Raw genomic sequence first — 57,476 nt, 5'->3', positions numbered from 1 at the left:
GGCGCGGTCGCGCCGTCGCGTCCCATCGACTACGACGACGACACCGAGGCGTTGCAGCAGAATCTGTTCGCCACCTCCGACGTGCCGAGCAGCGCGATCGCCGCGGCGATCGACGGTGCCGTGGCGGCGAGCGAGATTGCCGACGGCAAGGTCCAGACGGTGAGCATCAAGCGCAACATCCCGTTCGACGAGAACGTGGTCATGTTCATCAACGTCCAGGGTGAGCGCAGCAGCAAGCAGGTTCGAGCCGACGTCACCGGCAAGATCACCGAAGTGGTCTGACACACCGGGAACAGCCTTGCCGTGCGGCCCGTACCGGACTCCGGTGCGGGCCGCACCATTACGGTGGGGAGCCATGACGGCGTTCGACGATCTCGACGACTACCTCGCGCTTCCCCGGGTATCAGGTCTGGCGGTGTCACCTGACGGCTCGCGGCTGGTCACGACGGTCACCACCCTCAATGATAAGAAAACCGAATTCCTCAGCGCCATATGGGAATTGGACCCGAATGGAACTCAACCAGCGCGCCGGCTGACCCACGGGGCAAAGGGAGAATCCGCGCCGGTGTTCACCGCCGAGGGGGACCTGCTGTTCCTCGCAGTCCGCGCGGGTGAGGATGACGACAAGCCGCCCGCAGCCCTGTGGCGCCTGCCCGCGGCCGGCGGTGAGGCAATCGAGGTGCTGACGGTGCCCGGCGGTGTCGTCGGCGCGTTGAGTGCCCGGGCCGCCGACTCCACCGTGGTGACCGCGCCGCTGCTGCCGTCGTCGGCCGGAGTCGACGACGACAAGGCAAAGCGCGAGGCGCGCAAGGACACCAAGGTCTCAGCGATCCTGCACACCGGCTACCCCGTCCGGCACTGGGACCATGATCTGGGTCCGGACCAACCGCACCTTCTCGATGCCGAGGGGCCACGGGATCTGACCGCCGAGCCGGGCGCGGCGTTGCGTGAGACTACATTCGACCTGAGTGCCGACGGCGGATTCGTGGTGACGTCGTGGCAGACGCCGGGCCCTGGCACCGCCCTGCGCGTGGCCCTGGTGCGCATCGACCGGGTCACCGGAGAACGCACCACCATCGCCGAGGAACCCGGTGCCGACCTGGAACGCCCCGCGATCGCGCCGGATGGCAGCGCGGTGGCCTTCACCAGGGAAACCCATTCCACTCCCACCACGCCACCGCGGATCACGTTGTGTTGCATGCGGTTCGGTGAACATCCGGTGGAGTTGACCGGCGACTGGGACCGCTGGCCGTCCTCGGTGGCCTGGACACCGGACTCGTCGTCGCTCATCGTGACGGCCGACGACGGCGGCCGTGGCCCGATCTTCTCCGTCGACCCCATCTCCGGTGCGGTCACCCGGTTGACCCACGACGATTTCACCTACTCCGATGTTCGTCCCGCGCTCGGCGGCGTGATCTATGCGTTGCGCAGCTCCTATGCCGTGCCGGCACATCCGGTCCGCATCGATCCGGACGGCACCGTCACCGAAATCCCGTGCCTCGACGCACCCGAACTGCCCGGCACTCTGACCGAGGTGACCGCGACCGCCGCCGACGGCACGCCCATCCGCTCCTGGCTCACACTGCCCGCAGGCGACGAACCGGCCCCGCTGGTGTTGTGGATCCACGGCGGACCGTTGGGCAGCTGGAACAGCTGGCACTGGCGGTGGAACCCGTGGCTGCTCACCGCCCTGGGATACGCCGTGCTGATGCCCGATCCGGGGCTGTCCACCGGCTACGGACAGGACTTCATCGCACGCGGCTGGGGCACCTGGGGTGCCGACCCGTACACGGACCTGATGGCCGCGACGGACGCCGCGTGCGCACACCCGCGCGTCGACGCCACGCGCACGGCGGCGATGGGGGGATCGTTCGGCGGCTATATGGCCAACTGGATCGCCGGCCACACCGATCGGTTCGACGCGATCGTCACGCATGCCAGCCTGTGGGCGCTGGACCAGTTCGGGCCGACCACCGACGGCGCCTACTGGTGGGCTCGTGAGATGACACCCGAGATGGCCCAGCGCAATTCACCGCACCGGTTCGTCGGCGACATCACCACCCCGATGCTGGTCATCCACGGCGACAAGGACTATCGCGTGCCGATCGGCGAGGCGTTGCGGCTGTGGTACGAGTTGCTCACCCATTCAGGGTTGCCCGCCGACGAGAATGGCGAAAGCCCCCACCGGTTCCTGTACTACCCGAGTGAGAACCACTGGGTGCTGTCGCCCCAGCACGCCAAGATCTGGTACCAGGTGGTGACCGCATTCCTCGGTGATCACCTACGCGGTCAACCGGTGCAGTTGCCCGAACTGCTCGGGTAGCGTCGGGAGCGTGACGCAGCGTGAGTTTGATCTGGTGCTGTACGGCGCCACAGGGTTCGCCGGAAAACTGACCGCCGAGTACCTGGCCCGGGCCGGGGGATCGGCCCGGATCGCCTTGGCCGGCCGTTCCGAGGAACGGTTGCGCGCGGTCCGTGACGGTCTGGGGCCGGGCGCGCAATCGTGGCCGTTGGTGACTGCCGACGCCACCTCCCAGGCCTCGCTCGACGCGATGGCCGCGCGCACCCAGGTGGTGGTGACGACGGTGGGTCCCTACGCGCGCTACGGCATGCCGTTGGTCGCGGCGTGCGCGGCGGCCGGCACCGACTACGCCGACCTGACCGGTGAGACGACATTCATCCGAGACAGCATCGACCTGCACCACAAGCAGGCCGTCGACACCGGTGCGCGGATCGTCCATTCGTGCGGATTCGATTCGGTGCCATCGGATCTCACGGTGTACGCGCTGTATCAGCGGGCATCGGCGGACGGTGCGGGCGATCTCGGCGACACGAACCTGGTGGTGCGCAGTTTCGCCGGCGGCGTGTCGGGCGGCACCGTGGCCTCGATGCTGGAACTGCTCGACACACTGTCGTCGGATCCGGAGGCCAGGGCGCTGATGAACGATCCGTACACGCTGAGCCCCGACCGCGGTGCGGAGCCCGAACTCGGAGCTCAGCCCGACGTGCGGTGGCGCCGCGGCGGTGAGATTGCTCCCGAGCTCGCCGGCTACTGGACGGGCGCTTTTGCCATGGCGGCACCGAACACGCGAATCGTGCGGCGTAGCAACGCATTGCTGGACTATGCCTACGGGCGCCGGTTCGAGTACGCCGAGCAGATGAGCCTTGGGCGTTCGCTCGCCGCGCCGGTGGCCGCCGCCGCGGTCACCGGAGCCAATGCCTTCACCCTCGGTGTGGGAGGCCGCTATTTCAACCGGCTGCCCGGCGGACTGGTCGCGCGGCTCACACCGAAGCCGGGAACCGGCCCGAGCGAGCGGGCGCGCGAGCGGGGTCACTACCGCGTCGAGACGTATACGACGACGACGTCGGGTGCCCGGTACATGACGAGCATGGCCCAGCAAGGCGATCCCGGATACAAGTCGACGGCGGTGCTGCTCGGCGAATGCGGACTGGCCCTGGCTACCGACCGGGACGCACTGTCGGAACGCCGGGGTGTGCTGACACCGGTGGCAGCGATGGGGGATGTGCTGCTGACCCGGCTACCAGCGGCCGGAGTGTCGCTGGAGACCACCAAGCTGGGCTGAGCCGTCACAACACAGCGGATCGGCCTGCGTCGAACACCTGTGGGGCAAGATCAGATTCGACTAGTGTCGGTTGCGAGGACTTCCAGTACGCCAGCAACGAAGGTGGGATAGAAAAATGGCCGGTCTCGACGATCTGTTCGCGCAGATCCCCGTGGCGGATATCGCAAGCAAGCTCGGCGCAGATGAAGGCGAGGTGAACGCCGCCATCAAGACGCTGGTGCCCGCGCTCGTCGGTGGTGTGGCCGAGAACGTGCAGGCTGACAACATCGATTCGAGCGACCTCGAGTCTGCGGTCACGGCACAGGGTGCCAGTGGCCTGCTCGACGGCGGAGTGAGCGTCGATCAGGTCGACGCCAACGAGGGCAACCAGATCGTGTCGAAGATCTTCGGCGGCAACGACAGCAACCAGGTCGCCTCGGCGCTCGCGGGTACCGGCGCCGGCGGCGGTGATCTGATCAAGAAGCTGCTGCCGATCCTGGCGCCCATCGTGCTGGCCTACATCGGCAAGCAGTTCTCGCAGCAGAACGCGCCCGCGCAGTCCGCGCCCCAGCCGCAGGCTTCCGGCGGCGGGCTCGGGGACATCCTCGGCAGCATCCTCGGTGGCGCGACCGGCGGCGGCAACAACAACCCGCTCGGCAGCATCCTGGGCAGTGTTCTGGGCGGCGGTGGCGGCCAGAACAACGCCATCGGCGAGATCCTCGGCGGCCTGCTCGGCGGCAAGAAGTAGGCCCACCCGCACCAGCTCGAGAGCCTCCGACGCCCAGCGAACGCACCGGGCATCGGGGGCTTTCGCGTTTCGGTGCACGTCCTTCTTAGAATGGCTCGGTGACTCCCACCCCTGACAACCGTGCCGATGCCCTCCCCAAATCCTGGGATCCGGCTGCGGTAGAAGCCGACCTGTACCAGGGCTGGGTGGACGCCGGATACTTCACCGCCGATCCGGCCAGCGAAAAGCCGCCGTACTCGATCGTGCTGCCGCCGCCCAACGTGACCGGCAGCCTGCACATGGGCCACGCGCTCGACCACACGCTGATGGACGCGCTTACGCGCCGCAAGCGGATGCAGGGCTTCGAGGTGCTGTGGCTGCCCGGCATGGACCATGCCGGCATCGCCACCCAGACCGTGGTGGAGAAGCAGCTCGCTGTCGACGGCAAGACCAAGGAAGACTTCGGCCGCGAGCTGTTCGTCGAGAAGGTCTGGGACTGGAAGCGTGAGTCGGGCGGCACCATCGGCGGGCAGATGCGTCGCCTCGGTGACGGCGTGGACTGGAGCCGCGACCGCTTCACCATGGACGAGGGCCTGTCGCGCGCGGTGCGGACCATCTTCAAGCGGCTCTTCGATGCCGGGCTGATCTACCAAGCTGAGCGCTTGGTCAACTGGTCACCGGTGCTGGAGACCGCGATCAGCGACCTCGAGGTCAAATACGAGGACGTCCAGGGCGAGTTGGTCTCGTTCCGCTACGGCTCGATGAATGACGACGAGCCCCACATCATCGTCGCCACCACCCGTGTGGAGACCATGCTCGGTGACACCGCGATCGCGGTGCATCCCGATGACGAGCGTTACCGCCATCTGGTCGGCAAGACTCTGCCGCACCCGTTCGTCGGCCACGAGATGATCATTGTCGCCGACACCCACGTCGACCCCGAATTCGGTACCGGCGCAGTCAAAGTCACTCCCGCGCACGACCCGAACGACTTCGAGATCGGGCTGCGTCATCAGCTTCCGATGCCGACCATCATGGACGCCAAGGGCCGGATCGCCGACACCGGAACGCAATTCGACGGCATGGACCGGTTCGAGGCCCGGGTCAAGATCCGCGAGGCGCTGGCCGAGCAGGGCCGGATCGTCGCCGAGAAGCGGCCCTACCTGCACAGCGTCGGGCACTCCGAGCGCAGCGGTGAGCCCATCGAGCCGCGGCTGTCCCTGCAGTGGTGGGTCAAGGTGGACGGCCTGGCCAAGGCGGCCGGCGATGCGGTGCGCAACGGCGACACCGTGATTCACCCGCCGAGCCTGGAGCCGCGGTGGTTCGCCTGGGTGGACAACATGCACGACTGGTGCATCTCGCGGCAGTTGTGGTGGGGCCACCGGATCCCGATCTGGCACGGACCCAACGGCGAGACGGTGTGCGTCGGCCCCGACGAGACCCCGCCGGAGGGCTGGGAGCAGGACCGCGACGTGCTCGACACGTGGTTCTCCTCGGCGCTGTGGCCGTTCTCCACGATGGGCTGGCCCGAGCACACTCCGGATCTGGCCAAGTTCTATCCGACCTCGGTGCTGGTCACCGGCTACGACATCCTGTTCTTCTGGGTGGCGCGGATGATGATGTTCGGCACGTTCGTCGGCGACGATCCGGCCATCACGTTCGATGGCGCCCGCGGTCCGCAGGTGCCGTTCGAAAACGTCTTCCTGCACGGCCTCATCCGCGACGAGTTCGGGCGCAAGATGAGCAAGTCGCGTGGCAACGGCATCGACCCGCTGGACTGGGTGGAGAAATTCGGTGCAGACGCCCTGCGGTTCACCCTGGCCCGCGGCGCCAGCCCCGGCGGCGACCTGTCCATCGGTGAGGACCACGCCAGGGCCTCCCGCAACTTCGCCACCAAGCTGTTCAACGCGACCCGGTTCGCGCTGATGAACGGGGCGGCGCCCGCTGAACTGCCGGCGCTCGCCGACCTGACCGACGCCGACCGCTGGATCCTCGGCCGCCTCGAAGAGGTTCGCGCCGAGGTGGATGCCGCACTCGACAGCTACGAGTTCAACCGCGCCTGCGAGTCGCTGTATCACTTCGCCTGGGACGAGTTCTGCGACTGGTACGTGGAACTGGCCAAGGTGCAACTCGGGGAGGGTGTCGCTCATACAACGGCGGTTCTGGCCGCCGTGCTGGACGCTCTGCTCAAGCTGCTGCACCCAGTGATGCCGTTCGTCACCGAGACGTTGTGGAAGACGCTCACCGATGGTGAGTCCATCGTCATCGCGCAGTGGCCGCAGGCCTCCGGTATCGCGCTGGATCAGGTTGCCGCTCAACACATTGCCGACATGCAGAAGCTGATCACCGAGGTGCGACGCTTCCGCAGCGACCAGGGTCTGGCCGACCGGCAGCGGGTTCCGGCCCGGCTCTCGGCGATCACCGAGGCCGGCTTGACCGAGCAGCTGCCCGCGGTCACCGCGCTGGCGTGGCTGACCGACGCCGGTGACGGGTTCACCCCGTCGGCTTCGGTCGAGGTGCGTCTGGCGCAGGCCACGGTGCTCGTCGAGGTGGACACCTCGGGCACCGTCGATGTGGCGGCCGAGCGGCGCCGGTTGGAGAAGGACCTGGCCGCCGCCCAGAAGGAACTCGCGACCACCACGGCCAAACTCGGCAACGAGGCATTCCTCGGCAAGGCTCCCGAGAACGTCGTCGACAAGATCCGCGGCCGCCGGCAGCTGGCCTCCGAAGAGGTCGAGCGGATCACGGCACGCCTGGCCGGGCTGCCCCAATGACCGATCCGGTCCCTTCGCCGGACGAGGTCGCCGCGCTGCTGCAGGTCGAGCACCTCCTCGACCAGCGGTGGCCCGAGACCAAACTCGACCCCAGCACTGCCCGGATCGCGGCGCTGCTGGAGCTCCTGGGCTCACCGCAACGTGCCTACCCGTCGATTCACGTCGCGGGAACCAACGGCAAGACGTCGGTGGCCCGCATCATCGACGCGCTGCTGACCGCGCTGCACCGGCGTACCGGGCGCACCACCAGTCCACACCTGCAGTCCGCCGTAGAGCGCATCTCGATCGACGGAAAGCCCATCACCCCGGCCCGTTACGTCGAGACCTATCGAGAGGTCGAACCGTTCGTGCAGCTGGTGGACCAGCAGTCCGAAGCTGCCGGTGGCCCCAAGATGAGCAAGTTCGAGGTTCTGACCGCGATGGCGTTCGCCGCCTTCGCCGACGTGCCCATCGATGTCGGGGTCATCGAGGTCGGGATGGGTGGGCGCTGGGACGCCACCAACGTCGTCAATGCCCCTGTCGCGGTGATCACGCCGATCGGTATCGACCACACTGACTATCTCGGTGACACGATCGCCGAGATAGCGGGGGAGAAGGCCGGCATCATCACCCGGCAGCCCGACGACCTGGTGCCGACCGACACGGTGGCCGTCATCGCGAAGCAGGTTCCGGAGGCCATGGAGGTGCTGCTGGAAGAGGCAGTGCGCGCCGACGCGGCCGTGGCCCGTGAAGACTCGGAATTCGCAGTGCTCAGCCGGCAGATCGCCATCGGCGGACAGGTGCTGGAGCTGCAGGGTCTGAGCGGGGTGTACTCCGATATCTTCCTGCCGCTGCACGGTGAACATCAGGCGCATAACGCCGTTCTGGCATTGGCCGCGGTCGAGGCGTTCTTCGGTGCTGGTGCCGACCGTCAGCTCGACGTCGACGCGATCCGGGCCGGCTTCGCGTCGGTCCAGAGCCCGGGCCGGATGGAACGGATGCGAAGTGCGCCAACGGTTTTCATTGACGCGGCGCACAATCCGGCCGGTGCGGCAGCGCTGGCGCAGACCCTGCAGCAGGAGTTCGACTTCCGCTATCTGGTCGGGGTGGTGTCGGTGATGGGGGACAAGGACGTCGGTGGAATCCTGACCGCGCTGGAGCCCGTCTTCGATCAGATCGTGGTCACCCACAACGGGTCGCCGCGGGCGATGGAGGTCGAGTCGCTGGCGCTGCTGGCCGAGGAGCGCTTCGGCCAGGATCGCGTGATCACCGCCACGACGCTGCCGGACGCCATCGAGACGGCGACCGCGCTGGTGGAAGAGGCCGGTGCAGACGAAGGCCTGTCCGGGGCCGGCATGGTGATCACCGGTTCGGTGGTGACCGCCGGCGCGGCCCGGACCCTGTTCGGACGGGACCCGCAATGAACGATCAGACCCAGGGCAATCAGACCCCGAGCGATCCGACGCCCGGCGACACGCCGGCACCACCCGACCCCTGGAAGAGCTTCCGTGGGGTGATGGCGGGGACGCTGATCCTGGAAGCCATCGTCGTATTGCTGGCATTGCCGGTGGTGGGCACCAGCGCGGCGGGGCTGACCTGGGCCTCGGGCGGCTTCGTGGTCGGGCTGGCCGTCGTGTTGATCCTGATGTCCGGGATCCAGGGCCGGCCGTGGGCCATCTGGGCGAACCTGGGCATCCAGCTTGTGGTGATCGCCGGGGCGCTGATCCATGGGGCGATCGGCTTCATCGGCGTGATCTTCGCCGTGGTCTGGCTGTTGATCGTGTACCTGCGGCGCGAGGTCAAACGCAGACAAGATCGGGGTCTGCTGCCCGGCCAGCAGCCGCCCAGCGAATAGCCGCGTCGTAGCTGTGCCGCAGTCCCGGCTCGGCCGAGGGCCCGAAATGGCGCAGCGCGGTTACCGACCGGTACGCTCTCTGCTCGTGACTGAGCAGACCCTTGTCCTGATCAAGCCCGACGGCGTGCAGCGCCACCTGGTCGGAGAGATCCTCTCCCGGATCGAGCGCAAGGGCCTGACCCTCGCCGCGCTGGAACTGAAGAACGTCAGCGTCGAGCTGGCCAAGCAGCATTACGCCGAGCATGACGGCAAGCCGTTCTTCGACTCGCTGCTGGAGTTCATCACCTCCGGGCCCGTCGTCGCCGCCATCGTGGAGGGCCCGCGTGCCATCGCGGCGTTCCGCCAGATCGCCGGTGGCACCGACCCGGTGGAGAAGGCTGTGCCCGGCACCATCCGCGGTGACCTGGCGCTTGTTACCCAGGACAACCTCGTGCACGGATCGGATTCGCCGGAGTCGGCGGCCCGTGAGATCGCCCTGTGGTTCCCTGGCGAAGCCTCCGCCGGATAAACCTTCTCGCAGTCTGGTCTGTACCGCGTCAGTGATGTGGGATACTGGCTTCGGGTGTTCAGCCTCAACCGAGGTTGAACACCCGAATGAAGACTTCGACGAGCGCGACCACCGCAATCCGGTGCGGCGCGGGCCGTCCAGCCATCATTCAGCCAGGCACCGGGTGGGTTCGGTAGCGAACCGCCCGGAGCGAGACCACAACAAGCCCGGGGAAAGTGTCCCGGGCCAATAGCGGAAGCCCTCGCGTGGCCGCGTCGTTACGACGCGCCCGGGGGCTTGAGGAGAATTCGTGGCCGAAGATGCCCAGAATGACGACCTATCAACCCAGACTCCGCAGCAGGAGGGACTGCCCGAGCGGCTGAGAGTCCACTCCCTGGCGCGGGTGCTCGGAACGACAAGCCGGCGCGTGCTCGACGCCCTGGCCGAGTTCGATGGGCGTCAGCGCAGTGCGCACTCCACGGTCGAAAAGGCCGACGCCGAGCGGGTCCGCGACGCGTTGGCCCTCGGGTCGACCGACCCGGAGCCGGTTGAGCAGGCAGAACCGGTCCAGGTCGAAGCAGTCAGTGTCATGGTGGCCGAGTCGGTCGCGGCTCCTGTCGACGCGCCGGAGGCCGCTGCGGTCGACGCTCCCGAGGGCGAAGCCGCCGAGGCCGACCCCGTCCTGGTGGGCGACGAGCCCGAGTCGCGGCTGATCCTGGAGACCGCCAACATCCCCCCGGCTCGCGAAGCTCACACCGAGCGGGCCGATTACCTGCCGCTGTTCGTCGCCCCGCAGCCCGTGGCGTTCGTCCCGGTGCGTGTCCAAGAGGATGACGACGACGAAGACGACACCGACGCCGACACCGACACGGATGCCGACGCCGACGCCGACGTCGATACCGATGACGAGCAGGCGGATCGTCCGGCCGCTCGCCGGCGGCGCCGCGGCCGTCGCGGGCGGGGGCGTGGTCGTGGTGAGCAGGCAGACGACACCGACACGGGCCCGGATTCCGATACCGACACCGCCGACGATCAGGGCGAGTCCGATCAGGATTCCGATGACGACTCCGATGAGTCGGACGAGAGCAACGACGAGGACACCGCAGGTGGTGACGGCAGCAGCCGTCGCCGTCGTCGCCGTCGCCGTCGCAAGTCCGGTTCGGGCGACAACGATGACGCGAGCTCTCCGGATGACCCGCCGAACACCGTCGTGCACGAGCGCGCGCCCCGGGCCGAGCGGTCCGGCAAGAGCAGCGACGATTCGGAGATCCAGGGGATCAGCGGATCGACTCGTCTGGAGGCCAAGCGTCAGCGCCGCCGCGATGGCCGCGACGCCGGCCGCCGTCGGCCCCCGATCCTGAGCGAGGCCGAGTTCCTGGCCCGGCGCGAGGCCGTCGAACGCACCATGATCGTGCGCGACAAGATCCGCACCGAGCCGCCCCACGAGGGCGCCCGCTACACCCAGATCGCCGTGCTGGAAGACGGCGTCGTCGTCGAGCATTTCGTTACGTCCGCGGCGTCCGCCAGCCTGGTCGGCAACATCTACCTCGGCATCGTGCAGAACGTGCTGCCCTCGATGGAGGCCGCCTTCGTCGATATCGGCCGCGGCCGCAACGGTGTGCTCTATGCCGGTGAGGTGAACTGGGAGGCCGCCGGCCTCGGCGGGTCGAACCGCAAGATCGAGCAGGCCCTCAAGCCGGGTGATTATGTCGTCGTCCAGGTCAGCAAGGATCCGGTCGGGCACAAGGGTGCCCGGCTCACCACGCAGGTGTCGCTGGCCGGCCGCTACCTGGTCTACGTGCCGGGCGCGTCGTCGACCGGGATCAGCCGCAAGCTGCCCGACACCGAACGTCAGCGGCTCAAGGAGATCCTCAAGGAGGTCGTGCCCGCCGATGCCGGTGTGATCATCCGGACCGCCTCGGAGGGCGTCAAAGAAGAGGACATCCGCTCCGACGTCGAGCGACTGCAACACCGCTGGACCGAGATCGAGGCCAAGGCCGCCGAGGTCACCGCGAAGAAGGCGGGAGCGGCCGTCGCCCTCTACGAAGAACCCGATGTGCTGGTCAAGGTCATCCGCGACCTGTTCAACGAGGACTTCTCGGGTCTGATCGTCTCGGGCGACGAGGCCTGGGACACGATCAACTCCTACGTGAACACCGTCGCTCCCGATCTGGTGGGCCGGCTCACGAAGTACGAACCCGCCGGCGGCGCCGAGGCTCCCGACGTGTTCGCCGTGCACCGCATCGACGAGCAGCTGGCGAAGGCGCTGGACCGCAAGGTGTGGCTGCCCTCGGGTGGCACCCTGGTGATCGACCGCACCGAGGCGATGACCGTCGTCGACGTCAACACCGGCAAGTTCACCGGCGCGGGCGGCAATCTCGAGCAGACCGTCACCCGCAACAACCTGGAAGCGGCCGAGGAGATCGTGCGGCAACTGCGGTTGCGGGACATCGGCGGCATCGTGGTGATCGACTTCATCGACATGGTGCTCGAGTCGAACCGGGATCTGGTGTTGCGCAGGCTGACCGAGGCGCTGGGCCGGGACCGGACCCGCCATCAGGTGTCCGAGGTGACCTCACTGGGCCTCGTCCAGCTGACCCGAAAGCGGTTGGGAACGGGTCTCGTCGAAGCTTTCTCCACCACCTGCACGCACTGCGCGGGTCGCGGCATCGTGTTGCACGGTGACCCGGTCGACACCGCCTCGTCGTCGAACGCCGGACGCAAGGCCGAAACCACCGGCGGTAGCCGTCGCAGCAAGCGGGGCAAGCGGGGCAATGCCCGCCCGGAGCCCGAAGAGGTGCCGGTCGTCAAGGTGCCCGATCATCCCGCCGGCGAACATCCGATGTTCAAGGCCATGGCCGCAGCCAACGGCCGCCACGACGAAGATGACGAGGGCCATGGGGCCCACGAAGCCTTCGACGAGCACGAGCAGACCGACGGCGAGGTTCACGAGGCCGAGGGCGACGAGCAGACGACGCCCGAGCAGGCCGATGAATCGACCGGCGGCGAGTTCGATACGCAGGACGCCGACGAACCGGACGAGGCCGACGAGGCCGACGACTCCGAAGACTCCGATGAGGATGACGCCGAGGACGAGATCGACCTCGACGACGACCTCGACGATGACGACGAGGATGACGACCTGGACGACATCGACGACGACTCGGACGACGAGGACTCAGACGACGACTCGGATGACGAGGAAGACGATGAGGACTCGGATGATGAGGAAGACGAAGACGAGCCCGAAGAAGACGTCTACCAGGCGCCGGCTCCGGTGATTGCGGAGGTGCAGCCTTCCCGCGGCCGCACTCGTCGACGTGCCGCAGCCAGGCCCGCGGGGCCGCCGACCCACGAGTAGAGGGCGGTTTGACCCTCTACCCGCTGGTCAAGTACCCTTGACCAGTTGTCTCCAGTGCCTGTGTGACCACAGGCTGGTGACGGCGGGATATCCCGCCACCCAAGACCCGCGCACGCACCGACCGGTAGCGCGCGCCCGCAGAGAGCAGCAGAGCAGAGGACACGATGGCGACATACGCAATCGTCAAGACCGGTGGCAAGCAGTACAAGGTTGCCGCCGGTGACGTGGTGAAGGTTGAGAAGCTCGACGCCGAGCCCGGCGCGTCGGTGTCGCTGCCCGTGGCCCTCGTGGTCGACGGTGCCAAGGTCACCAGCAAGGCCGATGACCTGGCCAAGGTTGCCGTCACCGGCGAGGTGCTCGAGCACACCAAGGGTCCCAAGATCCGTATCCACAAGTTCAAGAACAAGACCGGCTACCACAAGCGCCAGGGGCACCGTCAGCAGCTGACCGTGCTCAAGGTCACCGGCATCAAGTAACGAGGGAGCGAACTAATGGCACACAAAAAGGGCGCTTCCAGCTCTCGTAACGGTCGCGAGTCCGCAGCACAGCGGCTCGGCGTGAAGCGTTTCGGTGGTCAGGTCGTCAAGGCAGGCGAGATCCTCGTCCGTCAGCGCGGCACTCACTTCCACCCCGGCGTCAACGTCGGTCGTGGTGGCGATGACACGCTGTTCGCGCTGGCCCCCGGCTCCGTGGAGTTCGGTTCCAAGCGCGGTCGCAAGCACGTGAACATCGTTCCCGTGCCGCGCCCGGAGGCCTGAGACTCAGAGGATTCTCCGCGAATGTGAAGCAGCTGCGAGTTCTCGATAGGACTTTCGCGATAGCTTCACATTCGACGGAGAGGATGTCTGATGCCACGGTTTGTCGACCGCGTCGTCATCCATGCGAGTGCAGGCAACGGCGGCCACGGCTGCGCGTCGGTGCACCGCGAGAAATTCAAACCACTCGGTGGCCCTGACGGCGGCAACGGTGGTCACGGTGGCAGTATCGTGCTCGTCGTCGATCCGCAGGTTCACACCCTGCTCGACTTTCATTTCCATCCGCATGTCGTCGCGCCCTCGGGTAAGCAGGGCGCGGGCAGCAATCGTGACGGCGCGGCCGGCGACGATCTGATCGTGCGCGTGCCGGACGGCACCGTGGTGCTGGACGAGAACGGCCGCATGCTGGCGGACCTGGTCGGTGCCGGTACCCGGTTCGAGGCGGCGGCCGGTGGTCGCGGGGGACTCGGTAACGCCGCACTCGCTTCCCGGGCCCGCAAGGCACCCGGCTTCGCGCTGCTCGGTGAGAAGGGCCAGACCCGGGATCTCACGCTCGAGCTGAAAACCGTCGCCGATGTCGGCCTGATCGGTTTCCCGTCGGCAGGAAAATCGTCTCTGGTGTCGACCATCTCGGCGGCCAAGCCCAAGATCGCCGACTACCCGTTCACCACACTGGTGCCCAACCTGGGTGTGGTGTCGGCCGGCGAAAACACCTTCACCGTCGCCGACGTTCCCGGCTTGATCCCCGGTGCGTCCGAGGGGCGTGGTCTGGGCCTGGAATTCCTTCGGCACCTTGAGCGCTGCGCGGTGCTCGTGCATGTCGTGGATTGCGCCACCATGGAGCCCGGGCGTGACCCGATCTCCGATATCGAGGCGCTGGAGGCGGAACTCGCGGCGTACACCCCGACCCTGCAGGGCGATTCCGCGTTGGGTGACCTGGCGTCGCGGCCACGTGCGGTGGTGCTCAACAAGATCGACGTTCCCGACGCCCGCGAGCTTGCCGACTTCGTGCGTGAAGAAGTGCAGTCGCAGTTCGGCTGGCCGGTGTATGAGATCTCGACGGTCAGCCGTGATGGCTTGCGGCCGTTGATCTTTGCGTTGTGGGAGATGGTGAAGGCGTATCGCGATGCGCAACCCGAGGTGGTGCCGAGGCGTCCGGTGATCCGCCCGATCGCCGTCGACGACAGCGGCTTCACCGTCGAGACCGACGGGTACGGCGGGTTCATCGTGCGAGGTACCCGACCCGAGCGCTGGATCGCCCAGACCAACTTCGACAATGACGAGGCCGTCGGTTACCTCGGTGACCGGTTGGCGCGGTTGGGTGTCGAGGACGCCTTGTGGAAGAAGGGCGCCAAGCCCGGCTGCGCCGTGACCATCGGCGATATGACCTTCGACTGGGAACCGCAGACTCCTGCCGGCGTCGACATGCCGCTCACCGGACGTGGCACAGACATCCGGCTCGAGCAGACCGACCGCATCGGCGCCGCCGAGCGCAAGGCCGCGCGTCGTGAACGGCGCCAGCCCGGGAGTGAAGACGAGTGACGAGCGCAGGCTCGGCGCCCTCGGTACACCGGGAAGCGATTCGGACCGCTCGCAGTGTCGTCGTCAAGGTCGGCACCACTGCGCTGACCACCCCCTCCGGTGTCTTCGATGCGGGCCGCCTCGCGGTCCTGGTCGAGGCCATCGAGGGTCGGATGCGGGCCGGTTCCGACCTGGTGATCGTGTCGTCGGGTGCCATCGCCGCCGGTATCGAGCCGCTCGGGCTGTCCAAGCGCCCCACCGATCTGGCTACCAAGCAGGCGGCCGCCAGCGTCGGACAGGTGGCCCTGGTCAACGCCTGGAGTTCGGCCTTCGCCGTCTACAGCCGCACGGTCGGGCAGGTACTGCTGACCGCCCATGACATCGCGATGCGGGTGCAGCACAACAACGCTCAGCGCACGCTGGACCGGTTGCGTGCCCTGCACGCGGTCGCGATCGTCAACGAGAACGACACCGTGGCCACCAACGAGATCAGGTTTGGTGACAACGACCGGCTTTCGGCGCTGGTGGCCCAGCTGGTCGGCGCCGACGCGCTGATCCTGCTGTCTGACATCGACGGCCTGTACGACTCTGATCCCCGAAAAGGGAACGCGCGCTTCATTCCCGAGGTCGGGGCGCAAGGGGACCTCGACGGGGTGGTCGCCGGCGGCGGTAGCAACCTGGGCACCGGCGGCATGGCATCGAAGCTGTCGTCGGCCCTGCTGGCGGCCGATGCCGGGGTGCCGGTGCTGCTTGCCGCCGCCGCGGATGCGGCCGCGGCACTGAGCGACGCCTCGGTGGGCACGGTGTTCGCGCCGCGGCCAGGGCGGATGTCGGCGCGGCGGTTCTGGGTTCGCCACACGGCGGAGTCGCACGGTGTGTTGACCCTCGACGACGGTGCGGTGCGGGCGGTCGTCAAGCAGCGGCGTTCATTGCTGCCTGCCGGAATCACCGAGGTGTCCGGTCACTTCCACGGCGGCGATGTGGTGGATCTCCGGGCGTTGGACGGCCAGACGGTCGCGCGTGGCGTGGTCGCCTACGAGGCGTCGGAGCTGGCCGCAATCATCGGCCGCTCGACGCCTGATCTGCCAGCCGAACTGCGCCGGCCCGCGGTGCACGCCGACGATCTGGTCGCTCTCTAGCGATTTGGGAGCATGCACCGGAGCCGACCGGCGCCAGATGCACCGAAATCACCGGGGCGGGGACTCCAGATACAGGGCGCCCCAGATGATCTCGGTGAGCGTGTCGGCCAGCTCGGCGTCGTAGGAGGCCGGGTGTGACGGCAGATTCTGGTGGCAGGTCCGTTCCACCATCCAGGTCAGCGTGCTCGCGGTGACGGCGGCAGGCAGTTGCGGCCGGATGGTCCCGTCGGACTGCCCGTCCTCGATCACTTTCGTGAGCTGGTCGGCGATCCCGGTCAGCAGTTCACGGTAGGTCTGCCCGACCAGTGGGTCATAACCCGACATCTCGTTGAGCGCGATCAGCACCGGCTGATGGCTCCGATAGCTGGCGACGATGCCGGACATGGCGGCGTGGACGTCGGCGGGGTTGCGGCGGCCAGCGACGCCCCACCACCGCTCGGCAGCGCGGGTGAGATCGCCGAACACCTGGCTGGCCAGCCGGCGCAGCAGATGACCCTTGTCCTCGAAGTAGATGTAGAAGCTGGCCCGGGAGATCCCGGCCTCGGTGGCCAGTCTGTCCACGCTGAGTTCGGTGAAGCTGGTGCCGTCGGCCATCAGCCGGTCGGTGGCGTCGAGCAGTTGGCGTTCGATCCGCTCGCGCCGTTCCTCCCTTTTGGCCTGCGGTTTTCGCGTTACCGATGGCATGGGCCCAGCGTATCGGAACGCGACACACCTTGACTAGACATAGTGTCTAGACTTATCGTCACCACCATGACTGTGTCGCCCATCACATCTGCTGCTTCCTGGCCTGCTGCGGCCCGCCCCTACGACCCGATCGACCTGTCCTCACGGGTGTTCTGGGCCACCACGGCCGCTGATCGCGAGGTCGCCTTCGCCGAGCTACGTGCCTCCCGCCCGGTCAGTTGGCATCCGCCCGTCGAGGACGCGCTCATGCCGGATCCCGACGATCGCGGGTTCTGGGCGGTCACCCGGCACGTGGACATCGTGGCGGTGAGCCGTGACAGCGAGACATTCCTGTCGGGCAAAGGGGTGTTGTTCGAGTCCGTTCCGGAGGAGTTGCTCGAGGCGTCACAGTCCTTCCTGGCGATGGACGCGCCACGGCACACGCTGATCCGCAAACTGGTCCACGCCGCATTCACGCCCCGGCAGGTGGCCCGCATCGAAGACTCGATCAAGGACAACGCCCGTCAGATCGTGGCCGAGCTCAAAGAAGTCGGCAGTGGGGTGGACTTCGTCGATCAGTGCGCCAAGGAACTACCGATCCGCACGTTGTCGGACATGGTCGGCATCCCCGAGTCCGAGCGTCAGCGGGTGGCGCATGCCGCCGACGCGCTGGTGTCCTGGGCCGACCCGGTCTACCTGGCCGGGCGCCACCCGCTCGAGGTGCTGATGCAGAACCAGATGTACCTGCATCAGGTGGCGAACGCACTTGCCGCGGAACGTCGGGAGAACCCGGGCAACGATCTGATCAGCGCACTGGTTCACGCCGAGGTCGACGGGGACCGGCTCACCGACGCCGAGGTCGCGGCGTTCTTCGTCCTACTGGCGGTGGCGGGCAACGACACCACCCGCCAGACCACCAGCCACGCGCTCAAGGCACTGACCGACCATCCCGACCAACGGGCCTGGCTCATGGCCGATTTCGACGACCGGATCGGCGGAGCGGTCGAGGAGTTCGTGCGGTGGGCGACCCCGGTGATGACGTTCCGCCGCACCGCGGCCGTCGACGTCGAACTCGGTGGGCAGCAGATCCTGGCGGGGGAGAAGGTGGTGATGTTCTACGCCTCGGGCAACCAGGATTCCGAAGTGTTCGACCGGCCCGAGGTCTTCGATCTGAGCCGTAAGCCCAACCCGCACCTGGGATTCGGGGGCGGCGGCCGTCACTTCTGCCTGGGCGCACACGTTGCCCGGACACAGTTGCGGGCGATCTTCGGCGAGCTGCTGTACCAGCTGCCCGACATCGCCGCGGGTGAGCCGGCCTATCTGGCGGGCAACTTCGTGCACGCTATCCGGTCGATGCCGTGCACGTTCTGAGCTCGCCGGTTCGATGACGTATCCAATGCCGCGAACTGCGCTAGCTCTGCATGCGCTCTCGGGACATTGTGGTGCCACCAGTTGATCCCCAGCGTTTTTGAGCGTTGGAAGCCTGTGTGCGCCATGCCCGGTCGCGCTCACTGGTCATGAGCAATCCGTCGGTACTGGCGGCGTTGTTCGGTTCCGCCGCGGACATCATGGCGGTGTGAGCGTCGTCGGGGCTGGTGTGTGGCGGGATCACCAGCAAAGTGAGGCGTTCGCCGCCGAGGCCGAGAATCTCGATCGTGTTGATCGGCTGAAGCTGGTAGCCGTCCAGGCGTAGCGTGTGTCCACCGGTGACGAGTTTGCGTGGGGCACTGGCCCATGCCGTCAGGTGATATAACACCCGCTCGATCCGGCCCAGGCGTACCGAGAGCACCGCCAGCAGATCTGGCAATTCGGTGGTGAGGTCATCGGAGTGCGGCCACCATGCCCCGTCGACGTGTCCGCTTCGGGGCGACTTGGGTTTTAATCGCAACCGTGGTGTGTGCGCGGGCACGGTCGAGTTCTGATCATTCTTACGAGTCTGCTGCGGCGTCATCGCGACGCTCCTGTCTTGGCCGGATTCGGCCCTATCCTGAGAATCAGCGGTGACACACTCGAAAAGTCGCGTGTACGGAGTACCGCCGATAGGTCTGAGCCTACGCCACCTGGGCGATCGCCGGTCACAAGCCGGGCCGGATGAGGTCTGCTGCCCCCGGGCCGTACCGTTGCCGGCACCATGATCGGTGCTAGTCGGAAGATGCGTAGTGCTGGCGAATATCGCTGTCGTTGTTGGGTTTGTCGCAGCGCCGCTGGTGTGCCAGTCGGTTGTCTCGACAACTGTCGGTGAATCGCTTTCTACGGCGAATTCTGTCGTTGGCCCACCGCCGGTCGGCAGCTCGACTGGCCACCGGCTCTCCGTATGTCAGGCTGCGCAACATCGCGGTGATCGGCACGATCATGGTCTCCAACGCCTCAGGCATGGAGGTTCAGGGCAGGCATCGCTTGGCGTGCTGTGTGGACATCCATCGTCCGACCTCATCTGTACCGCTGTCTACCAGTAGACGCCGGTTACGCGGCACTGTAAACGCTCGCTTTCGGTCTGCGAACCGGCCTCCTCTCTGAGGAGGAGAACCATTACCCGGCAACAGGTTTGGCGGACCACGTTCTGAGTTCACCGGCCAACAGGGTCAACATCTCCGAACAGCCGGCTTCGACCTTGACTGTGGCCAGGTCGTCGCCGCGGGTGGGGCCGCGGTTGATGATCCCCACCGGGATGTCGTGCGCGGCTGCGTGCCGGACGAATCGATAGCCGGAGTACACCGTCAGCGAGGAGCCCGCGACCAACAGTGCCTCGGCGTCCTCGACCATCGAATACGCCTGCTCGACGCGATCTTTCGGGACACTCTCGCCGAAGTAGACGATGTCCGGTTTGAGCATGCCCGCACAGCCCGGGCAGTCCACGATGGTGAACGAATCGGTGTCGCTGACCACGGCGTCGGCGTCGGGTGCCACTGCGATGCCGCCGACCGCCTCGGCGCGTTCGATGAAGCCGGGATTGGCCGTCTCCAGTGCGTCGGCCAGCTCGTCGCGACCCATCGTCGCGCCGCAGTCCAGGCAGATCACCTGTGCATAGGTGCCGTGCAGGTTGACCACCGACCGGCTTCCGGCCTTGCTGTGCAGAAGATCGACGTTCTGGGTGATCAGTCCACTCACCACCCCGGCGTCTTCCAGCGCGGCCAAGGCGCGATGCCCGGCATTCGGCAGTGTCTCGTCCATGTGGCGCCAGCCCACATGATTGCGGGCCCAGTACCGCTGACGGAACTCCGGATCAGAGGTGAACTGTCGGATCGTCATCGGATTGCTGGGCGGGGAATCGGGGCCGCGGTAGTCGGGGATGCCCGAATCGGTCGACATCCCGGCTCCCGTCAGCACCGCGACGCGGCGTCCCTCCAGGAGGGCGACGAGTTCGGGAGCATCCACCCTCGCCAGGATAGGCCGCCCGTCAGTCCAGGCATTTGGCGGCGGAGACGATCTCGGCGCTCATGTTGCGCCGCATCATCTGCAGCGCTGCCTCGCCCAGGCCGGCGTCGATGCCCGCGACCGCGTCGGACGGGATCACCACGTCGAAATGTCGCACATAGGCGTCCAGAGCGCTGTAGAGGATGCACTGCTCGGTAACCTGGCCGGCCAGGATCAGCCGGCGGGTGCCCAACCGGCCCAACAGGTAGTCCAGCGCAGTCGCATAGAACACGCTGTGGCGCACCTTGGTCAGTACCAGGCAGTCGTCCGCCGGGACGATCGGCCGGACCAGATCCGGGTGCTCACCGGCCAGCGCGGCCTCGACGATGTCACTGAACTGGGCGGTGAAATCGCCGTAGTTGTCGTTGACGTAGATCAGATCGATGTCGTCGCGGTCGCGAGCGCTCTTGATCAGCCCGACCAGCGGATCGATGATCGGCGCCACGTTGGGTGCGAGCAGTTCGGCATCCTCGTGCTGATAGCTGTTGAGCATGTCTACAACGACTACGGCGGTATCGCTCATGCGTCATTTGGTACCCAGTGGCCCGATCTTGACACTTTTCGGGTGACAATGGGCCCGATGGACTTTTACAGCGCCTATCACCACGGTTTCGCGCGGGTTGCCGCCTGCACTCACCACACGGCGTTGGCGGATCCGCCGGCGAACGCAGAATCGGTGCTCCGGTTGGCGCAGGCCTGCCACGACGACGGGGTGGCCGTCGCGGTGTTCCCCGAGTTGACGTTGTCGGGTTATTCGATCGACGACATCCTGATGCAGGATGCCCTGCTGGAGTCGGTGGAGCAGGCACTCATCGAAATCGTCGCGGCATCGGTGGTGCTGGCACCGGTGCTGGTGGTCGGCGCACCACTGCGGTACCGGCACCGGATTTACAACACCGCCGTCGTCATCCACCGCGGCGCGGTGCTCGGTGTGGCACCCAAGTCCTATCTGCCGACGTACCGGGAGTTCTACGAGCGCAGGCAGATGGCATCCGGGGCCGATATCCGCGGCTCCATCCGGGTGGCCGGCGCCGAGGTGCCGTTCGGTCCGGACCTGCTGTTCGTGGCCTCCGACGTACCGGGGCTGGTCCTGCACGTCGAGATCTGTGAGGACATGTTCGTCCCAGTGCCGCCCAGCGCGCAGGCGGCGCTCGCCGGCGCGACGGTGTTGGCGAATCTCTCGGGCAGTCCGATCACCGTCGGCCGCGCCGAAGATCGTGCGCTGCTGGCGCGTTCGGCGTCGTCGCGGTGTCTGGCCGCCTATGTGTACGCCGCGGCCGGCGAGGGGGAGTCGACGACGGACCTGGCTTGGGACGGCCAGACCATGATCTGGGAGAACGGGCTGCTGCTCGCCGAGAGTGAGCGCTTCCCGCGCGGTGAACGACGCTCGGTGGCCGACGTGGATCTGGACCTGTTGCGTTCCGAGAGGCTGCGCATGGGCACGTTCGACGACAACGCGAGAAATCATGGCGCCCAGGTAGATACGTTCCGTCGCATCGAGTTCCAGCTCGACCCGCCGACAGGTGACATCGGGTTGCGGCGCGAGATCGAGCGGTTTCCGTTCGTGCCTGCGGATCCGGCACGGCTGCAACAGGATTGCTATGAGGCCTACAACATTCAGGTCTCCGGGCTGGAGCAGCGGCTGCGGGCGCTGAAATACCCCAAGGTGGTGATCGGGGTGTCCGGTGGCCTGGATTCCACCCATGCCCTGATCGTGGCGGCCAGGGCGATGGACCGGGAGAACCGCCCGCGCAGTGACATTCTCGCCTTCACCCTGCCCGGCTTCGCCACCGGCGACCGCACCAAGAACAACGCGATCCGGTTGAGCCGGGCGCTGGGGGTGACGTTCGAAGAGATCGACATCAAGAAGACCGCCGAGTTGATGCTCACCGAGATGGACCATCCGTTCGGTCGCGGTGAGGAGGTCTACGACGTCACGTTCGAGAACGTCCAGGCCGGCCTGCGCACCGATTACCTGTTCCGGCTGGCCAATCAGCGCGGCGGCATCGTGCTCGGCACCGGGGACCTGTCGGAGCTGGCACTGGGGTGGTCGACTTACGGTGTCGGCGACCAGATGTCGCACTACAACGTCAACGGCGGCGTGCCGAAAACCCTGATCCAGCATCTGATCCGGTGGGTGATCTCATCCGGTCAGTTCAGCGGCGACGACTCTGAAGTCAATGAGGTCCTCCAATCGGTGCTCGACACCGAGATCACCCCGGAGTTGGTGCCCACCGGCGAGGACGAGGAGATCCAGAGCAGCGAGGCCAAGGTTGGTCCCTATGCGCTGCAGGACTTTTCGTTGTTCCAGGTGCTGCGATACGGCTTCCGCCCGTCGAAGGTGGCCTTCCTGGCCTGGCATGCCTGGCATGACGCGGCCCACGGCGATTGGCCCGCCGGGTTCCCCGAGGACAAGCGCCCGGTGTATTCGCTCGGCGAGATCCGGCACTGGCTTCAGGTCTTCGCCCAACGGTTCTATTCGTTCTCGCAGTTCAAGCGTTCGGCGCTGCCCAACGGGCCCAAGGTGTCGCACGGCGGCTCGCTGTCGCCGCGTGGGGACTGGCGGGCTCCGTCGGACATGTCGGCGCGGATCTGGCTCGACGAGATCGAGCGGAACGTCCCTGAGCAGTAGTTTTCCTCAGCCCGTGTGGCTTCTCCCAATTGACGACGCAAAAAATTGACAAGCTAACCTTCTGGGCCGCAGCGACGCGCTAATGTGCGTCGGGTCACAGTTCGGCATCGCCGAATGCCGGGTCTAGGAGGTCGCGTTGGGTGCTGCAAAGTACGTCGGTCGGGTAGGCGGATTGGCGGTTGCGCTCGGGGTCGGGTCGGCCGTCGTTCTGGGTGGGCAGGCACTGGGTACGCCGGTGGCCTCGGCATCGCCCGGTACCAGCGACACCTCGTCCGATTCGCCGTCCGCCCAAGCGGCCAACAAGGGTGCCGCCAAGGACCGGCAGAGCACCCGCACGTCGCGACCGGCGACGGTGCGTGCGGCGATCAAGGACCGGCCTACCAAGCTCGGTGAGTCCGGTCGCCACCGCGCGAGCTCGACGACGCCGAAGTCCGATGTCGTGCAATCGATCACCGACCGGCTGTCGGAGGCTCAGGCCAAGATCGAAGCCGGACTGAACCGGCACGGCGGCAGCGGCAACGGACAAAACGCCCCGGCGATCGAAAAACCCAGGGCCACTGTGCTCGCTGAAGCACCGGCGGCGCGGGGCTTGTCGTTCGTCAAGCCGAACCTGCCGCGGCCCCTACGGGATCACGCCGAGACCCCGGCGCCCGTCGAGTCGACGACCGAGAGCATCGACTCCGGCCCGGCCGACGAAACCACAGCGACCCCGGCGGTCACGGCCAAGGCCGAGGCGGCACCGCCACCGGCCGTGCAGGTGGCTCCGGTGCGGGGCCTCATCGAGACCGTCGTCAACGACATCGCCAGGACTCTGGCCGGAAACTCGCCGACCGCGCCGTCGACCGATTCGCCTGCCGGATGGGTTTTGCTTGCGGCCGCACGCCGGGAGTTCTCCGCGGCCGCCGTGTCACCGTCCGTGAGCGCCACCGGTGGCATCACGGCCAGTCCGTCGGTCGGCATCACCGACGGCATCATCCACGGCTCCACGGGAGCCACGAGTTCCGCCGGTCTGCCGCTCACCTACACCGTGATCGGCGACCCGAGCGCGGGCGGCAAGGTCCGGCTCGACTCGGCCAACGGCACCTTCACGTTCCTGCCCTATGCCACCGTCGTCGACAGCGGCGGCACGGAGAAGTTCACCGTCCTGGTCGCCGAGACCACCGCGTTCGATGCTGCGCTGCAACAGATTCCGATCGTGGGATCGTTCGTGCCGCAGGTGCTGGTGATCGTGCATCAGGTGCCGATCGTCAACGACCTGTTGGCGCCGCTCATCGGAAAGTCGGAGATGGTGGACGTCAACGTGGACGTCGGTGCGCTGGCGCCGGCGGGCACCCCGGTGGCCTACACGGTCAAGGTGACGTCCTTCGACGGCACTCCGATCAGCATGAACTACTTCCCGGCGTCGGGCCTTCAGGCGGGGGAGGAGGCGCCGACCATCTTCAGTGGCGCGGGCCTGTCGAGTGCGGGCGACACGAACCCGTACTCCGGTGGAGCCACCGGCGTCGGCACGTTCCGCGACGCAGGTTACAACGTCGTCACCTGGGATTCGCGCGGCGAGCACGACTCGGGCGGGATCCTGCAGCTCGACAATCCGTTCTTCGAGGGTCGCGACGTGTCGGCCATGATCGACTACGTGGCCAAACGGCCGGGCACGCAACTCGACGCCGCCAATGATCCTCGGATGGGCATGGTGGGCCCGTCGTACGGCGGAGGCATCCAGTGGGTGGCCGCGGGCACCGACAACCGGATCGACGCGATCGTCCCGACGATCTCGTGGAACTCGCTGAACAGTTCGCTCTATCCCAACGAGGCGTTCAAGACGTCGTATGCGGCGCTGCTGCTCTTGTCCTTGGTGACATCGGGGGCGAACATCAACAGCCAGCTGTACAGCGGCATCCTCACCGGTGGGCTGCTGGGCATCCTGACCCCTGAGCAGCAAGCCCTGCTGGCCAGCAGTGGCCCGACCGCGCTGGTCAACAAGGTCACCGCGCCGACGCTCATCATCCAGGGCACCGTCGACGTGTTGTTCCCGCTGCAGCAGGCGATGGACAACGCGCAGATCCTGGACGCCAACGGCGTGCCGGTGAAGATGGTGTGGTTCTGCGGCGGTCACGGCAACTGCGAAACCCCGGCCGGCGACAGCACCGAGATGGTCGAGTCCGCGACGATGAGCTGGCTGGACACCTACGTCAGGCACAAGGGCGAGGCCGTGGACGACGGACTCCCCAAGTTTCAGTGGATCGACCAGAACGGCGATCACTACACGTCCGACCTGCTGCCGACCGACCCGAATTTCACCGGGACCCCGGTCAGCGCGGCGGGCAGCGGCGGGCTGCTCGGAATCGTCCCGATCCTCGGCGGTTCCGGACCGGGCGCGGCGGGGATCCCGTTCGGTCTCGGGGACGGCACGAAGGCCGCCAACGCGGTGAACGTCAAGGTGACCGCGCCGTCGGACACCAACACCCAGATCGTCGGTGCACCCGAGCTGACGATGACGTACTCCGGCATCGGCACCAGCCGCCACGTCTACGCCCAGATCGTCGACGATCAGACCGGCCAGGTGATCGGCAACGTGGTCACGCCGATTCCGGTCACGCTCGACGGGAAGGAGCACACCGTCACCATTCCGATGGAGGCCTTGGCCTACACGCTGGAGCCCGGACATACCGCCACGGTGCAGATCACCACCTCGGCGACGCCGTTCCTCAACTTCACCCAGTTCGGCGTCATCGACATCTCCGGTGTGGAGGTGTCCCTGCCGACCGCGGGGCCCGGAGCCAATGTGCAGCCCGCGACGGCTGACAGGGAGGACCTGGTCAGCGTTTAGAGCCGGCCCTCGGTACGCAGGTCCGGGTGGACCCACTCCGGGGAGCGGCGCGCCTTGAAGGCGCGAAATCCCTCGGCGGCCTCGTCGCCGCTGTAGCTGGCCTTCATGCCGATCCGGTCGTAGAGGCCCAGGTAGCTGTCCAGACTGGACTTGACCACCCCGCGGGCACGGGGCGCCGTCCGGCAGCATTGGGCGAGTACTTCTGTTGCGGCAGGTAGTAATTCGTCGTGCGGTACCACTCGGGCAACCATGCCCCAGTCGACGGCTTCCTGTGCATTGAGCGTGCGGCCGGTGAACATCAGGTCGCGAGTGCGGACCGGACCGATCAGGCGGGCCAGCATCTGGCTGTAGTACGTGTCGGCGATGCCGCGGTACAGCTCGGGCACCCGGAATGTGGCGCGGTCGCTGATCACGGCCATGTCGCTGCAGATCGCGATCTGCAGCCCGCCGCCCTGACACAAGCCGTTGACCGCGCTCACGACCGGTTTGACTGACTGGCGCAGGGTTTCGAACGGGGTGACGTCCATCGACAGGGCCGCGCCGAAGCTCATCCAGTCGTCGACGCCGTTACCGCCGCCGAGGTCGCCCCCGGGGGCGAACACGTCCCCGGTTCCGGTGATCAGCAGGCCGGCCAGGTCGGGGTCCGCCTCGACGTGAGTGACCGCGTACCGGATGCCGAAGTACATGGCCGGCGTCATCGCGTTGCGGGCCTCGGGCCGGTCCAGGGTGACCACGCCGAACGGTCCCTGCCGCTCGAACCTGAGGTACGGGGTGCCGAGCCAGTCGCCTTCGGGTGGTCGCGGAGTGTTTCCCTGGGTCATGTCGGCGACTATAACGCCAACGGTATCGGCTTCAGTTGGCCGTCTCAGTGGGTCAGGACGGCGTCGATGTCGGACGCCGACGGGGCGCAGTCACCGGCCCCGCGCACCAGGGTGGCCAACGCTCCGGCTGCGCATGCGCGGCGGAGGGCCTGCTCGTGGCCTGCGGTCCAGCCCGCAGCCAGCACGCCGGCGAACACGTCGCCGGCACCGGCGGTGTCCAGCGCGCGCACCGCGGGGGCCGGCACGTCGAAGCGTTCGTCGGCGCCCACGTAACTGGCCCCTCGAGCGCCCCGGGTGATCACCAGATGCCGCACCGGCCAGTGCCACTCGGCCGCCTCGGTCTCGTTGACCACCACCACGTCGACCAGTTCCGACAATGCGAGCAGTTGATGGGCGGCGGTGCCTCCCGGTGAGGCGTTGAGCATCACGACCGCCCCGGCAGCCTTGCCCAGCCGGGCCGCCGCGATCGCCGTCGCCACCGGGATCTCCAACTGGATCAGCACGACCTCGCTCCACACGATGGCCGTGCGCGCCGCGGCGGAGTCCACCTCGAGCCGGGCGTTGGCGCCCGGCGCCACCACGATGCAGTTCTCGCCGACTCCATCGACCAGGATCACCGCCGATCCGCTCGGACCGGGAACGCATGTCACAGAGTCGGTCGCCACCCCATTGGACCGGAGATGCTCGCGCAGGTTCGCGGCGGCGGCGTCGTCGCCGAGCGCGGCCACCAGGGCCACCTCGGCGCCCGCCCGCGCGGCCGCCACCGCCTGGTTGCCGCCCTTGCCGCCGGGCGCGGACGCCAGGGACGACGCGAGCACGGTCTGTCCCGGCCGCGGCAATGCTCCGACAGTGAACGTGAGGTCGGCGTTGATGCTCCCGACGACGCAAACCCGCGCAGCGGCCATAAACGAAAAGGCTAGCCCGGCGTGCTCGTCCCAGGGCGCCTGACACCTGTCGAAGGGCGTCAACAGGTCCGATACGCTGGCTAGATGAGCGTTCAGACACAGTCGCCGACGGTGCCGCAAGCAGACCTGCGCGAGCAGGTGCACGAGGCCGCGCGTCGTGCTCGCATCGCCGCCCGCACCTTGGGCACTCTGAGCGCCGAGACCAAGAACCGCGCGCTGCACGCCGCCGCCGACAGCGTGCTCGCCCATGTCCACGAGATCCTGGCCGCCAACGCGGCCGACGTCGAGGCCGCTCGCGAGTCGGGTACCCCCGAGGCGATGCTGGACCGCCTGGCACTCAACCCGCAGCGGGTCGACGGCATCGCGGCAGGGCTGCGCCAGGTCGCCGGGTTGCCCGATCCGGTCGGTGAGGTGTTGCAGGGCCGCACCCTGCCCAACGGGCTGCAACTGCGTCAGCAGCGGGTGCCGCTCGGCGTGGTCGGCATGGTCTACGAGGGCCGCCCGAATGTCACGGTGGACGCGTTCGGGCTCACCCTGAAGTCGGGCAATGCCGCTCTGCTGCGCGGCAGTTCGTCGGCGGCCCGGTCCAACGAGGCCCTGGTGACCGCGCTGCGGTCCGCCCTGGCATCGGTCGGTCTGCCCTTGGACGCCGTGCAACTGCTGCCTAGCCATGACCGCGCCAGCGTCACCCACCTGATCCAGGCCCGCGGCCTGGTCGACGTGGTGATCCCGCGTGGGGGAGCCGGCCTGATCGAGGCCGTGGTGCGCGACGCCCAGGTTCCCACCATCGAGACCGGTGTGGGCAATTGCCATGTCTACGTTCACTCCTCGGCCGATGTCGACCTGGCCGAGAAGATCCTGCTGAACTCCAAGACCCGCCGTCCCAGCGTCTGCAATGCCGCCGAGACCCTGCTGGTGGACAAGGCGCTGCAGGACACCGCGCTGCCGCGGCTCACCGCCGCGCTGCGCGACGCCGGGGTGACCGTGCACGCCGATCCCACCGACGAGGAGCTGCACACCGAGTTTCTCTCGATGGAGATCGCCGTCGCGGTGGTCGACGGGCTCGACGGGGCGATCACCCACATCAACGAGTACGGCACCGGCCACACCGAGGCCATCGTGACAACGGATCTTGCTGCGGCCCAGCGTTTCACCGAACAGGTGGACGCGGCTGCGGTGATGGTCAACGCGTCCACCGCGTTCACCGACGGAGAGCAGTTCGGTTTCGGCGCAGAGATCGGCATCTCCACCCAGAAACTGCATGCCCGCGGACCGATGGGCCTGCCCGAACTGACCTCGACCAAATGGATCGTGTGGGGAGACGGTCAGACCCGCCCGGCGTAGCCGCCGACCCGATAGAGACCAGGAGACCACATGAGCGTGCCCGCTCGCCCCGCTCCGTTGTTCGCCGACATCGACGATGTCGCGCGGCGCCTGGCGGAGACCGGCTACCTGCCCGATACCGCCACCGCGACAGCGGTTTTCCTCGCCGACCGGCTGGGCAAACCGTTGCTCGTCGAGGGTCCTGCAGGCGTCGGCAAGACCGAGCTCGCCCGCGCGGTGGCCCAGTCGACGGGCTCGGAGCTGGTGCGGTTGCAGTGCTACGAGGGCGTCGACGAGGCTCGCGCGCTCTACGAGTGGAACCACGCCAAGCAGATCCTGCGGATCCAGGCCGGGCAGAACGCAAACGGCGGCGACTGGGACCAGACCAAGATGGACGTGTTCAGCGAGGAGTTCCTGCTGACCCGCCCGCTGCTGACCGCGATCAAGCGCACCGATCCGACCGTCCTGCTGGTCGACGAGACCGACAAGGCCGACATCGAGATCGAGGGCCTGCTGCTGGAGGTGTTGTCCGACTTCGCAGTCACCGTCCCGGAACTCGGCACGATCACCGCCGAACGGCCGCCGTTCGTGGTGCTCACCTCGAACGCCACCCGTGAGCTCTCCGAGGCGCTCAAGCGGCGCTGCCTGTTCCTGCACATCGACTTCCCGGATCCGGATCTGGAGCGGCGCATCCTGCTGTCGCGGGTCCCCGAACTGCCCGAGCACATCGCTTCAGAGCTGGTGAAGATCATCGGCGTGATGCGCGGCATGCAACTCAAGAAGGTGCCGTCGGTGGCCGAGACCATCGACTGGGGCCGCACCGTGCTGGCCCTCGGTCTGGACACCATCGACGACGAGATGATCGCCGCCACCCTCGGTGTGGTGCTCAAACACCAGTCCGACCAGGTCAGGGCGGCCGGCGAGCTGAAGCTGAACTGATGGTGCCCCGCCGGGTTCGACCGCCGCAGCCGCTGGCCCCGCACGGCCTGCCTGGCCACCTTGTCGAGTTCGTCGAAGCGCTTCGCGGGCAAGGCATCTCGGTCGGACCGTCGGAGACGGTGGATGCCGGCCGGGTGATCACCGTGCTGGGGTTGGGTGATCGTGAGGCACTGCGTGAGGGCATCGCCTGCGCAGTGCTGCGCCGCCCCGATCACCGCGACACCTATGACGCGATGTTCGACCTGTTCTTCCCCGCCGCTCTGGGCGATCGCACCGTGCTGTCTGACGACGAGCAGGGTGGCCCCGGCGACGAGAATCGGCCCCAGTTGCCGCCCGAGGACATCGAGGCGATGCGCGAGGCGTTGGTGCAGATGCTGGCCGACAACGAGGAACTGGCCAACCTCGACGACCGGATGGCGGCGATGATCGCGCGGATCGTCGAGGCCTACGGCCGGTACAACTCCAGCCGCGGCCCGTCCTACTCGTCGTATCAGGCGCTCAAGGCCATGAGCCTGGACGATCTGGAGGGCCGGCTGCTGGCCGGGCTGCTGGCCCCCTACGGCGACGAACCCACGCCGACCCAGGAGGAGATTGCCAAGGCCCTGGCCGCCCAGCGCATCGCCCAGCTCCGCAAGATGGTCGAGTCCGAGACCAAGCGGCGCACCGCCGAGCAACTGGGCCGTGAACACGTGCAGATGTACGGAGTGCCGCAGCTGGCCGAGAACGTCGAGTTCCTGCGCGCGTCCGGTGAGCAGCTGCGTCAGATGCGCAAGACCGTGCAGCCGTTGGCGCGCACGTTGGCGACGCGCCTGGCGGCCCGGCGCCGCCGGTCCCGTTCCGGGGAGATCGACCTGCGCAAGACCCTGCGCAAATCGATGTCCACCGGCGGGGTGCCCATCGACGTCGTGCTCAAGAAACCGCATCCGGCCCGTCCTGAGCTCGTCGTGCTCTGCGATGTGTCCGGGTCGGTCGCCGGGTTCAGCCACTTCACCCTGATGCTGGTCTCGGCGCTGCGTCAGCAGTTCTCCCGGGTGCGGGTCTTTGCATTTATCGACACCACCGACGAGGTGACCGAGATGTTCGGGCCGGAGTCCGACCTGGCGGTCGCGGTGCAGCGCATCACCCGCGAGGCCGGCGTCTACACCCGTGACGGGCACTCCGACTACGGGCACGCGTTCGTGTCCTTCCTGGACAAGTACCCCAACGTGCTGTCCCCGCGCAGCTCGCTGCTGGTGCTGGGCGACGGCCGCAACAACTACCGCAACCCGGAGACCGGTCTGCTCGCGCACATCGTGTCGTCCAGCCGGCACGCCCACTGGCTCAACCCGGAGCCCAGGCATCTGTGGGGCAGCGGCGATTCTGCGGCGCCGAAATACGCCGAGACCATCCCGATGCACGAGTGCCGCTCGGCCAAACAACTGGCCGCGGTGATCGACGGGTTGCTGCCGGTCTGAGCACGGCCCATCGTGGCGCCGCGGTGCCGCAGCCTGCGCGCCGCTTGTGAACGCTGCCGTAAGCTGCCTGTTCGTGGCTAGACGGCGCAGGATGGGTGTGATGGGTGGGACGTTCGATCCCATCCACAACGGGCACCTGGTCGCCGCCAGTGAGGTGGCCGACCTGTTCGATCTCGACGAGGTGGTATTCGTCCCGACGGGTCAGCCCTGGCAGAAACACGACCGGCGGGTCAGCGCGCCGGAGGACCGGTATCTGATGACGGTGATCGCCACCGCGTCCAACCCGAGGTTCTCGGTCAGCCGCGTCGACATCGACCGGGGCGGGGCGACCTACACCAAGGACACCCTGCGTGATCTGCGTGACCTCAACGCCGACGCCGACCTGTATTTCATCACCGGAGCCGACGCCCTGGCCTCCATTCTGTCCTGGCAGAACTGGGAGGACCTGTTCTCCATGGCGAGGTTCGTCGGCGTCAGCCGGCCGGGCTACGAGTTGGACGGTGAACACATCGAGGCGGCGCTGCGTGAGCTGCCGCCGGACGCATTGACATTGGTCGAGGTGCCCGCGCTGGCCATCTCGTCCAGCGACTGTCGCAAGCGGGCCGAAGAAGACCGGCCGATCTGGTACCTGGTGCCCGACGGCGTGGTGCAGTACGTGGCCAAACGCGGGTTGTACTCCGCAGACGGAAAGGGTGAACACATCATGGAGCCGGTTCGATGAGCGCCACCGCTGAGGCCGTGGCGATGGCGACGGTGGCCGCTCAGGCTGCCTCGGCCAAGCTGGCCGACGATGTGGTCGTCATCGACGTGTCGGGGCAGTTGGTGATCACCGACTGCTTCGTGATCGCGTCGGCCTCCAACGAGCGTCAGGTCAATGCGATCGTCGACGAGGTCGAGGAAAAGATGCGGCTGGCCGGCTACAAGCCCGCCCGCCGCGAGGGCACCCGCGAGGGGCGCTGGACGCTGCTCGACTACGTGGACATCGTCGTGCACATCCAGCACCAGGACGAGCGGGAGTTCTATGCCCTGGAACGGCTGTGGCGGGACTGCCCGACCGTTCCGGTCGAGCTTGGTGGTCCGGCGGACCCGGAAATCACGGAATGAGGGCGCGATGAGGGTCCGTCGGCTGGTGCTGTTGCGCCACGGCCAGACCGAGTACAACGCGGGCAGCCGGATGCAGGGGCAGCTCGACACCGAGTTGTCCGATCTGGGCCGCGACCAGGCCGCTGCGGCGGCCGAGGTGCTGGCCAAGCGTCAACCGCTGTTGATCGTGTCCTCGGATCTCAAGCGTGCCCTGGATACCGCGATGACCCTCGGCGATCGCGCCGGGATTGCGGTGGCCGTGGACAAGCGGTTGCGGGAGACGCATCTCGGGGACTGGCAGGGGCTGACGCACCAGGAGGTGGACACCGCGGCCCCGGGCGCCCGCGTGGCGTGGCGTGAGGACGCGCGGTGGGCACCGCACGGTGGCGAGAGCCGCGTCGACGTGGCCGGACGCAGTGTTCCGGTTGTTGCTGAACTTGTTGCCGGGCAACCCGATTGGGGTCTGGATCAGGCAGGGGGAGGAGCGGACCGTCCGGTCGTGCTCGTCGCTCACGGCGGGCTCATCGCGGCGCTGACCGCCGGCCTGCTCGGCCTGCCGGTGGACAACTGGCCGGTGCTGGGCGGTATGGGTAACGCCAGCTGGGTTCAGTTGTCGGGGCACTCCGAAGACGACGGAGATTTCGACGACATCAAATGGCGGCTGGATGTGTGGAACGCCTCGGCGCAGGTGGCCAACGATGTCCTCTGATCGCTCGTCCGACCGCAGGCCGGTGCTGCTGGTCTTCGCCGACTCCCTGTCCTATTTCGGTCCCACCGGTGGTCTGCCGTCCGATGATCCACGGATCTGGCCCAACATCGTGGCCGAGCAGCTGGGCTGGGACGTAGAACTCATCGGCCGGATCGGCTGGACCACCCGCGACGTCTGGTGGGCCTCGACCCAGGACCCGCGGGCGTGGGCGGCGTTGCCGCGCGCCGGTGCCGTGGTCTTTGCCACCAGCGGCATGGATTCGCTGCCCTCGCCGCTGCCGACGGCGCTGCGCGAGCTGATCCGGTACGTGCGTCCGGCCTGGTTGCGGCGCTGGGCGCGGGACGGCTACGGCTGGATTCAGCCGCGGTTGTCGCCGATCGCCCGGGCGGCACTGCCACCGCATGTGACAGTGGAGTATCTGGAGATGACGCGCAACGCCATCGATTTCAATCGACCGGGCATTCCGGTGGTGGCCTCGCTGCCGTCGGTGCACATCGCCGATACGTACGGCAAGGCCCATCACGGACGTGAGCCCACGGTCAGGGCGATCACGGACTGGGCCGCCGAGCATGACGTGCCGTTGGTGGATCTCAAGGCCGCGGTGGCCGACGAGGTGCTGGGCGGGCGTGGCAATCCCGACGGCATCCACTGGAATTTCGAAGCGCACCGGGCGGTGGCCGAGCTGATGCTCAAGGGTCTTGCCGATGCCGGTGTGCCACAAATGGATTCCACCGACTGACGATGGCGGTCATGGTGGTGACCGACTCGACGGCGCGGTTGCGGCCCGAGTTGTGCGAACAATGGGGTATCCGGCAGGTGCCGTTGCACATCCTCGACGACGGCAACGACCTGCGCGACGGTATCGACCCGATGCCGACCGACATCCATGACCGGCCGCGCGTCACCACGTCCGGGGCGTCGCCTGCCGATCTGGCCGAGACCTATCGGCAGGCGCTGGCCGATAGCGACGGTGACGGTGTTGTCGCAGTGCATATTTCGGCGGCGCTGTCGGGCACTTACAGCACCGCGGCGGCCGTGGCCCGCGAGATCGGACAGGCTGTACGGGTGGTGAACTCCCGGGCTGCCGCCATGGGGGTGGGGTTCGTCGCCCTGGCGGCCGCCGAATCGGCCCGGGCCGGTGGCTCACTCGACACGGTGGAGGCGGCAGCGCGTGCCGCGATCCCGCGCGGTCAGGCGTTCATCGTGGTGCATCGGCTCGACAACCTGCGGCGCAGTGGCCGGATCGGTGCGGCGGCATCGTGGTTGGGCACCGCACTGTCACTCAAGCCGTTGCTGCACCTCGACGTGGACGGTCGGCTGGTGCTCTCCCAACGCATCCGGACGATATCGAAAGCGCATGCGGCACTTGTGGATCAGATCGCCGAAGCCGCGGGGGACCGGGCCGTGCGCGTGGTCGTGCACCACGTCGACAACCCGGACGGCGCCGAGGAGATCGCGGCGGCACTCACCGACCGGTTGCCGAACCTGCAGTCGCTGGCGGTGACGGACATGGGCGCAGTGCTGGCCGTGCATGTCGGTGGCGGCGCGGTGGGCGCCTGCATCACGGTGGCCGACGCGTAGAAGTTTCAGCCCGGGCGAAACCTTGACTTTCCTACTTGGAAAGTGGAGTCTACTTTCCATGTGGGAAAGTGAAGGTGGGGCCATGGGAGGCACGACGCCGGCCGACGCGCGTGCCGCATTGGATGCCGTCGACCGCGCCACGGCGCGGGTCGCGGATGAAGTCGGCCTGCCCCGGTGGTACTGGTGGCTGCTGGCGGCGGGCTGGGTATTCCTCGGAGTCATCGGCGATGTCGGTCCGCAATGGCTCGTCATCGCCGCCACACTCGGATTCGGTGTCGTCCACTCCGTGATCGCGTCACGCCGTCTGGACGGTCGCCGCAGGACGGATCGCCTGCAGGTCAGCGCGGACACGGCCTGGCGGCGGATACCGGTGGTGGTGATCGGCATGCTGATCGCGCTCGTGGTCTTGACGATCGGAGCGGGATTCGCGCTGCACGCCGATGGGGCCCGTCATGCCGGGATCGCCGCGGCGGTGTTCGTCGCCGCGATCGTCGGGTTCGGCGGCCCGGAGATCCTGCGCACCCTGTGCCGCTGGACCAATGCATGACGACGGTGCCGCGCTTTGACGACCTGATCCACCCCGGCACGCGCCTGACCCTGGTGGCGACGTTGGCCGCCGCGGATTGGGCCGAGTTCTCCTATCTCAAAGAGACCCTGGGGCTTTCGGATTCGGCGTTGTCCAAGCAACTGTCAGTTCTGGAGAACGCCGGGTACGTGGCCACCGAGCGGCGGCTCGACGGGAGCCGCCACAAGGTGCACGCCAGGCTGACCGACGCCGGCCGGGTGGCGTTCGACGGTCACGTGGCGGCGCTGCGAGCCATCGTCGACGGGGCCGGCCGGGCCGATCAGGGTCTCGACGACGCCGGGGCAGGCGTCAGCCGGCGAACCGCCCGGTGACCGGCGGCAGATCCTTGAGCGTGAGGATGCCGGGCTTGGCGGCCACCACGGCGGGCACCGCATTGGTGACCGGCAGCGCGGTGTAGATCATGCCGAGCCCGTTGAGGCTGACCTCGCTCCAGTCCTTCGACGGCAGGCAGTACACCACCGTGCGCATGTTGGGCACCCCGAACACCTGGATCACGTGACCGTGCGCCACCGGCTTCGGCGGGGTGACGTGCTCGCCCATGATCCAGTTGAATCCGACGCTGACGACGTTCTTGTCGCCGACCCAGCCGCGGTGATACCCGTAGACACTGGCCACGGTGCCCTTGGGGATCTGCATGAACCCCAGGTCGGAGTCCTCGGTGGCCGGGGTGAACGTGACATCGAAGGTGATCCGGTCGAGCTTGGCACCGATCGCGTCGGCCATCATCGCCGCCGACTCGGCGAACACTTCACTCTCGAGCCGGACACTCTCGGCCAGCCCGGGCGTCTCCGGGTCCTTGCCGAAGCCCATCGCGGCCATGGTTCCGGCCGATTCGTAGACTCCACAGTCGACGGACTCGGTGATCCGGATCTCGTCGACGCTCTCGCACGCGCTGGACAGCACCATGCCCATCATGTTGGTCAGGCCTGGATGCGCCCCGCTGCCGAAGATCGTGGAATTGCCTGTCTGGCAAGCCTTCTCGATGCGCTCCCGGTCTTCGGGGGACTGCTTGCCGCCGGTGATCCAGGCGGCGCTGGAACAGACGTTGACGCCGGCCTCCAACAGGCGGACCAGTTCGTCGACGCTGGGCCAGATCGGGTTGTAGCAGCAGGCATCGGGCTTCAGGGCGATGAGCTCGTCGATGGAGTTGGTGGCCTTGATGCCGGTGGGCTCGGGCCAACCGGCCAGCTCGGCGGCATCCACACCCACCTTGTCGGCGCCGTACGCGTACACACCGACCAGTTCCATGTCGTCGCGGCCGATGATCGCGTGTAGCGAGCGTCGTCCGATATTGCCGGTGGTCCATTGGATGACTCGGATCGGCTTACCCGCTGCGGTCATGATCGCCTCCTCGCTGAGCGCTGGACTCTAGACACTATCGGTGACTTGTTCACTCGCGGTAGGCACACCACCGTCGCACAATCGAACTGTGGGGCGGGCTCGTCCCACGACGCCATGAATCGAGGTCAGATCATGGACATCCTCTATGCCCTCTCTGCGGCCGGGGCCGGCGCGATCGCCCTGCTCTGGCTCGGCGCGAACAATATCCGTGTGGTCAGACAGTACGAGCGCGGCGTGGTCTTCCGGTTCGGTCGAGTGCAGGACAACGTCCGGCAACCAGGGTTGACGATGCTCGTTCCGGTCGCCGACCGGCTGCAGAAGGTCAACATGCAGATCATCACGATGCCGGTTCCCGCGCAGGACGGCATCACCCGCGACAACGTCACCGTGCGGGTCGATGCGGTCATCTACTTCAACGTGATCGACCCGGTTCGCGCGGTGGTCGATGTCCAGGACTACATGTCGGCGATCGGCCAGGTGGCGCAGACCTCACTGCGGTCGATCATCGGCAAGAGCAACCTGGACGACCTGCTGTCCAACCGGGAGCGGCTCAACCAAGGCCTGGAACTGCTGATCGACAACCCGGCGGTGGGCTGGGGGATCCACATCGACCGGGTCGAGATCAAAGACGTCGTGCTGCCGGATTCGATGAAGCGGTCCATCGCGCGTCAAGCCGAGGCGGAACGGGAACGACGGGCCCGCGTCATCACCGCCGACGGCGAACTGCAGGCGTCGGAGAAACTCGCTGCCGCCGCCGATGTGATGGCGGCCGACCCGGCGGCCCTGCAGCTGCGGCTGTTGGAGACCGTCGTCGAAGTGGCTGCGGAGAAGAACTCCACCGTGGTTCTGCCGTTCCCGGTGGAACTGCTGCGGTACCTGGAGCGGGCGACGCCCCAGCAACCTTCCAACCAGAGTGGCGGGGTGACCACCCGGTAATCCCCAGCGCGCGATTCATCCACAGGAGTTGTGCGCCGGCGCCCCGGGCGCCTGGGATCGTCGTGGCCCGCACTTACCGTCGCGGGCATGGGAACCGAATTGTCGGTGGAGCGGCTCCGTCGTCTCGGCGGTGATGGTCGGGGCGGCGGAGATGACGCCGACGCCGAGAGCGACCGTGGCGAACAGGACGCCGCGTCCGAGAGCGCGCTGTCGAGATGGCTGCCCGATACGGCGCCGGGGGACGGCCCGGGCTGGTTGACGAGGGTCCGGGCGGACCCCGGGCGTGCCGGCGCCGTGGTGCTGGCCGGCGTCGGGGTCCTCGCGATCCTGGTCACCGTTTTCACCTTGATCCGTCAGCAGGCACCGCCGGTCGCCTCGGCCAATCTGCCACCGGTGCAAATGGTTTCGTCGGCGGTACCGACACCGGATGCGAACGCCCCGCCAGGACCGGTGGTGGTCAGCGTGGTCGGGTTGGTGCACAAGCCCGGTCTGGTGACCCTGCAATCCGGGGCGAGGATCGCCGATGCGCTGGAAGCCGCCGGTGGCCCACTCGACGGTGCCGACCTGATCGGGCTGAACATGGCCCGCCGGGTCGGCGACGGCGAGCAGATCGTGGTCGGCATCGACCCGCCGCCGGGACAACCGGCGACCATGGGCAGTTCGGTCGCCGGCGACGCGTCGCCTTCCAGGCAACCCGGTGTGCCGCAGCAAGGGGTTTCGAAAGCCACACCCGGCGCGCCTTCGGGGCCGGTGGACCTCAACACGGCGACGGTCGAGGACCTCGACACGCTGCCCGGTGTCGGTCCGGTGACCGCCGAGGCGATCGTGGCCTGGCGGTCTGCGCATGGTCGGTTCGACAGTGTCGATCAACTCGGCGACGTGGACGGGATCGGTCCGGCGCGGCTGGAGAAACTGCGTGAGCTGGTCCGGGCGTGACGCTTCCGACAGGGACGGGCCCGCCGACGACGGGTGGGTCGCGGGGCAGCCACTGGATCTGCGCCTCGTCCCGGTCGCTCTGACCGCGTGGTCGGTGTCGGCGGCGACCATCGTCTGGGGCGTGGGTGTCGCGGTGGTGGTGGGCCTCGGCGCAGTGGGGTTGACCTGGCTGGCCGCCCGGTGTGGAGACGATGAGGGCGCGGGTGTCGCCGCTGCGATTCTGGCGGTGGCGGCCGTCGCAGGCGGATTCGGCGTCGCAGTCGGACTGCGCGTGCATCAGGTCGAACACCACCCGATCGGTCGCCTCTACGGCGCAACCGGGACGGTCGAGGTCGTTCCCGCCGAGACCCCGCGGACGATCAGCGGCGGCCGGGTGATGTTCCGGGCCGGGCTGCATCGGGTCGACCAGGCCCCGATGGCGGGGCGCGTCCTGGTGTTCGCACCACCGGGCTTCGGGGCGGTCGATCCGGGGCGTCCGGCGACGTTCCGGGCGGCCGTGGGGCGTCCGGGCCGAAGGGATCTGAGCGTGGCCGTGCTGTCGGCGTCGGGTCAGCCGTCGCTGGGCGAGGCATCGGCTGTGCAGCGCGCCGCCCAACGGATCCGTGCCGGCTTCGCCGAGGCGGCCCGTGCGGTGCTGCCCGCCGATCAGGCGGCCATGCTTCCCGCGTTGGTGCTGGGGGACACCTCGACGGTCACCGGCACGACGACCGCACAGTTCCGCACCGCGGGTCTGACCCATCTGACGGCGGTGTCGGGCGCCAACGTGACCATCGTGTGTGGTGCGCTGCTGCTCAGCGCGGCACTGATCGGGCCACGAGCGGCCGTGCTGCTCGCGGGCGCCGGGCTGGTCGGCTTCGTCATCGTCGTGCAGCCCTCGGCCAGCGTGTTGCGGGCCGCAGTGATGGGGGCAGTGACCCTGCTCGCGGTGTTGACCCACCGACGCCGGCAGGCGGTTCCCGCGCTGGCCGCCAGCGTGATCGCGCTGATGATCGCCACCCCCGAACTTGCGGTCGACGTCGGGTTCGCGTTGTCGGTGTGGGCGACTGCAGGCATCGTCGTCCTGGCGCCGGTGTGGTCGGGCCGGCTGCAAGCTCGTGGCTGGCCGCGCCCGGTGGCGGCGGCGGTCAGCGTTGCGGTGGTGGCCCAACTGGTGACCGCGCCCCTGGTGGCCGGGATCTCGGGGACGGTCAGCCTGGTGGCGGTCGCCGCCAATCTCGCAGTGGCTTGGGTGATTCCGCCGATCACCGTCCTCGGCACCGCGGCGGCGGTGTGCTCGACGGTCTGGCCGGGTGCAGCCCAACTGCTGATCCGGTTCACCGGGCCGGAGCTGTGGTGGCTGCTGTCGGTGGCCCGCTGGGCTGCGGCCTTGCCGGCGGCTGCCGTGCCGTCGCCTTCGGGGTTGGCCGGCGTGGTGTCGGTGGCGCTGGGCGGGGTGGCCTTGACGGTGTTGTGGCGGCTGCGCTGGATGCGTCGCGGGTTGGCCGCGGTGGTGTTCGGGTTGCTGGCCTGGGCGCTGGCAGGCCACGTGGTCGGGGCTGTCGGGTCGGCGTGACACGATCATCGGTGTGAGCGAACAGATCGACGGTCTGCACCTGGTTCTGGGCGATGAGGAACTGCTGGTCGAGCGTGCGGTGGGGGCGGTGCTGCGGGCGCTGCGGCAGCAGGCCGGGTCCGATGACGTTCCGGTGGACCGGATGCGGGCCGGTGAGGTCAGCACCAGCGAGCTCGCCGAGCTGTTGAGTCCATCGCTGTTCGCCGAGGAACGCCTGGTGGTGCTCGAGGCGGCCGCCGAGGCGGGCAAGGATGCCGTGGCCCTGATCGCTTCGACCGCAGCCGATCTGCCACCCGGCACGGTGCTGTGTGTCATCCATTCCGGTGGAGGACGGGCCAAGGCGCTGGCCGATCAATTGAAAAAGCTTGGCGCACAGGTGCATCCGTGCGCGAAGATCAGCAAGCCGGCCGAGCGTGCGGATTTTGTGCGGGCCGAGTTCCGCCAGTTGCGGGCCAAGGTGTCCGACGACACGGTCACCGCGGTGCTCGACGCGGTCGGCTCGAACATCCGTGAGCTCGCCGCGGTGTGCTCACAACTCGTGGCCGACACCGCAGGCCAGGTCGACGCTGTCGCGGTGCGCCGCTATCACAGCGGCAAGGCGGAGGTGAAGGGCTTCGACATCGCAGACAAGGCGGTCACCGGAGATGTCGCGGGGGCCGCTGAGGCGTTGCGGTGGGCGATGCTGGCCGGCGAGCCACAGGTGGTCCTGGCCGATGCGCTGGCCGAGGCGGTGCACACGATCGCACGGGTGGGTCCGCTCTCGGGAGATCCGTACCGGATGGCCGGTGAACTGGGGATGCCGCCCTGGCGGGTGCAGAAGGCGCAGAAGCAGGCGCGCCGATGGTCGCGCGATTCGGTGGCCGAGGCCATGCGGGTGGTCGCCGCGCTCAATGCAGACGTAAAGGGCGCAGCGGCAGATGCCGACTACGCCCTTGAGACAGCGGTACGCCGGGTGGCGGAACTCGCCACCCGGTGAACCGGGAAAACTATTTCGGTTTGAACCGAAGGATCAGAGCTTGTTCAGCGCCAGGGCCAGGGCCGACTTCTTGTTGGCAGCCTGGTTGGCGTGGATGACGCCCTTGCTGGCGGCCTTGTCGAGCTTGCGGCTGGTCGACACCAGCAACTCGGCGGCCTTGTCCTTCTCGCCCGCGTCGATGGCCTCGCGGAAGCCGCGCACGGCGGTACGCAGCGACGACTTCACCGACTGGTTACGCAGCCGACGACGCTCGTTGGTGAGGATGCGCTTTTCCTGCGACTTGATGTTGGCCACGTAAAAATTCCTTCGTAATTCTCTAGCTGGGGTTACCGAAGTCTGGGTGCGCACACCCGCACTGCGGGCAGCGACTGTTCAGGGTACCAGCGAGGCCTCCGAACTCCCAAAGCGGCGCCGGCCGAACATGGGCTGCCCGCGCCCCGGTTCCGAACACTTGTACCACGTCAATCGGCCTTTGGCCTGCCGAAACGGGCTGCGCCGTTGACCCGGCGAAACGGCGTCAGGTGCGGCAGCATGGCAAGGGTGAGCCTGAGAACAGTCCGTGCCGAAGGGCCAGGATCGAACGGGTCCGGCCCGGCCGGACGACGTGCCGCTCCGGCGCGCCGCGTCAGACATCAGGGCGTCTTCGACGGCTACAACCAACTTGGCCGCTACTCGGAGGCCTTCGACGAGATGTTCGACGTCTCTGGCAACGTGCGCGGACCGTACAAGGGGATCTTCGCCGAGCTTGCTCCGTCGGATGCCTCGGAACTGCGGTCGCGGTCGGACGCGCTGGGCCGGGCGTTCATCGATCAGGGCATCACATTCTCGTTGTCGGGGCAGGAGCGGCCGTTCCCGCTCGACCTGGTGCCACGGGTCATCTCGGCGGCTGAATGGTCCCGACTGGAACGGGGCATCACCCAGCGGGTCAAGGCGCTGGAGATGTATCTCGACGACATCTACGGCGAGCAGGAGATCCTGCGGGACGGCGTGATCCCGCGTCGGCTGGTCACGTCGTGTGAGCACTTCCACCGGGAAGCCGCGGGCATCGTCCCGCCCAACGGGGTGCGCATCCACGTCGCGGGCATCGACCTGATCCGTGACGCCAAGGGTGACTTCCGGGTGCTCGAGGACAACCTGCGGTCGCCGTCCGGGGTGTCCTATGTGATGGAGAACCGGCGCACGATGGCGCGCGTCTTCCCGAACCTGTTCGCCACCCACCGGGTGCGCGCCGTCGGCGACTACTCGTCGCACCTGCTGCGGGCGCTGCTCAACGCCGCACCCACCAACGTCGCGGACCCGACCGTCGTGGTGCTCACCCCCGGCGTCTACAACTCGGCCTACTTCGAGCACTCGCTGCTGGCCCGGCAGATGGGGGTCGAGTTGGTCGAGGGTCGCGACCTGTTCTGCCGTGACAACGCCGTCTACATGCGCACCACGGAGGGCGAGCGTCAGGTCGATGTGATCTACCGACGCATCGACGACGCGTTCCTCGACCCGATGCAGTTCCGGCCGGACTCGGTGCTAGGGGTGGCGGGTCTGCTCAACGCGGCCCGGGCCGGCAACGTCGTGATCTCCAGCGCGGTGGGCAACGGGGTCGGCGACGACAAGCTCGTCTACACCTACGTCCCGACGATCATCGAGTACTACCTGGGCGAGAAGCCGATGCTGGCCAATGTCGACACCTACCGCTGCTGGCTGGACGCCGAACGGGAAGAGGTGCTCGACCGGATCGACGAACTCGTCATCAAGCCGGTGGAAGGTTCGGGTGGGTATGGGATCGTGTTCGGTCCGGACGCCTCGGCCAAGGAACTGACGGCGACCGCCAGGAAGATCCGCAACGACCCGCGCGGCTGGATCGCCCAGCCGGTGATGCAGCTGTCCACCGTGCCCACCCAGATCGGCGACAAGCTGGCACCCCGGCACGTGGATCTGCGCCCGTTCGCGGTCAACGACGGCAACGACGTCTGGGTCCTGCCCGGCGGGCTGACCCGGGTGGCGCTGCCGGAAGGGTCTCTGGTGGTCAATTCCAGCCAGGGCGGTGGGTCGAAGGACACCTGGGTGCTGGCGTCGCGGGCATCGGCGGCGGATCGCGAGCTCGCCGCGGCCGAGGTGGTGCGGTCACTGCCGGAATCCGACAAGGGGCCCAAAAGTGATGGCGCAGCTGATGGTTCGTCGTCTCAACAACAGCAGTAGCAGGGGGTGAGGGTAGATGCTGGCGCGCAATGCCGAGTCGTTGTACTGGATCGGGCGCTATGTGGAGCGGGCCGACGACACCGCACGCATCCTCGATGTCACGGTGCACCAGCTGTTGGAGGACTCCAGCGTCGACCCCGACGTGGCCTCACGCACGCTGCTGCGGGTGCTCGGGATCGAGCCACCGATCCGGCGCCTGGACGTATGGTCGTTGACCGACATCGTGGCGTTCAGCCGCGACAGTGGGGGAAACTCGATCGTCGACTCGATCTCGGCTGCTCGCGAGAATGCCCGCGGGGCCCGCGAAGTCACCTCGACCGAGATCTGGGAGTGTCTCAACACCACCTACAACGCGCTCGCCGAGCGGGAACGCGCGGCCAAACGCCTGGGCCCCCACGAGTTTCTGTCCTATGTCGAGGGGCGTGCGGCGATGTTCGCAGGTCTGGCCGATTCGACGTTGAGCCGCGACGACGGATACCGGTTCATGTTGCTGGGCCGCGCCATCGAGCGCGTCGACATGACCGTCCGGTTGCTGCTGTCGCGGGTCGGGGACAGCGGGTCGTCGCCTGCCTGGGTCACGTTGCTGCGCTCGGCCGGGGCCCATGACACCTACCTACGTACCTACCGCGGCGTGCTCGACGCCGGTCGGGTGGTCGAGTTCATGCTCCTGGATCGTCTGTTCCCCCGGTCGATCTTCTATTCGCTGCGGTTGGCCGAACACAGTCTCGACGAGTTGCTCAACCGGCCGCACAGCCGGCTGGGGGCCACCGCCGAGGCGCAGCGGCTGTTGGGCCGGGCGCGCAGTGAGCTCGAGTTCCTGCAGCCGGGGGCGCTGCTGGAATCGTTGGATGCCCGGCTGGCCGGGTTGCAGAAGACTTGCCGCGATGTCGGAGAAGCGTTGGCACTGCAGTACTTCCACTCCGCACCCTGGGTGGCTTGGACCGACGCCGGTCACGGTGATGTGGTTGTGATCGAGGAGGGCGAGGTTTAGATGTGGCGGCTACGGGTGGTGCACTCGACCGGATATGCCTACAAGTCGGCGGTGACGGCGTCCTTCAACGAGGCCAGATTGACGCCGCGGTCGGATTCGCGTCAGAACGTCATCCTCAACCGCGTCGAGACCATTCCGGCGACCAGGTCCTACCGGTACGTCGACTATTGGGGTACCGCGGTGACGGCCTTCGACCTGCACGCTCCGCACACCGAGTTGGAGGTCTCGGGGTCCTCGGTGGTCGAGACCGACGTCGCGGAGAAACCCGAGGAGCTGGCCGGCTGGGATGACTTGGACACCGAGGCCGTGATCGACCGGTTCGACGAGGTGCTCAGTCCGACTCACTACACACCGCACAGCAAGCGGATCGCGCGCGTGGGACAGCGGATCGCCAAGGAGCACGACCCGTTCGAGGCGGTCGGGGCGGTGGCGCAGTGGGTGCGCAGCGAACTCGACTATGTGTCGGGTACCACCGGGGTGCACTCCTCGGGTCTGGATGCCCTGCGCGAGGGCAAGGGCGTGTGTCAGGATTTCGCCCATCTGTCGTTGATCATGTTGCGGTCCATGGGAATTCCGGCACGGTATGTGTCCGGTTACCTGCATCCGTCGCGGGAGGCGGTGGTGGGGGACACCATCGACGGTCAGAGTCACGCCTGGATCCAGGCCTGGACCGGCGGCTGGTGGCACTACGACCCGACGAACGACTCCGAGATCAATGAGCAGTACGTCAGTATCGGTGTGGGCCGGGACTATTCGGATGTGGCCCCGCTCAAGGGAATCTATTCGGGTGAGGGTTCGACGGATCTCGATGTGGTCGTGGAGGTCACTCGGCTGGCTTGAGCCGGCCCGCACCCGCGCGGCCCAGGTTGCGAAAGCCGGGGTGTACGTGCGGTGCCAGCTCGTGGTGCACGGCGAGGGTCTGCAACAGTACGTGGAGGTTGTCCCGTTGGGCGGCGTCGAGGCCTGCGGTCATGCGCTCATCGTGCCGGCGCGCCAGCTCGCCGATGCGGCGCAGTGTCTTCTTTCCCGCGGTGCTGAGGTACAGCGCGTGTAGTCGGCGGTCGTCGGGATTGCGGCGTCGTTCGACGTAGCCGCGGTCCTCGAGGTCGTCGACGTAGCTCACCACCCGGCTGGGCAACAGGCTCAGTTGGGTGCTCAGGGCCTGCTGACTGAGGCCGGGCTGCCCGCCGATGGCGCGGAGGATGCCGGCGTGCGGAGGGGTGAGCTCGAGGGTCTCCATCTGCTCGGCGAACAGTGTCGCCGCCCGGTGGCCGAGTTGTGCCAGCAGGAATGCGATGGTGTCCGGCCCAGTTTCCACATCGAAACCGTATCACCGCCAAATGGTTCACAACTGAAAACATTCGGGCCCTTGCCGCCGGTGTGACTACAGGCATATCGTTCAAGTTATGAACGATTCAACGGATGATCGAATCCAGTCCCCACGGCGCGGGGGTCCTCAAGGTGGACCGCCCTTGGCCCCGCTGGCCGCGGTCTCGCTCGCGTTGGTGCTGGTCGGGCTGGGCGTCGGCGTTGCGCTCGGCGGGGTGATGCCGTTGCCGTACGGGCCGGCCGTCGATGTCCTCCGATATGTCCACGACCATCACGGGGCGGTGCAGGCCAGTGCGGTGGGTACGTTCGCGGCGTCGGTACCGCTGGCGATCTACGCCGCGACGGCGAGCACCCGGTTGCGGCAGCTCGGCGTGACGGCACCTGGTGCGACCATCGCCCTGGCGGGCGGGGTTCTCGCCTCCGGATCACTCGCGTTGGCCGGGCTGATCTGCTGGACGATGTCGCGGCCAGAGGTGGCGGTCGACGACGGTCTGATTCGCGCGCTGTACTACCTGGTGTTCCTGACGGGCGGGGTTGGGCACATCGTCGCGCTCGGACTGCTGCTCGCCGGGATCGCGGTGCCCGGCCTCATCCTCGGACTGTTGCCGCGGTCGCTGGCCTGGACCGGTTTGGCCATCGCCGTGCTGGCCGAGGTGGCCACGCTGGTACTGATCTGGCCAGAAGCCGCGGTGATCCTGCCGATCGCCCGGTTCACGGGCCTGATCTGGCTCATCGTCGCCGGTGTCCTCCTGCCGAAGCGTCGGGCGCAGGTGCGGCACGGATGAAGCTCAGCGTGAGTGTCACGAACTATTCGTGGCCGGAACCGATTCACGAGCGGCTTGCCGATCTGGCGACGTTCCTCGACCGTACCGCCGTCGACACCCTGTGGGTGGCCGATCATCTCGTGCAGGCGGACCCCTCCTGCCGGACCGACGAGCCGATGCTCGAGGCGTACACGGTGCTCGGTTACCTCGCTGCGGCGACGCGGCACATCCGGTTGGGCACGATGGTGACCGCGGCGACCTTCCGTGCGCCCGCCCTGTTGATCAAGACGGTGACGACGCTCGACGTGCTGTCGAACGGGCGGTCGTGGCTCGGCGTCGGTGCGGGCTACAACAGAGCCGAGGCCACCGCGATGGGTTTGTTCCTACCTGACACGGGGGAACGGTTCGAACGGATGACCGAACTGTTGCAGTTGGCCGGTCAGATGTGGCGCGGCGACCAAACCGCTTTCCGCGGTGAGTATCTGACCGTGTCGCAGCCGGTCGGCAGCCCACTACCCGTCACCGCGCCGCGTCCGCCGGTGCTGATCGGCGGGACCGGAGAACGACGCACACTGCGGCTGGTCGCGCAGTACGGCGATGCCTGCAACCTGTTCGACGTACCCGACGGCGGCGCCACGATCGCAAGGCAGCTCGACATTCTCGACCGGCATTGCGCGGATGTCGGGCGGCGACCCGCAGAGATCGAGCGGACGGTGACCACGGCACTTCACGACGACGAGCGGTCCGACGCGCTCGCCGAACGCTGCCACGCGTTGGCCGACTTGGGAATCCAGCACGTTGTGGTCATCGCCCGCGGCCGACCGCTGACCGAGGCCGACCTCAATTGTGTTGCGGGCGCGGCGGAACAGCTCGCAGTCTAATCGGACAGGCCGAGGTGCCAGCGAAGGAGACGCGCCTCGTGGGCACCGATGCTCGGTTGTGCGACATCGATGAGCGGGCCCAGGCGGTCGAGGGTGGATGGGGGCGGCAGCTGGTACGCCGTCGACGCCTCTCGGCTCAGCCATCCGGTGAGATCTGCGCTGGCGTGGGCGCGGAGCCTGTCGTCGGAGTCGACGACACCTCGCAGGTCCGCCTCGATGCGGATCCCGGTGTCGCTGCCGAGCAGCAGGGTGAACGCGGCGCGTCGCACATGCGGCGGTTGGTCTGTGCGCAGCAGTTTCCACAGCAGATCCGTCGGCGGCAGGTCAGGCTGCCCACGCAGTGCCACCAACACCGCGCGCACGACGATCGGTGCCGGGTCGGTGAGCATGCCCGAGATCCTGTTGAGGGGGCCGCCCAGTCGGCGTACGGCCCGTACGGCTTCGGCCCGCACCCGTGGGCGGTCGTGCTCGAGGTAGCCGCAGACCAGCTCCGCATCGTCGGCCGCGCCGCATTCGCCGAGACCGGCAATGACACCGCGCAGGGGTGAGTCGTCAACGGAGGACAGTAGTTCCCGGTAGCGTTCGGCCGAGTCCACGCCGGCCCGTCGCATTGCCCATTGGGCGCTGGCCCGTACCGTCGCAGACCGGTCCGCCAGCAAGATTTCACCGGCTTCTGGGTGCCCGATCCGGACCAGCCCGGCGAGTGCCTCAACGCGAACGCGCGCGAATCGGGCGCCGAGCAGGTGTAGCAGCATGTCGCGTTGCCGATGTGGCGCGACGGCGCGGACGGCCGCGTCAACGCACAGGCTCTGGCAGACGTTGTCCGGCTCGGTGAGGGTCGCCTCGACGACCCGAGCCGAATCAGCACGACCCGGCTCCAGCCACACGCGGTAAGCGAGCCTGCGCACGTGAAAGTCGTTGCTCTGGCGGGCAGCATCGAGAATTCCATCCGAGCGTGCGCGTAATGCCTCGGTCACCGCCGCGACGGCACGGTCGCCGCGACGCCAATCCCGCATCGCCGTCGCCACGCCGACCGCTCGAATCAACGCGTCCCCATCCGCCGCGTCAAGCGCTGAAGGGAGGGCCCGCGCGGCGTCGACCCTAACCGGTTCCACCCAGTCGGCGGAACGGATCAACAACAGCGGAAGCAGTCGCTGATCGCTGCGCATCGGCTTCGCATTCACCGAACGCTGCCGCTGTCGCCCGTCTCCTGAGCAAACGGTGAGCAGCAGGGAGAGGGAACCGGATCTGCCCCACACGGCGTCGGTGATCCTGCGCCATCGGCCGCCTGGGTGCCATAGCCGCCGCAACGCGGTGTCCAACCGCAGCCAGGTGCGTGGTCTTACAGCTGCCAGCACGGGCAGTATCTTGTCGGGATCGGCGCCTTCGGCGGCGAGCTGCGCCAGGATGTTCGCCGCCGCGTAGAAGCTTCTTCCGCGGTCCGCATCCGCGATGGCCGCGGCCAAGTCGTCCAGCGCGTCATCGCCAGGTCGCCGGAACTCCCGCATCGCCATCACGCGCCCCTTCCCCTCGGTGCGGTTCAGTGTGAGCGCAGTGCCCGGGCAAATACCAACGGATTTCGCGGAGTACGTGGCCGATCAGCTGCGCGGCTTGGTGCACACTCCGGGATGAACCTGGACCCGGTGCAGATCGTCACCCAATTCGATCTGTCGGTCGAATTCCGATGCGGCCAACTCCCGCCACTGGTCCTCGGTGCCTGGCGCGATCGCCGGAACGTAGTGGGTCAGGATCAGGATGCCCACTCCGGCCCTAGTGGCGGTGGCGGCCGCTTCTTCCACCGACGAGTGGTAGTCACAGATGTCGCGGATCCGTTGCATCGGAAGCTGATTCACCAGGTCTTTGCGAATCACGGTGTGCACCAGGGCTCCCGCGCCGGCGGCCAAGGTATCGAGGCTCTCGCACGGCACGGTGTCGCCGGCCAGCACCACGGACGCGCCGGCATGCTCGACCCGGAACCCGATGGTCGGTGTCACCGGCCGGTGATCGGTGGGCGCGGCCTGGATGTGCACCCCGTCGTGATCCCAGACCGCACCTGTGGTGTGTTCATGTACCTCCACGGGTGGCGGAGCCGTCAGATCCGCGTGATGGGCGATGCGGTAACCGATGTCATGCCCGAAGGCCCGCAGTGTCGCGTCGACCACCTCGGCGGTGCCCGGGGGACCGATGATCGTCAGGGGCGCAGCGTCCGGGACGAACGTACTCACCCAGCGGGTGATGATCACGTCGCCGAGGTCGGCGATGTGATCGCTGTGCAGATGAGTCAGGAGCAGCGCGCTGAGCTGGTTGGCGCCTGACCCTGCGGCCGCCAGGCGTTGCAGCACGCCACGCCCGCAGTCGATCAGAAATGTCTGGCCCCCGGCGCGGACCAGGGTTGACGGTCCGGCCCGCTCCGGATCGGGAATCGGGCTACCGGTGCCGAGCAGCGTGACCTCGATCATGGCCCCATTCCTACTCCGTTCCGGGATCGGACACGCGGGAAAAGGCTGCTCTTCGGCTTGGTCGCACCGGATGTTCGTGACCTCCCGCGTGGCCCCTTTCTTCCTGGCCGCCATCGACATAGCCTGATGTGAGGTGGATCACGATGGAGGCTGTCGATGCGAATCGCGGACGTGCTGAAAAACAAGGGCACGGCGGTGGTGACGATTTCGCCGGAGACCACGGTGACCGAGCTGCTGGCCGGGCTGACCGAGCTGAACATCGGCGCCATGGTGGTGATGGGCCCCGACGGGCTGGCCGGCATCGTCTCGGAACGCGATGTGGTCCGCAAGCTGCACGAGCGGGGCAGCAGCCTGCTGGCGCAGCCGGTGTCGGAGATCATGACCACCGTGGTGGCGACCTGCACGCCACGCGACACCGTCGATCACCTCAGCGCGTTGATGACCGAGAACCGGGTGCGCCACATCCCGGTCCTCGACCGCGGCAGGCTGGCCGGCATCGTCAGCATCGGGGACATCGTCAAAACCCGGATGGAAGAACTCGAGGCCGAGCAGGAACAGCTGCAGGCCTACATCACCCAGAGCCGTTGACCCGGCGTATCAGGCGATCCCGACGTTGTTGAGCGGGTCGATGGCACCACGGCGATCGGTGAACACCTTGCCGGGCAACGGCATTGGGATCTTGCGGAGACTCTGTGCGTCGCCGTAGTGCGCCCGGCCTCACCGAGGAACTATCGCCGCCGTCGGGGCGGCCTGCCCCAGGAGGCGGCTGACCCGGCGCAGTAGGTGAAACGTGTGCGATGGTGGGCTGGTGGCAGCCATCGATGTCCATCCGCCGAACAAGACCGACGTGAAGCGGCTCTCCGCGGTCTTGGCCCGGGCCTTTCACAATGACCCCGTGATGTCGTGGATCCTGGCCGACGACACGCGCCGCGCCAAGGGACTGCCGCGGCTCTTCGCCGCGATCACACGCCACCACTTCCTCGCCGGTGGTGGTGCCGAAGTGGCCGTCCGCGACGGTCAGATCGGCGGGGCAGCGCTGTGGGACGGACCGGGCCGTTGGAAGCAGACTCCGGGCGAGGAATTGCGGATGCTGCCCACGATGGTGTTGGCATTCGGCCGCGACATGCGGCGAGGCCAACAGGTTGTCGAGCTCATGAAGCAGCACCATCCCGAGGAGCCGCACTGGTATCTCGCGGTGATCGGCAGCGATCCGACGGTGCGCGGTGGCGGGTTCGGGCACGCTCTCATGCAGTCCCGGCTGGACCGGGTCGACGCCGAACACGCTCCGGCGTATCTGGAATCGAGCAACCCCGACAACGTTCCCTACTACCTGCGTTTCGGGTTCGAGGTCACCGGGGAGATCGTGCTGCCCGACGGCGGACCCGTGATGACTGCGATGTGGCGCCGGCCGCGGTAGAGCAAATCGGCCGGCAGCCTGGCTATCCGAATACGCCGGTCATCTTCATGATCAGCAACACACCGACCGCGACGAACACCGCGATGAGCAGCACCACCCCGATGATCGCGGCCACCGAAGTGGGGCTGTACCGGTGCCTGGGTCGCGGGGCGGGTTCGCCCAGGCCCGAGGTTTGCGCCGAGTCGGGCGGGGTGGCGCCGGGAGCGACACCGCCGCCGGGTTCCAGATCGGGAATCTCGGCCGGATCGGGATCGGGTGGTAGCGCAGTCATGGCCTAGGAGTGCCCGCTGACGCCGATTTGATGCATCGGTTTGCCGGTCGCGGGCCGGCAATCACGCCACATCGTGGCTGTTACAGTGCGAAGACCGACCAACAGGGGAATCCGGTGCGAAACCGGAACTGACGCGCAACGGTATGAGGCACCGCCTCGAGTCCGATCACCTGTGGCCGGGTGTGACTGTCGACGGCTCCGCGACCGAGCCCTGTATCGAAGGAAGTCTTGGCCGTGCGGGTATTCGCGGTGCTGTCCCTGTTGGCTGTGACACTGTCACTCACGGTGGCGTGCGGGCGCCCCGACCCGCCCGCGGACGATGCGGTCGCGGGACCTGCCGGGCCCGGCCCCACCAGCTATCCACTCACCGTCGAGAACTGTGGCGTGACCGTCACGTTCGACGGGCCTCCGCAGCGGGCAGTAGCGCTGTATCAGGCCTCGACGGAGATCCTGCTGGCACTTGGTCTGGCCGATCGGATGGCCGGCACCTCCACGTGGTTCGACCCGGTGCTGCCCGAACTCGCGGACGAAAACGCTGAGGTGCCCCGGCTGGCCGACAACGACCCGGGCCTGGAAGCAGTGCTCAGCGTGGAGCCGGATCTGGTGACTTCGGCCAGCGCACATACCTTCACGCCGGCGGTCGTCGCCGACCGTGCCAGATTCGCCCAACTGGGAATCCCGACGTATCAATCACCGTCGGTATGCACCGGAGCGAAGGTCGACGGTGAGACCGTCACCCGCACCGAGCCGCTGGCATTCGACACGCTGTTTCGGGAAATCACCGAGCTGGCTCAGATCTTCGATGTGCAGCAGCGCGGCCAGGACCTGATCACCCGACTCACCCGGCGGCTGGACGAGGCACCGTCGATCACGGCGACCAACACCACTGTGGCGTTCTGGTTCTCGGGGCTGCGGACGCCGTACCTGGCCGGATGCTGCTCGGCGCCCGGCCTGTACGCCACCGAACTCGGTATCACCAATGTCTTCGCCGACGCCCGCGAGGACTGGCCGGAGGTCAGTTGGGAGTCGCTGGCCGACCGCGACCCTGACGTGCTGGTCCTGGCCGACCTCAACCGCAGGCGCATCGACGGTGATTCTCTCGACGCGAAAGTGAAGTTCCTGGAATCGAATCCGGTGACCAGGAACATGACCGCGGTGCGCGAGAAGCGCTATGTGGTGCTGACCGGGTCCGAGCTCGACCCCGGAATTCGGGAGATCGACGCGGTGGAGAAGCTGGCGGCCGGTTTCAAGACGTTCGGCCTGGCCCAGTGAACCGGCTGATCGCCGGCGGGATCAGTGCGCTGCTACTGGCCGGGTGTGCCCAACCCGGGCCGACCGCGGCCTCACAGAGGGCGGTCGGATATCCGGTGACCGTGCAGAATTGCGGCAGGCAGGTGGTGATCGACACGCCGCCGCAGCGTGCGGTCTCGCTCAACCAGAGTTCCACCGAGATCCTGTTGTCACTGGGCCTGGCCGACCGCATGGTCGGAACCGCCACCTGGACCGATCCCGTCAGGCCCGACCTGGCGGCCGACAACGCCCGGGTGCCACGACTCGCGGTGAACAAACCGTCTCTGGAGAGCGTGCTCGACGCCGAACCCGATCTGGTGACGGCGTCCTTCGGCGGAACCCTCGGGCCTGGTGGCGTCGCCGACCGGGATCAGTTCGCGGAACTCGGCGTCCCGACGTATCTGGCGCCCAGTGACTGCGAAGGCAAGACGTCGGTCAACGGCGACGGGGCGCGGAGCGCACCGTTCACCATGGACGCGATCTACGCCGAAATCCGGGACCTGGCAACAATCTTCGATGTCACCGAACGCGGCGATCAGCTCGTCGCACAGTTGCGTCAACGGATGGCCTCGGCCACCGGGACAGAAACAGGCATCGATATGGCGTTCTGGTTCTCCGATATCCGTGCCCCCTATTTCGCCGGCTGCTGTGGATCGCCCGGGGTGATCGCCGGCACGGCCGGGGCACGTAACGTGTTCGCCGACACCAGCGACGAATGGCCGCAGGTGAGCTGGGAGAGCGTGGCCGATCGCGACCCGGATGTGCTGGTGCTGGCGGACCTGAGCCGACGCACGATCGACGGGGACGCGCTGGCGACCAAAATCGAGTTCCTGGAATCGAATCCGCTGACCCGAGGACTCACCGCGGTGCGGCAGCGTCGCTACATCGTGGTCAACGGGGCCGACCTCAACCCGTCGATCCGCACGGTCGACGGCGCCGAGAAGGTGGCGAAAGGCCTGCGGGACCTCGGGTTCGGTTCACCGCGGTGAGCGTGCGCACCGGATGGCTGGGCGGGCTGTGGGTCGGCGGCCTCCTGCTGCTGGTGTTCTCGGCGGCGGTGGCCATCACCATCGGGCCCGCCGCACTGTCGGTGGGTGACGTGTACCGCATCGTCGGCGACCGGCTCGGCGTCGGCCCGTCAGGGGCCACCCGACTGCAGGAGAGCATCGTCTGGCAACTGAGACTGCCGAGGGTCGTGCTCGCCGCCATCTGTGGCGCCGGGTTGGCACTGTGCGGGGCGATTCTGCAGTCGTTGCTGCGTAATCCGCTGGCCGACCCGTTCGTGCTGGGGGTGTCCTCGGGCGCGTCGACGGGGGCCGTGCTGGTCGCGGTGCTGGGTGTCGGCGCCGGCACACTGAGCCTGTCCGGCGGCGCCTTCATCGGCGCGGTGGTGTCGTTCGCCGTGGTGCTGCTGCTCGCCTACGCCGCCGGCGGCGGGACGGACCGCGTGGTACTGGCCGGAGTGGCCGGGACCCAACTGTTCTCGGCGCTGACCTCGTTCATCGTGTTGTCGTCGGCGGACGCCGAGCAGACCAGGGGAGTGTTGTTCTGGCTGCTGGGTTCGCTGGCCGGGGTGTCGTGGTCCGACGTGCTCATCTGCGCGGTCGTCGTCGGTGCCGGGTTGCTGGTGTGCCTGGCCTTCGCACGCACCCTCGACGCTTTCGCGTTCGGGCAGGATGCCGCCGCGACCCTGGGCGTTTCGGTGACCCGCGCCCGCATTGTGTTGCTCGTGATCACCGCGTTGATGACCTCGGCCCTGGTCAGTGCCGCCGGCGCGATCGGGTTCGTCGGGCTGGTGCTGCCGCATGCCGCCCGGTTCGTCGTCGGGCCCGGCCATCGGCGTCTGCTGCCCACCGCGGCGATCTTCGGCGCCGTCTTCATGGTGTGGGTGGACACCCTGGCCCGGACGGTGTTCGCGCCGCAGGAGTTACCCACCGGAGTGGTCACCGCGCTGCTCGGGGTGCCGGCCTTCGCGTTGATCCTGTTGCGGCGCAAGAAGGTTGACCGGTGACCCTGCGGGCGGGCGAGGTGCGCTGGATCCGGTCCGGCCGGGTCGTGCTCGACGGTGTGACGGTGGATCCGGCTCCCGGAAGCACGGTCGGGTTGTTGGGTCCCAACGGGTCAGGCAAGTCCTCGCTGCTGCGACTGCTGGCCGGTATCGATCGGCCCGACTCGGGTGTCGTGCAGCTCGACGGCCGTGACCTGCACAGGATGTCGCGGCGCGCGGTGGCGCGGCGGGTGGCGATGGTCGGCCAGCACGCGGAGACCGACCTGGACATCGCCGTGCGCGACGTGGTGCGGCTCGGACGGATCCCGCACAGCTCGGTGTTCGGCGGTGGTGGCGACGACACCGCCGCGGTGGCCGCCGCCCTGTCGGCCACCGGTCTCGACGGTATGGCCGACCGCCTGTGGCACACCCTCTCGGGCGGGGAGCGTCAGCGCGTGCAGATCGCCCGCGCTCTCGCGCAGGAGCCCAGCGAGTTACTGCTGGACGAGCCCACCAATCACCTCGACATCGCGCATCAACTGGAGATCCTGGCGCTGATCCGCACCCTCGATGTCACCGCCGTGGTGGCCCTGCACGACCTCAACCTGGCGGCGATGTTCTGCGACCACGTCGTGATGCTGTCGGCGGGACGGGTGGTGGCCACCGGTAGCCCGGTCGAGGTATTGACCGAAGAGCTGGTGGCCGACGTGTACGGCGTGCAGTGCCGGATCACCGTCGACGACGCCGGACCGTACGTCCGGTTCGTGGGAGCCGTCGGCTCGGCGGGCTAGCTCCAGGAATACTCGGCGCGCAACCGGACTGCGACCGATTCGAATCGCTGGCGGTCAAGGATGGCGCCCTCACGGCGGATGCCTTCCTCGGGAACGTCGAGCACCCGGTCCAGCCGGACCCAGCTCGGCCGGCCGTCGTAATCCCAGGTGCCGACGCCGATGCCGATCCAGTCCGGATCGTCTCGGTGGTAGTCCTGGCTGGACAGCATCAGCCCGAGCAGGGTGCGCTGATCGCGACCCACCACCAGAACCGGGCGGTCCTTGCCCTGGGTCGGGTCATCCTCGTAGACGACCCAGGTCCACACGATCTCGCCCGGATCGGCCTGCCCGTCCAGATCGGGCGCGTAGACGACTTTGCGGGCCCGGTGTGCGGTGGGCACGCTGTTCTTGGACACCGGCCGGCCGGCGGTGATCGCCTGCGGTGCCGGGGTGGCCGCACCGGCGAGAACGCCCAGGCCCAGCCTGAGGCCCTGCTGAAGCCCTTGTTGAAGGCCTTGCTGCACGGTGCGGGGAACGTTGTCGGTGGTCTGTAGCTGGCGCACGAACTTGGGTGCTTCGTTGAACACCAGGTTCTCGGCACCGTCCATCACGCCCTTGAGAACCTGTTGGAACGCCTTCCACTGCGACGCCATGGTGTCGAGCATAGGCGAGGGGACCCCCGGCGATTGTGTCGCGACGGTGGTTGCTCGATACCCTTAGGGAGCACAGCACGTGCTGGACACCCACGCTCACCAGGAGATTCCCATCAGCAGCTTCGCCGACAAGACGTTCACTGCGCCGGCGCAGATCAGGAACTTCTGCATCATCGCCCACATCGACCATGGCAAATCGACGCTGGCGGACCGGATGCTGCAGCTCACCGGCGTCGTCGACGACCGGTCGATGCGAGCGCAGTACCTGGACCGGATGGACATTGAGCGTGAGCGCGGCATCACGATCAAGGCGCAGAACGTGCGGTTGCCTTGGAAGGTCGGGGACGAAGAGTTTGTCCTGCACCTGATCGACACCCCCGGCCACGTCGACTTCACCTACGAGGTGTCCCGCGCGCTGGAGGCCTGCGAGGGTGCCGTTCTGCTGGTCGACGCCGCGCAGGGCATCGAAGCGCAGACGCTGGCCAACCTCTACCTGGCGCTCGACCGGGACCTGACGATCATCCCTGTGCTCAACAAGATCGACCTGCCCGCCGCGGATCCGGAGCGCTACGCCGGTGAGCTCGCGCACATCATCGGGTGCGAGCCGTCCGACGTATTGCGGGTGTCCGGCAAGACCGGCGTCGGGGTGGCCGAGTTGCTCGACGAGGTGGTCCGGCAGGTGCCGGCGCCGACCGGCGACGCCGACGCTCCTGCGCGGGCGATGATCTTCGACTCGGTCTACGACATCTACCGCGGCGTGGTCACCTACGTGCGCGTCGTTGACGGCAAGATCACCCCGCGCGAGAAGATCGCGATGATGTCCACCGGCGCCACCCACGAATTGCTCGAGGTGGGCATCGTCTCACCCGACCCGAAGCCCAGCGACGGTCTCGGTGTCGGCGAGGTGGGCTATCTCATCACGGGTGTGAAAGACGTCCGGCAGTCCAAGGTCGGCGACACCGTGACGACGGCGCGCAAGGGTGCCACCGAGGCGCTGACCGGCTACCGGGAGCCCCGGCCGATGGTCTATTCCGGGCTCTATCCGGTGGACGGCTCGGACTATCCGGTGCTGCGCGAGGCGCTGGACAAGTTGCAGCTCAACGACGCCGCGCTGACCTACGAGCCGGAAACCTCGGTGGCGCTGGGCTTCGGGTTCCGCTGCGGATTCCTTGGGCTGCTGCACATGGAGATCACCCGCGAGCGCCTCGAACGCGAGTTCAACCTCGACCTGATCTCCACCGCGCCCAACGTGGTCTATCGCGTTGTGCGAGATGACGGCTCCGAGAGCGTGGTGACCAACCCGTCGGACTGGCCCGAGGGCAAGGTCCGCGAGGTCTACGAGCCGGTGGTCAAGACCACCGTGATCGCGCCCAGCGAGTTCATCGGCACCATCATGGAGCTGTGCCAGGCACGGCGCGGTGAGCTCGGCGGGATGGACTACCTGTCGCCCGAGCGTGTCGAGCTGCGCTACACCATGCCGCTGGGCGAGATCATCTTCGACTTCTTCGATTCGCTGAAGTCCCGCACCCGCGGTTACGCCAGCCTCGACTACGAGGAGGCCGGCGAGCAGATGGCCGATCTGGTCAAGGTCGACATCCTGCTGCAGGGCGAGGCGGTGGACGCGTTCAGCGC

56 protein-coding genes (1 of these 56 running past the window's edge) are annotated in these 57,476 nt (G+C 67.7%); 42 read left to right on the top strand and 14 right to left on the bottom strand.

The features are described 5' to 3' along the window. From A5779_RS13190 to proB, 13 genes are all read left to right on the top strand, one after another. Nucleotides 1-282: the 3' portion of a hypothetical protein gene (locus A5779_RS13190; RefSeq protein WP_064882529.1), read on the top strand. 330 nt of this gene lie to the left of the window's left edge; only the last 282 of its 612 coding nucleotides appear in the window; the start codon falls outside the window, past its left edge; the stop codon is at nucleotides 280-282. 73 nt (nucleotides 283-355) lie between these two features. Continuing rightward, nucleotides 356-2,323, top strand: a complete 1,968-nt coding sequence (locus A5779_RS13185) for a S9 family peptidase (protein WP_064882526.1) — start codon at nucleotides 356-358, stop codon at nucleotides 2,321-2,323. Between the two features lie 10 nt (nucleotides 2,324-2,333). Continuing rightward, nucleotides 2,334-3,584, top strand: a complete 1,251-nt coding sequence (locus A5779_RS13180; RefSeq protein WP_064882524.1) for a saccharopine dehydrogenase family protein — start codon at nucleotides 2,334-2,336, stop codon at nucleotides 3,582-3,584. 115 nt (nucleotides 3,585-3,699) lie between these two features. Next, nucleotides 3,700-4,311: a DUF937 domain-containing protein gene (locus A5779_RS13175; protein WP_064882522.1), complete on the top strand. Its 612-nt coding sequence runs from the start codon at nucleotides 3,700-3,702 to the stop codon at nucleotides 4,309-4,311. A gap of 98 nt (nucleotides 4,312-4,409) precedes the next feature. Next, the gene (locus tag A5779_RS13170) at nucleotides 4,410-7,064 is read left to right on the top strand and encodes a valine--tRNA ligase (protein WP_064882520.1); all 2,655 of its coding nucleotides are present in this window, start codon (nucleotides 4,410-4,412) and stop codon (nucleotides 7,062-7,064) included. After that, nucleotides 7,061-8,467, top strand: coding sequence for a bifunctional tetrahydrofolate synthase/dihydrofolate synthase (gene folC / locus A5779_RS13165; RefSeq protein WP_064882518.1), 1,407 nt, complete (start codon nucleotides 7,061-7,063; stop codon nucleotides 8,465-8,467). The genes A5779_RS13170 and folC overlap by 4 nt, the downstream gene beginning before the upstream one ends. Next, entirely contained in the window at nucleotides 8,464-8,898 is a 435-nt protein-coding gene (locus A5779_RS13160; RefSeq protein WP_064882516.1) for a DUF4233 domain-containing protein, read from the top strand. The genes folC and A5779_RS13160 overlap by 4 nt, the downstream gene beginning before the upstream one ends. Before the next feature lie 85 nt (nucleotides 8,899-8,983). After that, complete coding sequence (gene ndk, locus A5779_RS13155; RefSeq protein ID WP_055115579.1) at nucleotides 8,984-9,406, top strand: nucleoside-diphosphate kinase; 423 nt, start codon at nucleotides 8,984-8,986, stop codon at nucleotides 9,404-9,406. A gap of 289 nt (nucleotides 9,407-9,695) precedes the next feature. Next, entirely contained in the window at nucleotides 9,696-12,746 is a 3,051-nt protein-coding gene (gene rne, locus A5779_RS13150) for a ribonuclease E (protein ID WP_064882514.1), read from the top strand. 164 nt (nucleotides 12,747-12,910) lie between these two features. Beyond that, nucleotides 12,911-13,222, top strand: a complete 312-nt coding sequence (rplU, locus tag A5779_RS13145; RefSeq protein ID WP_029367319.1) for a 50S ribosomal protein L21 — start codon at nucleotides 12,911-12,913, stop codon at nucleotides 13,220-13,222. Between the two features lie 15 nt (nucleotides 13,223-13,237). Next, nucleotides 13,238-13,504, top strand: a complete 267-nt coding sequence (gene rpmA / locus A5779_RS13140; protein ID WP_003879727.1) for a 50S ribosomal protein L27 — start codon at nucleotides 13,238-13,240, stop codon at nucleotides 13,502-13,504. Between the two features lie 90 nt (nucleotides 13,505-13,594). Further along, a complete protein-coding gene (gene obgE / locus A5779_RS13135; protein WP_064882511.1) occupies nucleotides 13,595-15,043 on the top strand; it encodes a GTPase ObgE in 1,449 nt (482 codons plus the stop codon). Further along, on the top strand, nucleotides 15,040-16,161 hold the full coding sequence (proB, locus tag A5779_RS13130; RefSeq protein ID WP_064882509.1) for a glutamate 5-kinase: 1,122 nt from the start codon (nucleotides 15,040-15,042) through the stop codon (nucleotides 16,159-16,161). Before obgE ends, proB begins: the two co-directional genes overlap by 4 nt. A 48-nt stretch (nucleotides 16,162-16,209) precedes the next feature. Here the strand turns inward: proB and A5779_RS13125 are convergent, their stop codons facing one another. After that, nucleotides 16,210-16,845, bottom strand: coding sequence for a TetR/AcrR family transcriptional regulator (locus A5779_RS13125; protein WP_064882507.1), 636 nt, complete (start codon nucleotides 16,843-16,845; stop codon nucleotides 16,210-16,212). A 66-nt stretch (nucleotides 16,846-16,911) separates the two neighbouring features. Between A5779_RS13125 and A5779_RS13120 the strand changes: the two genes are divergently transcribed. Beyond that, a complete protein-coding gene (locus A5779_RS13120; protein ID WP_064882505.1) occupies nucleotides 16,912-18,195 on the top strand; it encodes a cytochrome P450 in 1,284 nt (427 codons plus the stop codon). 40 nt (nucleotides 18,196-18,235) lie between these two features. Here A5779_RS13120 and A5779_RS13115 read toward each other — a convergent pair whose 3' ends face one another. The 4 genes from A5779_RS13115 to A5779_RS13100 form a co-directional block, all read right to left on the bottom strand. Next, complete coding sequence (locus A5779_RS13115) at nucleotides 18,236-18,775, bottom strand: DUF5994 family protein (RefSeq protein WP_064882504.1); 540 nt, start codon at nucleotides 18,773-18,775, stop codon at nucleotides 18,236-18,238. Between the two features lie 190 nt (nucleotides 18,776-18,965). Then, the gene (locus A5779_RS13110; protein ID WP_064882502.1) at nucleotides 18,966-19,199 is read right to left on the bottom strand and encodes a hypothetical protein; all 234 of its coding nucleotides are present in this window, start codon (nucleotides 19,197-19,199) and stop codon (nucleotides 18,966-18,968) included. A 154-nt stretch (nucleotides 19,200-19,353) separates the two neighbouring features. After that, complete coding sequence (locus A5779_RS13105; protein WP_064882500.1) at nucleotides 19,354-20,199, bottom strand: NAD-dependent protein deacetylase; 846 nt, start codon at nucleotides 20,197-20,199, stop codon at nucleotides 19,354-19,356. Between the two features lie 22 nt (nucleotides 20,200-20,221). After that, a complete protein-coding gene (locus A5779_RS13100; protein WP_064882498.1) occupies nucleotides 20,222-20,761 on the bottom strand; it encodes a cysteine hydrolase family protein in 540 nt (179 codons plus the stop codon). Nucleotides 20,762-20,818: 57 nt separating this feature from the next. On the opposite strand from A5779_RS13100, the gene A5779_RS13095 reads away from it, so the two are divergent. Continuing rightward, nucleotides 20,819-22,870 (top strand): NAD(+) synthase, encoded by a 2,052-nt coding sequence (locus A5779_RS13095; protein ID WP_064882549.1) that lies wholly within the window; start codon nucleotides 20,819-20,821, stop codon nucleotides 22,868-22,870. A gap of 136 nt (nucleotides 22,871-23,006) precedes the next feature. Then, entirely contained in the window at nucleotides 23,007-25,697 is a 2,691-nt protein-coding gene (locus tag A5779_RS13090) for a CocE/NonD family hydrolase (RefSeq protein ID WP_064882495.1), read from the top strand. Here the strand turns inward: A5779_RS13090 and A5779_RS13085 are convergent. After that, nucleotides 25,694-26,518, bottom strand: coding sequence for an enoyl-CoA hydratase/isomerase family protein (locus A5779_RS13085; protein WP_064882493.1), 825 nt, complete (start codon nucleotides 26,516-26,518; stop codon nucleotides 25,694-25,696). The genes A5779_RS13090 and A5779_RS13085 overlap by 4 nt on opposite strands. Nucleotides 26,519-26,562: 44 nt before the next feature. Continuing rightward, nucleotides 26,563-27,423, bottom strand: a complete 861-nt coding sequence (locus A5779_RS13080) for a ribokinase (protein ID WP_064882491.1) — start codon at nucleotides 27,421-27,423, stop codon at nucleotides 26,563-26,565. Nucleotides 27,424-27,507: 84 nt separating this feature from the next. Between A5779_RS13080 and A5779_RS13075 the strand changes: the two genes are divergently transcribed. The 10 genes from A5779_RS13075 to A5779_RS13030 all read left to right on the top strand — a co-directional run bounded on the left by A5779_RS13075 (nucleotide 27,508) and on the right by A5779_RS13030 (nucleotide 35,409). Beyond that, the gene (locus A5779_RS13075) at nucleotides 27,508-28,767 is read left to right on the top strand and encodes a glutamate-5-semialdehyde dehydrogenase (RefSeq protein ID WP_064882488.1); all 1,260 of its coding nucleotides are present in this window, start codon (nucleotides 27,508-27,510) and stop codon (nucleotides 28,765-28,767) included. A 30-nt stretch (nucleotides 28,768-28,797) separates the two neighbouring features. Next, nucleotides 28,798-29,685, top strand: a complete 888-nt coding sequence (locus A5779_RS13070; RefSeq protein WP_055115554.1) for an AAA family ATPase — start codon at nucleotides 28,798-28,800, stop codon at nucleotides 29,683-29,685. Continuing rightward, nucleotides 29,685-31,139 carry a vWA domain-containing protein gene (locus tag A5779_RS13065; RefSeq protein ID WP_064882487.1) on the top strand — a complete coding sequence of 485 codons (1,455 nt, stop codon included), beginning with the start codon at nucleotides 29,685-29,687 and terminating at the stop codon, nucleotides 31,137-31,139. Before A5779_RS13070 ends, A5779_RS13065 begins: the two co-directional genes overlap by 1 nt. A gap of 73 nt (nucleotides 31,140-31,212) precedes the next feature. Continuing rightward, nucleotides 31,213-31,860, top strand: a complete 648-nt coding sequence (gene nadD, locus A5779_RS13060; protein ID WP_110777252.1) for a nicotinate-nucleotide adenylyltransferase — start codon at nucleotides 31,213-31,215, stop codon at nucleotides 31,858-31,860. Further along, the gene (gene rsfS / locus A5779_RS13055) at nucleotides 31,857-32,243 is read left to right on the top strand and encodes a ribosome silencing factor (protein WP_064882484.1); all 387 of its coding nucleotides are present in this window, start codon (nucleotides 31,857-31,859) and stop codon (nucleotides 32,241-32,243) included. Before nadD ends, rsfS begins: the two co-directional genes overlap by 4 nt. Before the next feature lie 7 nt (nucleotides 32,244-32,250). Continuing rightward, a complete protein-coding gene (gene gpgP / locus A5779_RS13050) occupies nucleotides 32,251-32,931 on the top strand; it encodes a glucosyl-3-phosphoglycerate phosphatase (RefSeq protein ID WP_064882482.1) in 681 nt (226 codons plus the stop codon). Continuing rightward, nucleotides 32,921-33,670 (top strand): diglucosylglycerate octanoyltransferase, encoded by a 750-nt coding sequence (octT, locus tag A5779_RS13045; RefSeq protein WP_064882480.1) that lies wholly within the window; start codon nucleotides 32,921-32,923, stop codon nucleotides 33,668-33,670. The genes gpgP and octT overlap by 11 nt, the downstream gene beginning before the upstream one ends. A 2-nt stretch (nucleotides 33,671-33,672) precedes the next feature. After that, complete coding sequence (locus A5779_RS13040; protein WP_064882479.1) at nucleotides 33,673-34,512, top strand: DegV family protein; 840 nt, start codon at nucleotides 33,673-33,675, stop codon at nucleotides 34,510-34,512. An 82-nt stretch (nucleotides 34,513-34,594) separates the two neighbouring features. Then, nucleotides 34,595-35,059, top strand: a complete 465-nt coding sequence (locus A5779_RS13035; protein ID WP_064882477.1) for a hypothetical protein — start codon at nucleotides 34,595-34,597, stop codon at nucleotides 35,057-35,059. After that, a complete protein-coding gene (locus tag A5779_RS13030) occupies nucleotides 35,056-35,409 on the top strand; it encodes a winged helix-turn-helix domain-containing protein (RefSeq protein ID WP_064882545.1) in 354 nt (117 codons plus the stop codon). The genes A5779_RS13035 and A5779_RS13030 overlap by 4 nt, the downstream gene beginning before the upstream one ends. Here the strand turns inward: A5779_RS13030 and A5779_RS13025 are convergent. Continuing rightward, nucleotides 35,387-36,439: an NAD(P)H-dependent amine dehydrogenase family protein gene (locus A5779_RS13025; protein ID WP_064882475.1), complete on the bottom strand. Its 1,053-nt coding sequence runs from the start codon at nucleotides 36,437-36,439 to the stop codon at nucleotides 35,387-35,389. The two genes, A5779_RS13030 and A5779_RS13025, sit on opposite strands and share 23 nt — an antisense overlap. A gap of 132 nt (nucleotides 36,440-36,571) precedes the next feature. Here A5779_RS13025 and A5779_RS13020 point away from each other — a divergent pair, with 132 nt between their 5' ends. From A5779_RS13020 to holA, 4 genes are all read left to right on the top strand, one after another. After that, nucleotides 36,572-37,375, top strand: a complete 804-nt coding sequence (locus tag A5779_RS13020) for an SPFH domain-containing protein (RefSeq protein WP_064882543.1) — start codon at nucleotides 36,572-36,574, stop codon at nucleotides 37,373-37,375. A gap of 87 nt (nucleotides 37,376-37,462) precedes the next feature. Next, a complete protein-coding gene (locus A5779_RS13015; protein ID WP_064882474.1) occupies nucleotides 37,463-38,311 on the top strand; it encodes a ComEA family DNA-binding protein in 849 nt (282 codons plus the stop codon). Further along, nucleotides 38,292-39,863, top strand: a complete 1,572-nt coding sequence (locus A5779_RS13010; protein ID WP_413784914.1) for a ComEC/Rec2 family competence protein — start codon at nucleotides 38,292-38,294, stop codon at nucleotides 39,861-39,863. Before A5779_RS13015 ends, A5779_RS13010 begins: the two co-directional genes overlap by 20 nt. Before the next feature lie 13 nt (nucleotides 39,864-39,876). After that, entirely contained in the window at nucleotides 39,877-40,839 is a 963-nt protein-coding gene (holA, locus tag A5779_RS13005; protein WP_064882472.1) for a DNA polymerase III subunit delta, read from the top strand. Nucleotides 40,840-40,872: 33 nt separating this feature from the next. Here the strand turns inward: holA and rpsT are convergent, their stop codons facing one another. Beyond that, nucleotides 40,873-41,133 (bottom strand): 30S ribosomal protein S20, encoded by a 261-nt coding sequence (gene rpsT / locus A5779_RS13000; RefSeq protein WP_055115535.1) that lies wholly within the window; start codon nucleotides 41,131-41,133, stop codon nucleotides 40,873-40,875. A gap of 237 nt (nucleotides 41,134-41,370) precedes the next feature. On the opposite strand from rpsT, the gene A5779_RS12995 reads away from it, so the two are divergent. The 3 genes from A5779_RS12995 to A5779_RS12985 are packed head-to-tail and all read left to right on the top strand — an operon-like array spanning nucleotide 41,371 to nucleotide 44,863. After that, complete coding sequence (locus A5779_RS12995) at nucleotides 41,371-43,032, top strand: circularly permuted type 2 ATP-grasp protein (protein ID WP_064882470.1); 1,662 nt, start codon at nucleotides 41,371-41,373, stop codon at nucleotides 43,030-43,032. Nucleotides 43,033-43,048: 16 nt separating this feature from the next. Further along, nucleotides 43,049-44,023 carry an alpha-E domain-containing protein gene (locus tag A5779_RS12990; RefSeq protein ID WP_064882468.1) on the top strand — a complete coding sequence of 325 codons (975 nt, stop codon included), beginning with the start codon at nucleotides 43,049-43,051 and terminating at the stop codon, nucleotides 44,021-44,023. Next, entirely contained in the window at nucleotides 44,024-44,863 is an 840-nt protein-coding gene (locus tag A5779_RS12985) for a transglutaminase family protein (protein WP_064882466.1), read from the top strand. Here the strand turns inward: A5779_RS12985 and A5779_RS12980 are convergent. Next, the gene (locus A5779_RS12980) at nucleotides 44,847-45,341 is read right to left on the bottom strand and encodes a MarR family winged helix-turn-helix transcriptional regulator (RefSeq protein ID WP_064882464.1); all 495 of its coding nucleotides are present in this window, start codon (nucleotides 45,339-45,341) and stop codon (nucleotides 44,847-44,849) included. The genes A5779_RS12985 and A5779_RS12980 overlap by 17 nt on opposite strands. A gap of 88 nt (nucleotides 45,342-45,429) precedes the next feature. Between A5779_RS12980 and A5779_RS12975 the strand changes: the two genes are divergently transcribed. Next, nucleotides 45,430-46,137, top strand: a complete 708-nt coding sequence (locus tag A5779_RS12975) for a hypothetical protein (protein WP_207549072.1) — start codon at nucleotides 45,430-45,432, stop codon at nucleotides 46,135-46,137. Between the two features lie 8 nt (nucleotides 46,138-46,145). Then, nucleotides 46,146-46,997, top strand: coding sequence for a TIGR03560 family F420-dependent LLM class oxidoreductase (locus tag A5779_RS12970; RefSeq protein ID WP_236734754.1), 852 nt, complete (start codon nucleotides 46,146-46,148; stop codon nucleotides 46,995-46,997). Here A5779_RS12970 and A5779_RS12965 read toward each other — a convergent pair. Together A5779_RS12965 and A5779_RS12960 are read right to left on the bottom strand one after the other, a co-directional pair. Next, a complete protein-coding gene (locus A5779_RS12965) occupies nucleotides 46,994-48,511 on the bottom strand; it encodes a HEAT repeat domain-containing protein (RefSeq protein ID WP_064882460.1) in 1,518 nt (505 codons plus the stop codon). The two genes, A5779_RS12970 and A5779_RS12965, sit on opposite strands and share 4 nt — an antisense overlap. 84 nt (nucleotides 48,512-48,595) lie before the next feature. Beyond that, entirely contained in the window at nucleotides 48,596-49,456 is an 861-nt protein-coding gene (locus tag A5779_RS12960; RefSeq protein ID WP_064882458.1) for a ribonuclease Z, read from the bottom strand. Between the two features lie 156 nt (nucleotides 49,457-49,612). Between A5779_RS12960 and A5779_RS12955 the strand changes: the two genes are divergently transcribed. Beyond that, nucleotides 49,613-50,044, top strand: coding sequence for a CBS domain-containing protein (locus tag A5779_RS12955; RefSeq protein ID WP_064882456.1), 432 nt, complete (start codon nucleotides 49,613-49,615; stop codon nucleotides 50,042-50,044). Between the two features lie 220 nt (nucleotides 50,045-50,264). After that, on the top strand, nucleotides 50,265-50,873 hold the full coding sequence (locus A5779_RS12950) for a GNAT family N-acetyltransferase (RefSeq protein WP_064882537.1): 609 nt from the start codon (nucleotides 50,265-50,267) through the stop codon (nucleotides 50,871-50,873). A gap of 22 nt (nucleotides 50,874-50,895) precedes the next feature. Here A5779_RS12950 and A5779_RS12945 read toward each other — a convergent pair whose 3' ends face one another. Next, nucleotides 50,896-51,144, bottom strand: coding sequence for a DUF6480 family protein (locus A5779_RS12945; protein WP_064882454.1), 249 nt, complete (start codon nucleotides 51,142-51,144; stop codon nucleotides 50,896-50,898). Between the two features lie 234 nt (nucleotides 51,145-51,378). On the opposite strand from A5779_RS12945, the gene A5779_RS12940 reads away from it, so the two are divergent. From A5779_RS12940 to A5779_RS12925, 4 genes are read left to right on the top strand one after another with little or no spacing between them, the layout of a single operon-like run. Further along, complete coding sequence (locus tag A5779_RS12940; protein WP_236734755.1) at nucleotides 51,379-52,416, top strand: ABC transporter substrate-binding protein; 1,038 nt, start codon at nucleotides 51,379-51,381, stop codon at nucleotides 52,414-52,416. After that, nucleotides 52,413-53,423, top strand: a complete 1,011-nt coding sequence (locus tag A5779_RS12935) for an ABC transporter substrate-binding protein (RefSeq protein WP_064882452.1) — start codon at nucleotides 52,413-52,415, stop codon at nucleotides 53,421-53,423. The genes A5779_RS12940 and A5779_RS12935 overlap by 4 nt, the downstream gene beginning before the upstream one ends. Further along, complete coding sequence (locus A5779_RS12930; RefSeq protein WP_064882451.1) at nucleotides 53,420-54,445, top strand: FecCD family ABC transporter permease; 1,026 nt, start codon at nucleotides 53,420-53,422, stop codon at nucleotides 54,443-54,445. The genes A5779_RS12935 and A5779_RS12930 overlap by 4 nt, the downstream gene beginning before the upstream one ends. Continuing rightward, a complete protein-coding gene (locus A5779_RS12925; protein WP_064882449.1) occupies nucleotides 54,442-55,212 on the top strand; it encodes an ABC transporter ATP-binding protein in 771 nt (256 codons plus the stop codon). Before A5779_RS12930 ends, A5779_RS12925 begins: the two co-directional genes overlap by 4 nt. Here the strand turns inward: A5779_RS12925 and A5779_RS12920 are convergent. Then, the gene (locus tag A5779_RS12920) at nucleotides 55,209-55,844 is read right to left on the bottom strand and encodes a type II toxin-antitoxin system PemK/MazF family toxin (protein ID WP_110777239.1); all 636 of its coding nucleotides are present in this window, start codon (nucleotides 55,842-55,844) and stop codon (nucleotides 55,209-55,211) included. The genes A5779_RS12925 and A5779_RS12920 overlap by 4 nt on opposite strands. A 79-nt stretch (nucleotides 55,845-55,923) precedes the next feature. Between A5779_RS12920 and lepA the strand changes: the two genes are divergently transcribed. Further along, a partial coding sequence (gene lepA / locus A5779_RS12915; protein WP_064882444.1) for a translation elongation factor 4 occupies nucleotides 55,924-57,476 on the top strand: 1,553 nt, incomplete at its 3' end.

The organism is Mycolicibacterium peregrinum, assembly GCF_001665625.1.
Lineage (GTDB): Bacteria > Actinomycetota > Actinomycetes > Mycobacteriales > Mycobacteriaceae > Mycobacterium > Mycobacterium peregrinum_B.
This window is presented reverse-complemented; position numbering and strand designations above follow the sequence as displayed.

Bases quoted from the DNA above. Each gene is read 5' to 3' on its own strand.
- A5779_RS13185 (WP_064882526.1), top strand. From the start codon at position 356: ATGACGGCGTTCGACGATCTCGACGACTACCTCGCGCTTCCCCGGGTA.
- A5779_RS13175 (WP_064882522.1), top strand. From the start codon at position 3,700: ATGGCCGGTCTCGACGATCTGTTCGCGCAGATCCCCGTGGCGGATATC.
- folC (WP_064882518.1), top strand. From the start codon at position 7,061: ATGACCGATCCGGTCCCTTCGCCGGACGAGGTCGCCGCGCTGCTGCAG.
- A5779_RS13160 (WP_064882516.1), top strand. From the start codon at position 8,464: ATGAACGATCAGACCCAGGGCAATCAGACCCCGAGCGATCCGACGCCC.
- rplU (WP_029367319.1), top strand. From the start codon at position 12,911: ATGGCGACATACGCAATCGTCAAGACCGGTGGCAAGCAGTACAAGGTT.
- rpmA (WP_003879727.1), top strand. From the start codon at position 13,238: ATGGCACACAAAAAGGGCGCTTCCAGCTCTCGTAACGGTCGCGAGTCC.
- obgE (WP_064882511.1), top strand. From the start codon at position 13,595: ATGCCACGGTTTGTCGACCGCGTCGTCATCCATGCGAGTGCAGGCAAC.
- A5779_RS13125 (WP_064882507.1), bottom strand. From the start codon at position 16,845: ATGCCATCGGTAACGCGAAAACCGCAGGCCAAAAGGGAGGAACGGCGC.
- A5779_RS13120 (WP_064882505.1), top strand. From the start codon at position 16,912: ATGACTGTGTCGCCCATCACATCTGCTGCTTCCTGGCCTGCTGCGGCC.
- A5779_RS13115 (WP_064882504.1), bottom strand. From the start codon at position 18,775: ATGACGCCGCAGCAGACTCGTAAGAATGATCAGAACTCGACCGTGCCC.
- A5779_RS13110 (WP_064882502.1), bottom strand. From the start codon at position 19,199: ATGCCTGAGGCGTTGGAGACCATGATCGTGCCGATCACCGCGATGTTG.
- A5779_RS13100 (WP_064882498.1), bottom strand. From the start codon at position 20,761: ATGAGCGATACCGCCGTAGTCGTTGTAGACATGCTCAACAGCTATCAG.
- A5779_RS13095 (WP_064882549.1), top strand. From the start codon at position 20,819: ATGGACTTTTACAGCGCCTATCACCACGGTTTCGCGCGGGTTGCCGCC.
- A5779_RS13085 (WP_064882493.1), bottom strand. From the start codon at position 26,518: ATGACCCAGGGAAACACTCCGCGACCACCCGAAGGCGACTGGCTCGGC.
- A5779_RS13080 (WP_064882491.1), bottom strand. From the start codon at position 27,423: ATGGCCGCTGCGCGGGTTTGCGTCGTCGGGAGCATCAACGCCGACCTC.
- A5779_RS13075 (WP_064882488.1), top strand. From the start codon at position 27,508: ATGAGCGTTCAGACACAGTCGCCGACGGTGCCGCAAGCAGACCTGCGC.
- A5779_RS13070 (WP_055115554.1), top strand. From the start codon at position 28,798: ATGAGCGTGCCCGCTCGCCCCGCTCCGTTGTTCGCCGACATCGACGAT.
- A5779_RS13065 (WP_064882487.1), top strand. From the start codon at position 29,685: ATGGTGCCCCGCCGGGTTCGACCGCCGCAGCCGCTGGCCCCGCACGGC.
- rsfS (WP_064882484.1), top strand. From the start codon at position 31,857: ATGAGCGCCACCGCTGAGGCCGTGGCGATGGCGACGGTGGCCGCTCAG.
- gpgP (WP_064882482.1), top strand. From the start codon at position 32,251: ATGAGGGTCCGTCGGCTGGTGCTGTTGCGCCACGGCCAGACCGAGTAC.
- octT (WP_064882480.1), top strand. From the start codon at position 32,921: ATGTCCTCTGATCGCTCGTCCGACCGCAGGCCGGTGCTGCTGGTCTTC.
- A5779_RS13040 (WP_064882479.1), top strand. From the start codon at position 33,673: ATGGCGGTCATGGTGGTGACCGACTCGACGGCGCGGTTGCGGCCCGAG.
- A5779_RS13035 (WP_064882477.1), top strand. From the start codon at position 34,595: ATGGGAGGCACGACGCCGGCCGACGCGCGTGCCGCATTGGATGCCGTC.
- A5779_RS13030 (WP_064882545.1), top strand. From the start codon at position 35,056: ATGACGACGGTGCCGCGCTTTGACGACCTGATCCACCCCGGCACGCGC.
- A5779_RS13025 (WP_064882475.1), bottom strand. From the start codon at position 36,439: ATGACCGCAGCGGGTAAGCCGATCCGAGTCATCCAATGGACCACCGGC.
- A5779_RS13020 (WP_064882543.1), top strand. From the start codon at position 36,572: ATGGACATCCTCTATGCCCTCTCTGCGGCCGGGGCCGGCGCGATCGCC.
- A5779_RS13015 (WP_064882474.1), top strand. From the start codon at position 37,463: ATGGGAACCGAATTGTCGGTGGAGCGGCTCCGTCGTCTCGGCGGTGAT.
- A5779_RS12995 (WP_064882470.1), top strand. From the start codon at position 41,371: ATGGCAAGGGTGAGCCTGAGAACAGTCCGTGCCGAAGGGCCAGGATCG.
- A5779_RS12990 (WP_064882468.1), top strand. From the start codon at position 43,049: ATGCTGGCGCGCAATGCCGAGTCGTTGTACTGGATCGGGCGCTATGTG.
- A5779_RS12985 (WP_064882466.1), top strand. From the start codon at position 44,024: ATGTGGCGGCTACGGGTGGTGCACTCGACCGGATATGCCTACAAGTCG.
- A5779_RS12975 (WP_207549072.1), top strand. From the start codon at position 45,430: ATGAACGATTCAACGGATGATCGAATCCAGTCCCCACGGCGCGGGGGT.
- A5779_RS12965 (WP_064882460.1), bottom strand. From the start codon at position 48,511: ATGGCGATGCGGGAGTTCCGGCGACCTGGCGATGACGCGCTGGACGAC.
- A5779_RS12960 (WP_064882458.1), bottom strand. From the start codon at position 49,456: ATGATCGAGGTCACGCTGCTCGGCACCGGTAGCCCGATTCCCGATCCG.
- A5779_RS12955 (WP_064882456.1), top strand. From the start codon at position 49,613: ATGCGAATCGCGGACGTGCTGAAAAACAAGGGCACGGCGGTGGTGACG.
- A5779_RS12945 (WP_064882454.1), bottom strand. From the start codon at position 51,144: ATGACTGCGCTACCACCCGATCCCGATCCGGCCGAGATTCCCGATCTG.
- A5779_RS12920 (WP_110777239.1), bottom strand. From the start codon at position 55,844: ATGGCGTCGCAGTGGAAGGCGTTCCAACAGGTTCTCAAGGGCGTGATG.